This is a genomic window from Bacillus cereus group sp. MYBK15-3, from assembly GCF_051916765.1.
Taxonomy (GTDB): Bacteria; Bacillota; Bacilli; order Bacillales; family Bacillaceae_G; genus Bacillus_A; species Bacillus_A cereus.
In genome coordinates this window covers 576,176-630,117 of record NZ_JBQAHG010000002.1, presented here as the reverse complement: position 1 = coordinate 630,117, position 53,942 = coordinate 576,176, and the positions used below count along the sequence as shown (strand labels likewise).

Here is a 53,942-nt window from a genome sequence, read left to right as displayed (position 1 = left end):
TTTGAAATAGCTTCTGGACTTGGACCGATAAAAATCAAGTTACATTCACGGCATAACTCTGCGAAATCTGCATTCTCTGCTAAAAATCCGTATCCCGGATGAATAGCATCGCAGCCTGTTAACTTCGCAACGCTAATAATGTTTGTCAAATTTAAATAGCTTTCTTTCGAAATCGTTGGTCCTACACAATACGCCTCGTCTGCAATCTGTACGTGAAGTGACTCTTTATCTGCTTCTGAATAAATTGCAACTGTTTCAATATCCATTTCTTTACAAGCACGAATAATTCGTACAGCAATTTCCCCACGATTGGCTATTAATACTTTTTTTATCATCACAAAGACTCCCTTATTACGCTTTTACAAGAAATAGCGGTTGTCCATACTCAACAAGCTGTCCGTTATTAACAAGAATTTCAACAATTTCGCCCTCTACATCAGCATCAATTTCGTTAAATAACTTCATAGCCTCGACAATACATACGATAGAATCTTTCGATACTCTATCCCCAACACTTACATATGGAGGTGTATCAGGCGAAGAAGAAGAATAGAATGTACCTACCATCGGTGATGTGATTTTATGTAGGTTTTCATTTTGAACAACCTTCTTCTCTTCTTGTTTTGGCGCTTCTGCTTGTGCTGCTGCTACTTTCGTTTCAACTTCAACAGGCGCTACTGGTTGCATAGCTTGTTTTGCTGCAGGTGCTTGCACAGCAACAACTTCATTACCACGCTTTTTCATTTTGATTGTTGTACCGTCTTTTTTGTATTCAAATTCATCAATATTAGAGCTATCAATTAATTTAATTAATTCGCGAACTTCTTGAATTTTAAACATGTAAAATCCACTCCCATACTCTTGTTTGTCCCGTTTTTACAGATTCTCGTCACGAAAACTAGATTGACTGTAAAAATACGATGTATTCTATTAGAAAATATATTTCATTAACTAATAGAAATATTTACTATTTCCATCTTACGATAAATTTTTTAAACATTCCAATTTATATTTCTTTATAATAAATCGAAACTCCTGTAAAAATATTATTCCAATAAAAATTTAATACCTAGTAATAATACCAAGTTTCACACGAAATTGGCAAGACCACTTCTTAAAAAACATTCACTACTTTTTCAAAACGTTACACAGCAAACATGCCATCCCCTCTCCACTCTTCACCACATCTATAGTCAACAACATATTTTTACCAAATATTATTTTTTTGTTTACACGCCATTCATCATTCCTTCATATAAGAATAGTATGTTCAAAGTGTAGAAAATATATTGTGTCGAGGTGTGGAAATATGATATGGCTCATTCTCTTTTTACCTGCCGTAATCGTTTGGGCATGCGTTCTTTGCATCCACGTCAAATCCGGAAAAAGTAATCATCAGTACCATGAACCATTAATCTTTTACTCACAACGTGTTTCTCCATTCCGAGTTGAACATAGTAAAAATAATTACAAAGACGAAATAGAAAAAAGCTATCGAAAATGATAGCTTTTTTCTATACACACGTTTACTTACATACTCTATTTTACTATTTGCATACCCTTTGCTTAGTAAAAGATAATAATCCGTAGGGAAATCCCTACGGATTAAGGTTTCACTTATTTCGCTGGTGGATCAAATTTCACACCTACATCTTTTGATCCGCCTTCACTTCTTACAAGTTGAATAATTTTATTTGCTTCTTTCTGTGAATGTTTTGCCGCTTTAACCGTTACTCTAATATCAGTACCATCAGCTCTTACAAGAGCATCTGGATATCCTCCTTGAGATTTAATTACTGTCTCAAGTAATTCTTGCTTCGTTTCCATTGTCGTAATGGCATCAAAATTTTCTTTCGCTTTATTCTTTTCTGTTGCTGAAGCTTTTGTTGAACTCATCACTTCTTGTAATTTCGCTTTTTGTTCACTACGCTGATCTTCCATTTGCATACGTAAAGCTGTGAAATTCTCATCACTTGATTGAACTGATACATTGCCCTCTTTTTTACTTGTTTCTTTTTTTGCATTTTCTTTTTTGTCTGTTTCTTTATTTGTTGTTTCTTTGCTTGTATTTTCTTTTTTCGGAGTTTCTTTAGGCGCTTCGTTTGTTACTGCTTTATCAGTACCTTGTTTTTCTTGTCCAATCTTTTCACCTGTTGCTGGCGATGCTGTATTCATTTTGTCAGGAGTTGTCACGTAATACACAGATAGTACAACAACTAAACTTAACATCGTTAATAACCAAACTGTTTGTTTTTTTAACACTTTATTTCCTCCCTATCAATTTTTCGGTGAAACTGAAACGCGATGGGCCGGTACATCTAGCAGCCTTATCACAGCTTCTTTTACCATTGCTTTAACTTGTATATTATCCACTCCCTTTGCTACGACAAGAACACCACGTACTTTCGGCTTCTCTGTTCGTAAAACAACAGGAGTTTCTTTATCCCCTTCACGTATAATGACAGTCTTTTCATCAAGAGACTCGTCCTCTACTTCTCTCTTACCGCCTGTTTTATCTGTTTCACCTGTTGTTTGTGAGCGTTTCACTGTATTTTTTTCTAAAATTTTTTCTTCAGATGAATCTAAATTCACTTTAATCGTTACGTCTTTTACTCCTGCTATTTCTTCTAAAGCAGTTTTTAATTCTTGTTCATACGCTTTTTCATATTTTTCTACATTTGACATACTATCATTACTTTTTTGTCCGAAAGTTGGTACGTCTTTTTCTTGGTTTTGAGTTTTTTGTTCTTTAAATACAGGTACTTCTTCTTTTTTACTTGAAAAGAGACTACTAGAAAACATAAGCAAAATTCCAAGTATGAGTAGGACAAGTAAAAACTTAGGTGTTACCTTTTTACCCTTCTCGTTGCTTTCTTTTTGATCCCCATTCAATAAGTTTCGAAAAAATGAGAACTTCGAATTTTTATCTTTATTGTCCATTTACTCTACCTGTCCTCCCTTCCATTTGAACTTGGATTTGTTTACCCTCTAGTTGCCACCTGCTTGAAAAGAAATCTTTCATTTCTCCATTCGTTTCTTCCACTTTTTTTGGAGGCTCTTTCGTGTTAATTTCAATTGGCTTTACTGTTTCGATTGCATCATTTTTACTACGTTCTTTTTCTTTCAACGTCACAACAACAGATTGAATATCTTTCGCTGACTTTACTTCTTCTATATTTTCTGCTGCGACTATTTGTATTTCAGAGACAGCCATACCATACTTTTTCTCAAACTCTTTTCCTACTTCTTTTTTCATTTTGGTAGCCATCTCTTCTAAACTATATGCACGTGTTAGAGCTTGTATTTCTTTTTTCTTCGAATCTATTGAATTTTTTACAGATCCTTCTGCTACGTACTTTTCTTCATTAAAATTTGCAATTACTTCATTTACATCTGTCTGCAATAGTTTAAAAAGGGGGGTTAAAATTAATACGACTAACAAAAGACTTACAACAAATTTAACGTATTTTTGCAAATTCGAATTTGGAAGAATAAGATGAAGCATTGTCGCTAAGAGCAAAAAAACGATAATATTTCTGATCCACTCTGTAACAAATTGCATACTCTTCACCTCCTACCGCATCATAAGTGTAATATTCCCCGCAGCAATAATAATTGTAATACTTAAAAAGAACATAAATGATACGATAGCTAAGCAAGCAAATACGTAAATGATGCTTCTTCCAATAATGTCTAAACATTGAATAATTGCTCCGCCGCCAACCGGTTGTAATACTGCTGCTGCGAATTTATAAATAAATGCAATACAGAAAATTTGAATCGCAGGAAAAGCAACAATTAAGCATAAAATGACGAGCCCAATAATTCCGACTGTGTTTTTCAATAATCCTGATGCGCTAATAACAGTATCTGCCGCTTCCGTAAACATCCTTCCAACTACTGGAATGAAGTTTCCTGTTACAAATTTAGCAGTTTTCACAGCTATGCCATCAGCAACGGCTGTCGCTGTTCCTTGTACAGATAATACCCCTAAAAAAATCGTTAAGAAGATACCGATAATCCCAACGCTAACGTTTTGCAGAAGCTTGGACAATTTTGTAACTTTATATTGATCACTCATTGTACTTACAATACTTAATATCGTTGCCAGTAATAAAAGCGGTAGAACGATATAATTCATAAGAAGCCCGCTTGTATTCATTAAGAAAATGATAATCGGATGAAAGAAAGATACAGATACAACCCCGCCACCAGTCGCTATAAGCGCCAATAAAATTGGCAATAGCGCTAATATGAAATCTACCATTGTTTGTATCGTTTCTCTTGCATATGTCATAACGACATAAAAACTATTTAAAGCAAAAATAATAAGTACCATATATACAACAGCATCAGCAATTTTACTTACACTACTTTTTGAAAAAGCGGATTGCAGTGATTGCAACAATGCACTAAAGATTGTGAGCATAATGAGTGTTCCAAGCAGTTTTCCATTAGCTGCAAGCTCATGAAATAAATATTTTAATAACCCTATCATCCACTCTTTTAGAGAGAATTCTTTTTCTCCCTTTACAAACTCCATAAAACTCCCTTTTTGACTCTCTGGCAAATAGCCACCATATTTTGTAACAAGCCCGTCCCAAAATTGCTTCACATCTTCAATTCCGAGCTTATCCAATTGTTGATCAACGACGTTTGTTTCTACAGGAGAAGCTTGTACAACAACCGGTAAAGAAAAGAAAAGGAAGCAAGCAAATAGCAGCTTAGCTCCAAACCTCCTCAACATTCACTCCCCCTTATCCCGTCGGTAAAAATCCGAGAATAGTTTCAATTACAACCGTCAAAATAGGAATTGCCATAACGAGAATTAAGATTTTCCCAGCAAGTTCAATTTTCGAAGCGATGGCACCTTGACCAGCATCTTTTGTAATTTGAGCTCCAAACTCGGCAATATAAGCAATTCCAATAATTTTTAGTAACGTTTCCACGTAGACGTTGCTAACTTTCGCTTCACTCGCTACTCTCTCAATCATTTGTAAAATAGAATGAATTTGATCGATTAAAATAAGAAACATCACGCTACCTACGAACACAATAAATAAAGATGTAATACTAGATTTATGCTGGTTCAAAACAGCAGCTAAAAACGTAGCAACGAGGCCTAATCCGACAATTTGTATAATTTCGATTCGAACCGCCTCCTTTACTGGAAGAGAAAGACACTTTTAATCTTGTCGAATAGCGTATTAATTAAAAATGCAACATGAAATAAAATGACGACAAAACCGACAAGGATAACCCAATTTGCAATATCCTCACGCTTCAATTCTTTTAGTACAGTATGAATGAAAGCTAAAACAATGCCGATTCCGGCGATTTGAAATATTAATCCAACATCAATGGACATCGCCTTTCTCCCCCCTATAGCAGTAAAATTACAATAAGTAGCCCTGCTAGTACCCCTAAGCTCTTAATCATTTTTTCGTATTGCAGTTGTAAAGCTTTCGCTTCCTCTTCTTCTCTCTCCAAATGTGTAATACATAAGCGAATATGTTTTTGTTGTGATTCACGATCATGTTGCCCGAGCGTTTCACCAAATTGCTGCAGTATTTCATACTCGGTTTGTTGAAAAGCCGTCAACTTCCAATTCTCTTTCAAACTATCTATCCAAGCTTCCCTTACTGTTTGTTCTCCACTTTCTAGTTTTTTAGCGAAACTTTGAAATATCCAATTTAATGGCTTTGGCATTTGTTTAACTAATCGCTCGGCAGCCTCAGATAAAGGTGTGTGTCCATACATAATTTCTGCCTCTAATGATTGAAGTGCTGATTTTAATAACCTAAGTTGCCTCGGTCTCTCACTGTATCTTTTAGCATACGAAAACCCGAAAAAGGTGCTGACCGCAACGATTAACACTGCACCAAATATTTTCACCATACGCCCTCAGCCTTTCTATTTGATAACACTGGTTTTCCATATTTATCTTTCACCTGCATAACCGTTCCTGGACCCCTCGCTTTTGACAACTCCACAAACCTATCAAATATACCAAGCTCTAGCACTGCCTTGAGCGATGGACGTCTCACAACATCCTCATAGGAAAATCCGTGTGCGCTTATAAAAAGCTGGACACCTGCATGCACTGCCTCCATAATTGCTTCACTATCTTCTTTACGGCCAATTTCATCTACGATCAAAATATCAGGACTCATAGAACGAATCATCATCATCATTCCTTCTGCCTTTGGACATGCGTCTAACACATCGACTCGGGTACCAAAATCATATTGCGGGATCCCTTTCACACAACCAGCAATTTCTGACCGTTCATCAACGATCCCCACTTTACAGGAAGGAATTTCCGAAGCACTTACCCCTTGACTCATGCAACGTGCTACATCTCTTAAAAGTGTCGTTTTACCCGTTTGGGGAGGGCCAATTACCATCGTGTTTAACCACCTTTTTTCATACAAATATGGCAAAAGCGGTTCAGCAATCCCTATTTTTTGACGAGCAATACGAATATTAAAGGAAGAGACATCACGAATCATTTTCACTGCGCTTTTTTCTGTAATAACTTTTCCTGCTAACCCGATTCTATGCCCCCCGCGAAGCGTCACATACCCACGTTTTAATTCCTCTTCCATCGTATAAATTGAGAATTGACTTAACTTATTCAATAAGTAAATAGCATCCTCTGCAGTAGTGATATAGTCATAAAAAAACACCTTTCCGTGTGCAATACACTCTAGCGGCCTTCCAATTCGAACACGAATTTCCTCTAAAGCATCGTATTGCTTACATTCTTCAATTAAGTACTTCATCGTTTTTGGTAAAACTTCTAATACCTCTTTCATCGGCTTCTCCCCACTATACTCGACTTACTATTTCAGTAATGCGATAAAAATACAGCAAATTCCAAGCGCTAGAAAAAAGAGCTTCAAGAAAGAAATTTCACTTGCTACACTCGCTATCCCAATTGTCATTGTTAAAATTAATACGGTAGGTCCAACAAACGCCAACATACCATTTATAAACAACGCTTTCTTCGCATCATTCACATAAAGCATTAGCAAAGCAGCAAATATCTCCGCACTACCTGAAAATAATCGAAGTGCCCCCATAACAAGCACGGATGTTTCCATTGCCGCTAGCCACTGTTTCATTCTTCCACCTTCTCCCGTAACAGTTACTAACTTCGTATTCTAAAAAAGAATATATTTGTACAACCATATGCAGAGGTTGTCTATTTCAGAAGTAAAAACATAATTTTTCTCTAAATTCCGAATTACAATCTGAATATTCATATTATTTCATGGTATATTATGGTATATTTAGTTTAAAAGAGGTTTAAACCATGCAGCACGTCACTTTATTACCACTAGATTTATGCTATACAAATGTGATTTTCGAGCTATCAAGTGATCCACATATAAAAAATGCATTGGGGATAACGGTAGAAAACATCGAAGACACGAAAACATTTCTTCTTTTCGCAATAGACGAAGAGCGTCAAAAGAAATCCTTATCGAGAATGATTGTGAATGAAGAAAATGAAATAATTGGCCTCACCACACTTAAACATATTAATAATGAGAAAAAGCAATCTCACATTGGTAGTTGGCTCGGCTATCCGTACTGGGGAAAAGGCTATAACGAGGCTGCTAAAAAAGAAATCTTTAAAATCGCCTTTTTAGACTTACAACTTTCCTACGTATTTGCTGGTGCTAAAACGAATAATATCCGCTCTTTAAAAGCACAAGAAAAACTACCTTATATTTCATTGCATGTGGAAAACAAGTTTCCAGACGAACACGCTGCACTAGAGAAAGAAGTAAAGTCACCTTGCTCTCTGCATGTCGTGTCACGTGAAAATTTTTTAAACTGGTTGAAATTACAGAATGAGGGGGAAAAATATGAAGGCATTGAAAGTTAGTTTAACCGTTGTAGTAGAATTAGCTCTTATTTATCTTTTTTCATTATTGGTCGGTTGGTCATTTATAGAGACCTTTTTCCTTGGTAGTTTAGCAATATTTGCAATTATGTGGTTAATTATTATGAGTAACCATAGAAATAACATTACAGATCACGCAATAAGTAAAACATTAACTGGCGTTGAGACTGGCGAAATAAAACCATTTCAAATTGTTTTGACTCCATCTATTATGGGTACTCTTTCACTTGTTTTAGTCAGTTTTATAATAACAGCTATTTACTATCTACCCTATTTCCTATAAAAAAAGCACTCGTGAATTATCACGAGTGCTTTCTACTATGCACGAGAAACGTATTTACCTTCACCAGTGTTGATGATAAGCATTTCGCCTTCGTTAATGAAGATTGGTACTTGTACAACAAGACCAGTTTCTAATGTAGCTGGTTTTGTTACGTTAGAAGCAGTATCACCTTTAATACCAGGCTCTGTTTCTGTAACTTGTAATTCAACTGTGTTTGGAAGTTCAACACCAAGTACTTCGCCTTGGTAAGTCATGATTGCTACTTCCATGTTTTCTTTTAGGAATTTAAGCTCGCGCTCGATTTGTTTTTCACCAAGTTCGATTTGCTCATAAGTTCCGTTATCCATAAATACGTGAGCCTCACCGCTTGCGTATAAGTATTGCATACGACGGTTTTCGATGTGTGCTTTTTCTACTTTCTCACCTGCACGGAATGTTTTCTCTTGAACAGAACCTGTGCGAAGATTACGTAGTTTAGAACGAACGAATGCAGCACCTTTACCTGGCTTTACGTGTTGGAAATCAAGTACTTGCCAAAGGGCATTGTCCACTGAAATTGTTAAACCTGTACGAAAATCGTTTACTGAAATCATGTAAAAAAATCCTCCTGTGTATTACAAAATAATAAGTTCTTTTGGTGATTTCGTAATTACTTCATTACCTTCACTTGTCACAATGATATCATCTTCAATACGTACGCCGCCAATACCTGGAATATAAATACCTGGTTCTACTGTTACAGCCATACCTGGTTCAAGTACTGTATGAGAACGGAACGCTAAACCTGGTGCTTCATGGATTTCAAGACCTATTCCATGACCAGTAGAGTGTCCAAAGTATTCACCATATCCTTTTTCCGTTATGTAGTCACGCGTTAGCGCATCAGCCTCGCGACCTGTTAAACCAGCTTTAATACCGTTCACACCACGTAGTTGTGCTTCTAAAACGATATTATAAATTTCTTTTAATTTATCAGATGGTTCACCGACTGCAATCGTACGAGTAATATCAGAGCAATATCCTTTGTAATAAGCGCCGAAGTCTAATGTAACGAAATCTCCTGTTTCTATCACTTTTTCAGATGCCACGCCGTGCGGTAATGCCGAACGAAGACCTGAAGCAACGATAATATCAAACGAAGAAGATGTTGCTCCTTGTTTTCTCATGAAAAATTCAAGTTCATTTGACACTTCAATTTCAGATACTCCCGGGCGAATGAATGATAGAATATGCTCAAAGGCAGCATCTGCAATCTGTGCAGCTTCCTTTAATATCTTAATCTCTGAATCAGTCTTTATCAAGCGTAACTTTTCTACAAGTCCAGAAGTCGGGATAAATTCAGCATCAATCGCTTCCTTATGCACTGAATAAGAACTATATGTAAGAGTATCTTGCTCAAAACCAAGCTTTTGAATTCCAAGCTCTTTCACTTGCTTTGCCACTTCATCAATGATCAATCCTGCGTGCTGTACAACCTCATATCCAACCGCTTGTTTACTTGCCTGCTCGACGTAACGGAAATCTGTAATAAATTGAGCACGATCTTTTGAAATAAGAACAACGCCTGCTGTTCCTGTGAAGTTAGCCATATATCTACGACTATGTTCATTTGTTAACAAAATACCGTCAATACCAGCCTCATCAAATGCACTTCGTAATCTTTCAATTTTCTCCATTACTTTATGCCTCCCTCAATTTCTCCATTAATGCAAATAACGCTAACTTATAGCCATAAAAACCAAATCCTACAATTTGACCTGCACAAACAGCTGCCGTCACAGATTCATGACGGAACGATTCACGCTGATGAATGTTAGAAATATGTACTTCAATAACAGGAATCGAAATGCTCGCAATGGCATCACGAATCGCATAGCTATAATGCGTAAATGCTCCCGGATTTAAAATGATCCCTTCATATATATCTTCCGCTTCATGAATAATGTCGATAATGGCACCTTCATGATTCGATTGGAAACATTCTAACTCCACTCCCATTGTTTCTGCTTCTTGCTTCATATCTGCTTCAAGTGTCGTTAGCGTGCCCTTTCCATATACATTTACCTCACGAACACCGAGGCGATTTAGGTTAGGACCGTTTACGAGGAGTAACTTTTTCATATTCTTAAAACTCCTTAATATTAAATATCTATACAATATTTTAACATAGGAGTTACTTATTTGAATAGTTCGTCTTCTCTTACCCTTCTTGTTCTGCTTTATTGCTATTTACTGCGTAAGAAACAGAATATGCTATAAACACACCATACAATATAAAAATACATATTGTCGTCACAATTGTCTCTTTTGGTAAATGGAGCGCACTTTTAATAACAGGAGCCATTAAACCCATCCCCAAAAACAGTAGTGCCCACCAAAATAGCCCATAAATAATTCCCGCTATAATCCCTTCAAACTTTGCAAAAAATGCTTTATACAAAAAGGCAATCAAAATTGAAAGAAGTCCCATACACACTATTCCGAACACATTGCCCCATACACCCTCTTTCCAACTTCCAAACGCAAATGGTAAAAGGAAATAATTCGGGCCCGCCTCCGTGAATGAAAATATATGAAGGAAATACCATACCCCGCCCCAAAAGATTCCACCAAACAAACCAATCTGCACAAAATTCCTTGTTCCTAATTGTTCTTGACTCACATCGACACCTCCGCTCAATAGTATGCCCGAAACTATTTTGAAGCATGTTTAAATCCTGCGAAATTTGTCTATAAAAAGAATAAGAAATGTCCGACTCTCATAACATTTTCCCTTGTCATCTACTTGTATTTGCCGATAAAATAAAGGAAACTCGGTGATTGTCTTATTTCAAAACGACAGAACCCAGTATGACAATTGCCTCTTTTTCTACATAAGAGAGAAACAAATACAGGTTGGTGTTAACATGGCAGAAGAGTCAAAACAAATATATGGCGGGCAAGCGGTCATAGAAGGAGTTATGTTTGGCGGTAGAGAATATACTGTTACAGCGGTTCGTCGTAAAGATAAATCGATTGAATTTTATCGATTACCACGCGTTCGTAATAAAGTACTATCTACCCTAAAAAAAATTCCATTTTTACGAGGGATTGCCGCTATTGTGGATGCAAGTGCGAATGGAGCAAAGCATTTAAACTTCGCTTCAGAACGATTTGACGTCCACCCAGAAGATGATGAACAAATTGCAAATAAAAAAGAAGAACAATCAAAATTAACGATGGTATTAGGAGTTGCAGCTGTTGGCGTTTTATCTTTTATATTCGGTAAAGTCATTTTCACAGCAGTTCCTGCACTATTAGCTGAATTAACAAGACCGATTTTCCCGTCTCATACTGGGCAAATCATTGTCGAAAGTGTCATTAAGCTCATGCTATTATTGAGCTATATATACTTTATTTCTTTAACCCCACTTATTAAGCGGGTATTTCAGTATCACGGTGCAGAGCATAAGGTAATCAATGCTTACGAGAATAACCTTCCTCTGACTGTAGAAAACGTTCAAAAGCAAACTCGTCTCCATTATAGATGTGGCAGTAGCTTTATTATATTTACAGTCATTATTGGAATGTTCGTTTATTTCCTAGTCCCTACAGATCCTCTTTGGGCACGAGTTATAAACCGAATTTTATTAATTCCAGTTGTACTTGGTATTTCTTTTGAAGTATTACAATTTACAAATCGATTACGAGATATTCCCGTATTACGCGTACTTGGATATCCTGGATTATGGCTACAACTATTAACAACGAAAGAACCAACAGATGATCAAGTGGAAGTAGCAATTGCATCGTTTGAAGAATTATTACGTTTAGAGAACAAACAATAATTATTTAAAAATGGTGTTCAACTCCTTTCCTCATCGTTAATATACTAATTTTAATATACGTTTTTAGGAGGTGTCCCTTATGAACGGTCGTTCGTTTACTTTCGCTATATTTGTGCTTATTATCGGATTGGCAATATTCGGCCTTGTTTCATCTGTTATTACAAATCCCATGGGTGTATTAAGAAATATCGGGTACATGTTACTTGTTGTTGGTATCTTTTACTTGCTATACAAGATGTTTACAAATTCCAGTGGTTCTGCAAATTCACAAAGCTCATATAAGCGTGCGGCAAAACAATCGAACCGCAAACATGGGAAACAAAATGTAGCACCCCTAGGCAATTCTTTCTTTAAGTCAAATACTTCTAATGACAAAAGCAAAAAAGGGAATTCTCCCACTTTGAAACGAAAAAGAAAACAGTCTCATTTAACTGTCATTGAAGGCAAAAAAAGCAAAAAGAAAGACCGTGCTTCCTTTTAGGAAATACGGTCTTTTTTTATACTTTGAAGCACTTCTTTTAAACTTTTCTCTCTCATACTTTCAATTCGAAGATGATGATTTTCAAATGGTAAATTCCGTGTCACATCATTAGGTACAACAACGCACGTTAATCCCGCTGCAACTGCTGCTCTCAATCCATTTAATGAATCTTCAAATACAACAGCTTCAGACGGCTTAATTCCTAATTCTTCTATTGCAACTCGATAAAGAGCTGGATCTGGTTTTACCTTCTCAACATCTTCTCTCGTTTTAATTACTTCAAAATATTCTCGAATCTGTAGCTCTTCTAAAAAATGAATAACCCATTCTCTAGACGAACTAGAAGCCAGTGCGATTTTCAATCCCATTTCTTTCGCTTCTTCTAAATATTCTTTTACCCCGTCACGAGCTTCTGGTATTTTCATTTTCTCTTTATGTAAAGTTGCCACTTTTTCTTTTAATGCACTTTTGTTAAACTTCTCTTTTAATTGATCATTTAAATATGTATAAAGTACCTCATCTGTTGTTCCAATACATTTCGCAAATTCCTCTAAAGGTAGTTCCCCGCCGTATTCACGAACAGCATCTCTGAAAGAGTGAAACCATATCGTTTCTGTGTCCACAATTAATCCATCAAAATCAAAAATAATTGCTTTCATAATTCTCCCATCCTTTTCGAATTGAAATAAAAAAGGAAACGCCATACGTTCCCCTTAATTACTTTTCTCTTCATTTGCTCTTTGAACACCACGAAGTGTTTCCACTCGGACTGCATCTTGTTCAAAGTATTCCACTAAATCACCAATGCGATCAATTGCTTCCCAACTTAAATGATGTTCAATTCCTTCTACATCATTGTAAATTTTACTTTCATCCACACCGATAATACGCATAAATTGCTCTAGCAAGTCATGACGATATACGAGACGTTCTCCGATTTTTTTACCTTTTGTTGTTAATACAAGCCCTCTATATTTTTCATAAATTAGATATTCATCTTTGTCTAATTTTTGCACCATTTTTGTTACAGAGGATGGATGTACACTAAGCGCTTCAGCAATATCAGATACGCGGGCGTAACCCTTTTCATCAATCAACAAATAAATTTGTTCAATATAATCTTCCATACTAGGGGTAGGCATCGGTTTCCTCCATCCAAGTTCATTTTGCTTATTCCGTACGAAGCAATCAATAAAATGATACACCAGAAAGAATAACGTGACAAGTTGAAAACGAGCCTAAATATATAAAACAAAAAAGAATCTGTATTTGCATACAGACTCCCCTTAAGTAAAATATTGTATTTCTGCATTAAGAAAAAACTCATTTCTATAACCTCTTATCGTTTCTTTTAATACTGCTGCATCATCTTTTTTATATACATATTTTCCGATGGTTTCGGAAAACAATGCTGAATCAATTCAAACGTTAAATTTGGTATCGTCATATCTTTGTCGCTCAAATAGTTTACGGTATCCTTCTTCCCATTCTTCATGCATTTAAATTGGCGCAACTATAAAACCAAGTGGATATTCAAGTGCCTTTCGTTCAAAGTAAACGAGCTTTGGCATAAATGGTCTCATATGCTTTTCGCCCTCTCGTTAGTATGGGGGACATTAAAGTTTTCCACCCCAGTAACTTGCGTTGCAAGTTACTGGATGTTATAATTTGGATACCAGCTACCTTGCAACGCAAGTTACCTGAATAAAAGGTGGTGAAATCATGCACAGCCAAATGTTAAAAGGTGTACTAGAAGGTTGCATCCTATACATCATTTCACAAGAAGAAGTGTACGGATATGAACTGAGTACAAAATTAAATAAACACGGATTTACATTTGTAAGCGAAGGAAGCATATATCCATTATTGTTACGTATGCAAAAAGAAAAATTGATTGAAGGAACATTAAAAGCTTCCTCACTCGGTCCAAAGAGAAAATATTATCACGTAACCGATAAAGGGCTAGAACAACTTGAAGAATTTAAAAAAAGCTGGGGAATGGTTTCTACTACGGTAAATAACTTATTACAGGGGGAGTGATAGGGATGAATGCACAAGACATGATTGAATTGAATAATAAAAAACGTGAGCTTCTAACTTCCGAAAACGAAATTGCTTATGGTGATATGTTAGTATATCTTCGGTTATCTAATGTACCCGAACATCAAGTGGAAGAACTTTTGTTAGAAATATTAGACCACCTTATCGAAGCACAAGCTGAGAATAAAAATGCTTATGACATTTTCGGAAATGATTTACAATCTTACTGCGATGAACTTATAGCTGCTTTACCCGCCCAAACAAAATTAGAAAAAACTTCTTTAATTGGTTTTGTTATTAGTTTACTCCTTGCTATACAGTTTGGAATGGATACCCTTGCTTCTCTTTTCATTTTCCTGTTTGAAAAAGATACCGATATAATAAGTCCACCTTTTAGCATCCCTGGAACTACTTTGTCTATTTCATTAATTGTACTAGGAATACTGCTTATTTTATATTTATTAAAGCGTTATTCTTTTAATAAAAAGATAAATTGGAAAAAACGAATTCTATTCGGGTTCGCTTTTGCTACTCCATTTTGTTCAGCTATATTCGTAAATATTTATTTCAGAAAACAACCTTATTTCATTTACCATCTAACTTTTTGGCAAAACGCCTTAATCGCAATCTTATTTTTTATTTTATATAAACTACTATACAAAAAATCAAATTTTTAACAGCCCTTCAAAAGGCTGTTTTTTCTTCTGTCTAATTTTACAAATTGAAAAATTTCATAAAGAAAATAAGAAAAATGCAAAATAATTAAAGTTAATTGTTGACGTGATGCTTTTATTATCGGTATCATAAATCTTCGTGAGCAATTATTTTTCGTTATACGATTTTTTATTATTACTGAATTTTTGAGAGGAGAAATTAGATGTCAGTTAAGAAGAAAACGCAAGTACGCACCGGCAAAATGGTACGTGAACTAATGTTAGCAGACGAAGATGTAAATGCTTCGCTAATTATGGTATATAGTGAAAACGGTGTAAACGCAGAAATTAAAATCGAGGGCTTAACGCCGAAATGTAACGAAGAATTATTTTTGAGCGGAAACGTGGATTGGAACAAGAGTGTTATTTATAAAATTGTTGATTTCACTGGAAACGCTGAAGTTGGTAAAGTTACATTAACAGCGATGAACAAAAACCATGTTTCTCTAGAAATTGAACGCGTTATGTGGAGTAAAGAAAATAAAGAAGCTGCCGAGCAAGAAGAAACACAGGTAGAAGCAGCACCGAAAAAAGAAGTAGTTGTAGAAGCTCCAAAAGCAATTACGCCTGCTCCTAAGCCTGTTACGCGTGTGGAAACACCTGCTATGGCACCTAAGCCTACTCCGGTACCGACACCGAAGCCAGTAAGCGTAGAAGCAGCTGTAGAACTAGTTACTCCAGCGCCTGTGAAAAAAGCAGTCCCTACTCCAGTTACAAAGCAAGAGACAGCACCGGTTGCTCCTGCAAAACCGAAGCAGCCTGCTTTGACTGAAACAAATTCAAAACTACAAGAAAATTATGTTAAACTCGTGAAAAAGACAATTGAAGTTTGTCAAGATTACGAGCTTGGCATCGACATAGATGATTCTATTGAAAGCTTAAAAGAAGAACTACAAAGCCAAGGTATTAGCGTTACATTTGACAAAGAAATTATGGACGTTGTAAGTCGCCTTCGTTCTTTACAAGATAAAGGAATCAAAGTAGAAAAAGTACTTAATTTACTATAAAAAAATAAGAGGTGGCTATCGCCATCTCTTATTTTTTATAATTCCACTCATTACTTTCATACTTTTCTTTCGCTAACGTTTGAACTTCATGTAACTGTTCTTCTGTTAATTCATATGGAACAAGTTCTACATCTAATCCTTTTTCAAAGCCAACTTCAAACGCTTTAATTAACTGCTCTATCGTAAATGTACGGTCTGTTAATTCATTAATTGCTACTGCTTTAGAAGAGAACATACTCTTCATACGTTCCTTCACACGTTCATTTGGGAATAAAAATAGATCATATAGTTCATCTAAATCAATTTCTAATGGAATCGATCCATGCTGTAAAATAACACCTTTTTGACGTGTTTGAGCACTACCAGCAATTTTTCGTCCTTCCACTACAATTTCATACCAAGATGGTGCATCAAAACATACGCCTGAACGTGGATTTTTTAAATTTTCACGATCTGCTTCTGTTTTTGGAACTGCATAATAGGCTTCTAACCCTAATGCCTTAAAACCATCTAATAAACCTTGCGAAATAACACGATACGCTTCTGTAACTGTTTTCGGCATGTTCGGATGATCTTCAGACACAATAACACTATACGTTAACTCTTTGTCATGTAGTACACCCCTGCCGCCTGTTTGACGACGAACGAATCCATATTTCTTTTCGTTAACTACATCCATATTAATATCTTTTTCAACACGTTGAAAATATCCAACTGTTAATGTTGGTACTTCCCATTCATAAAAACGAATTGTTGGTGGCATTTTCTTGTCACTTTGCCAATTTAATAAACATTCATCTAACGCCATATTAAATGCCGGTGAACATTGACCAGAGTTAATATAACACCATTTTTCTTTTCCCATCCTGCACCTCATATAACCAATTATTTTTCACATTCTCTAGTCTACCAAATTCGACAAAATTTGTGAAAGAATACGAAATTTCTTCTTATATGCAAATGAATCTGTTGCATAAATACATATGGGCATTATAATATTGAAAGTAGGATAAGAAAAAAGGGAGCGATAGAATCGTGTCAACAACTTGGATTATTTTATTAGCCGTAATCGTAGCATTTATCGGCTACACTGTATGGATGTACTTCTATCAGAAAAAATTAATTAAAACTCTTACAGAAGAAGAATTTCGCGCTGGCTACCGTAAAGCACAGCTTATCGATATTCGTGAAGCAGATGAATATAACGCAGGGCATATTTTAGGTGCACGTAACATTCCGTTATCACAAATTCGCCTTCGCCATAAAGAACTTCGTCAAGATCAACCTGTTTACTTATATTGCCAAAGCGGATTCCGTACAGGTCGTGCAGCGCAATACTTAAAAAAACAAGGCTACAAAGATTTCTACCAATTACAAGGTGGATTTAAATCTTGGACAGGCAAAATTAAAAAGAAATAATAACATACAAAAAACTAGCTGAATAAATCAGCTAGTTTTTTCATTTCATCTTATTCGCAATGTATAATAAATTCTGCTTGATTACCTTTTCATCGTTCTCTTCTACATTCCGATACAGCAGTTGATATTCAATTCCTTTCTCTTTCCATATAAGCGTAGCAAATTCGTCACCACGTTCATAATCATCTTTATTTTTAAAATAAGCAGACGTTCCATTATTCAGTTTCATTTGTTCTTGAAATCGCTTCTCTTCCACAAGATCCGGAAAACTATAGGGAAAGTTCGCGACATTTAACTCAATATACTCATTTCTACCTGACTCCTTCTGTTTATATTTAATCGTTAAGACAGTGTTCTTTTTCCCAAGCGTTCTTACTTCCCCCTTCACATCACTTGTAATGTCGTACGGTAAAAACGTTGGAACTTTAAACTTCACCGGAAAATATTTTGGAAGTTCCTTTAGCGGAATAGGATCCGTAACACGATCCATAGCTCCTCCTGTTGTTCCCACAAAGTGTTTTTCTTCTTGCATCGTTTGCTGAAACGAACACGAACTAAGCATGAAACTAGAAAACACGAAACAAATGATTCTTTTTTTCAATTTGTTTCCGCCCTTTCATACCGCTCTCTTAACGAACGAAGCGTTGATATTCTCTCCATATTCGCTTTGTCACCAAACTCCACCTTTGAAAACTTTCCACGTTATTCTCACACATTTTGACAACACTTTTTGCAAACAAAAAAGACCCCTATCATTCTTACGCCCAAGTGAAAAGGTTACGCGAATAAAAAGAAGTCTTATTAATACCATAGTTTGTGAAAAGCTTTTCAGGTCAAGATTTTTTCTTTCTTATTATTTTCCCTTTATAATAAGGGAAAGAGGTGATACATATGGCCAATATAAAACAAATTGCTAAAACTGCTGGTGTATCGATATCAACTGTTTCTCGTGTCCTGAATAATCACCCTTACGTAAAAGAAGAAAAGCGTAAGCGTGTTCTAGATGCTGTTGAAGAATTAAACTACGCAAAAAATATAAATGCTGTCCATTTAATAAGAGGGAAAACATATACAATTGGCGTTATGCTTCCTTTCATTAACCTCCCCTACTTCAGTACGATTATTGAAGGAATCGGAAACGAAGCGTTAGCTGCCGGATATCACATTAATTTATGTCAAACGAATTACGATAGCATTGAAGAAATTCGTGTTCTTGAAATGATGAAAATGAAACAATTTGATGGGATGATTATTTGCTCCCGAACGAGCTCTTGGGAACAAATCGAACCTTTTGCAAAATTTGCCCCTATTATTTCATGTGAAAAAATGAAGCATCCCCTCATTTCATCCATCTACGTAGATCATTATGAAGGTTTCCGTCTCGGTACTGCCTATTTACTAAGTAGAGGCCATGAAAAAATCGGAATTTGTTTAGCAAGAAAAACAAGTGTAAATTCCATGGAGCGCGAAAAAGCGTTCGCCGATACACTTCGTAACGAAGGGAAAACGTTGCATCCTGAATGGATTTTCCACCAATGCTATACAATGCAGGACGGAGCACAAATACTCCATCGTATTTTAAATATGACAAATCGTCCAACTGCTATTTTCACAGCGAACGATCAAGTTGCAGCTGGTTTATTAACAGAGGCTCGAAAACATGGTATTCGAGTACCTGAAGACCTTGCTATCCTTGGATTTGATAATCATGAAATTTCAAAGGCATTAGAAATTTCCACAATTGAACATCCCGGTCTCGCAATGGGCTCACATGCTTTTTCTTTATTCCATAAGCAGATCCAAAGCGAGCAAATTGTCGGCAGTGCAAAAGAACTTTCATTCCATTTAATTGAGCGAGAGACTGTCTAAAAAGAGCGTTACCTATAACGCTCTTTCTCAGCTCTTCACCTATTGACTTTATATTTCCCATCTCATATAATGAACCTAACGAACGGTAGGTAGGGGATGAAAATGACAGCAAACCGCATTAAAGCTGTAGCACTTTCTCATTTCGCACGCTACGGCTATGAAGGAACTTCATTGGCAAATATTGCTCAAGAAGTTGGGATTAAAAAACCATCGATTTACGCACACTTTAAAGGAAAAGAAGAGCTATATTTCATATGCTTAGAATCTGCTCTTCAAAAAGATTTGCAGAGCTTCACAGGCGATATCGAAAGCTTTTCCAATTCGTCCACTGAAGAATTGCTTTTAAAATTATTAAAAGGGTATGCAAAACGATTTGGTGAAAGTGAAGAATCAATGTTTTGGTTACGAACTTCTTATTTTCCGCCTGATGCATTTCGCGAACAAATTATTAATAAAGCAAATGTACACATTGAAAACGTCGGAAAACTTTTATTCCCTGTATTTAAAAGAGCAAGCGAACAAGATGAGCTGCATAACATTGAAGTAAAAGATGCCTTAGAGGCTTTTCTATGCTTACTCGACGGTCTTATGGTTGAACTATTATACGCAGGTTTAAATCGTTTTGAGACACGTTTAGACGCTTCTTGGAAAGTATTTTGGCGCGGACTTTCAAACTGACGGATTGCCCTTTGCAATGCGTCGTTTTTAAGCCCTTTACCTAACGACTGGTAGGAAGGAGAAATGACATATGGCATGGATTTATGTAATCATCGCTGGTATTATTGAAATCTTTTGGGTGATTGGACTAAAAAAAGCAGCGGCACCACTTGAATGGGCTGGTGTTGCTCTATTAATTACAATTAGTTTCGTCTTATTATTTAGAGCTTATAAAGATTTACCTGTCGGCACTGTATACGCAGTCTTTACAGGAATCGGAGCTGGTGGAATCGTTCTTACAGAGATTTTCATTTTCGGAGAACCTTTCTCTATCGTAAAAGTTTTATTAATCGGTTTAATCTTCTTCGGAGTAATTGGTTTAAAACGAGTAACAGAAGAAAAAGAAGCGAAGGAGGCTGCATAAAATGGCTTGGGTATTTTTAATTCTAGCTGGTATTTGTGAAATTATTGGTGTACTCTTTATGAAAGTAGCCACTGAAAAGAAAGGCTGGGCACCAAAAGTTATTTTAATCGCTAACTTCGGCGTAAGCTTCTTCTTCTTATCTCTTGCGATGAACACATTACCGATGGGAACTGCTTACGCGATTTGGACTGGAATCGGAACTGCTGGAAGTGCACTTCTAGGCATTCTCATTTTCCGAGAATCAGCGGATTGGCGTCGTCTTGCTTTCTTAAGCTGCATTTTATGCGGCGCTGTTGGCTTAAAACTATTAAGCTAACGTGAGGTGAATGTCATGCGGAAAGAACAAGGAAAGAAAATATTAGCATGGATCACACTTTGTATCGTCATTCTATTACAAATAAGTTTTCATATAATAGAATCATTGTTTCATAAAGTATTATCCATTCTCACATTCCTTCCTAACATGACACTTGAAATTATATCGATTGTTTGGTCCATTATCGCCTCCATTGCAATCGTCATTATATGGAGTATCACCAAACTATGGAATAAGTTATTTAAAAAGGACAGTATTTCTGAAAAAGAATAACTGTCCTTTTTTATATTCATTCAGACTTTCTGTAGAAGTTACATGTGATAAGACAAAACAGACCAATTATGGCAATACTTATACCAACCCCTTTATGTAAACTTGGAAATAGTGGTGGTATATTAGAATAAAAATTTGCTAATATGAGACCGATTGAAAATAAAAATACCCCTATTCTATATAACCATTTTCTTTTGTTCATCATTCTCCCCTCCTAAAATTTTTCATACACTCCTTTCTTTTGGACATACTAACTAAAAAAGGAGTGGATAATATGCAAAATTCTATACATAAGCAAATTCTATTTTTATTTTTCCTCTTTCTTATTCTCGTTATCGTTTTCAGCTTTATATTACATACTCCAAAAGATGTACCAAATAGCGTTTCTTTTTATAAACTACTGCTCTCGTATTGTCGTTATTGAAGAAGGTGCCTTTTTTAAGGCACCTTTTAAAATTCTCTTTTTTCATATATTTTTACTGAAACAAAGATAGATATTATGAACATGCATATTGAACTAATGAATAACAAGCTGTTATATAGTTGAATTTGTTCTAGGTTGATTCCAAAGAAAATAGAAGAAACGGCCATAGGTGCTATTAGTATAAAAATCGCAATAAAAATAGTTTTTTTATAGGCCAACCAAAACGATATCGGTAAAACAAAGCTTAAATACACTAAAATAAAGCTAATACTAGCAACCATTGTCGTTTCAATAAATTCAAATAGGTTAACCCCATTCTTCATTCCCATCGTAAAACAACCGACCATTACACTTATAAAAAGAATAATAATTGCTACTATATATTTTGCAAATACAATTTGTTTTCTCAATATTGGTAAACTATTTACTATAACTTCACTCTTATTTTTACTATCTGCTTCAAACGTTTTTACTGTTGCCCCAATTGTAATAATTACTGACATAATTATGAACAGATTTTCCGTATCTGTTAAGGCCATATAAAAGAAAACAGGATACAGTATGTACCAAATTAAAAATTTCCATTGAATAATGAAATCTTTTAAAATTAGTTGCTTGATCATGTATTGCACCTCCTAATATGAAAATGTCCCTTCTATAACTCTGCCTGCTGAAACATTTTCATTGAGAGGAACATTGATATGAATATACTCACTAATACTCCAATACTAAGAACACCCATTGCTAGTGTAGCCTCTTGAGAGTGAAGTACTTTTAACATAATTGTTTTATCACCAAAAATATTGCACATAAGACCAATCATACCCATTAAAGGAAACAGCATAATCAAATTCAAGACTGTAATAACTTTATATCCCCTAATGTAATTAGTCGGTATCGTTACTACACAATAAATCAAAGTTGCTACTATCGCTGAAAACACTGCATATCCAGGCATGACTATATCCCTGTCCAATAAAATATTTCCTAATATTACGACTATAAAAGTTACACTCAAACCAGCCATAATAAATAATGTGCTTGAAATATATTTAGCTATAATTATCTCTTTTCTCGTTATAGGTAAACTCACTAATACTTTTTCCGCTTTACTTTTCTCGTCATAATAAAAAGAAATATATATAATCGTACTACATGTTATAAATAATCCTATTGCAATCCCCATTGGTTCGACGGAATTCTTAAAAATAGATAAAATAGGGATTAAAAAATAGAAAGGAAACATCTTCTTCTGTAAAAAAAACTCCTTCAAAATCAACTGTTGCATATGAATTCCCCTCTCTATAAATCACGCGTTTTATAAATTTTAATTGTAAGAAACATAGAAGCGATATAGGCACTAGCTAATATCATTCCTCCAACTGTAAATACACCAATATGTACTGGATTCATAATCCACTCACTGAATGAAGATGTTGTTTCATTCAGCCCATCACTAATAAATATCCAAAGAAGTACACCAATCCCCATTGCTGCGGCTGATACTATACTTCTCATGCCCTTTGATTTTGTACCATAATAACTAGGAAAAAATGTCGCCACAAATACTACAGAATAAATCACTCCACTTACCACTACATACCATGGAATTTCAATATAAAAATTAGGATGGTATACACCAATATCATCAATAACAGCAATACCTCTTAAAAGGAATACAATTATCATAGTTGAAACCATGGCACCGACAATAAATATTGCACAGGAAATATATCTAGCAATAATGATATCCTTCCGACTTACTGGTAAACTATTTATAATAATGTCACTTTTATTTCTTTCATCCATAAAGGTTAACGTCATAACGGAGGAGAGGGTTATAAATAGACAACTCATCGGAAATAAAAATTCACCACTTGGCTCTAACATAAAAAACAAAAGAGGCATAACAAAATTCACTAACCACATTACCCGAAAAAAGAACAAATCTTTATATACAAGCTGACGCATAGGCACCTCTCCCTTTCGCAGTGTAAACGATAATGTCATCTAATGTAGGCTTTTCTAGTACAACCTCATTTCCAAACCAATCGATAATTCCTTGTTTATCCTTCGCTAAACCTTCGAAACCAAATTTATTTTTTTGTAATCCAACAAATAGTTCTTTTCCTTCTTGGTCTAATAAATCATTACTTCCTTTTACGATTACGTAGTTCTCCATTAAGTCTTCTTTTTCACCAGTAAATATAATTTCTCCATCATTGATGAACGTAACATAATCTGCAATGCGCTCTAAATCTGTTGTAATGTGCGTTGAGAATAATACGGATACTTCATCTTCCATTACAATTTCTTGCAACATATCAAGTAATTCACTTCGAACAACTGGATCTAACCCTGCTGTCGGTTCGTCCATAATAATAAACTCTGCGTGGTGCGAAAGTGCGATGGCAATCGCAAATTTCATTTTCATTCCTTTTGATAATTCTTTAATTTTTTTATACTTTGGAACTTGCAATCTATGCATATACGATTGATACTGCTCTTCGTCCCACTTTTTATATAACGGTGCAATAATACGCTTCATTTGTTCACACGTTAAATCTTCGTAATAATGATTTTCATCATATACAAAGCCGATATTTTGTTTTATTTCCTTTTCAGCTTTCTTATTGTCCTTGCCAAAAATTTTTATATCTCCGTTATCTTTTTTAATTAAATTCATAATCATTTTGATTGTCGTACTTTTCCCGGCCCCATTCGGTCCGACAAACCCCATAATATATCCGCGTGGTAACGTAAAACTTATATTTTTCACTGCGAAACCTTCATAACTTTTACAAACATTTTTTAACTCTAACATCTCTCTCATTCCCCCTTATATAAAAACGCAATCATCTGCTGTAATTCTTCAAGTGAAAGCTGCAACGCTTTACTTTCATTCACAATCTCTTCCGCTTTACTTTCCAATAGGCGAAGCCTTTGTTCTTTTAATAGTTCATTATTTTTACGTGAAACATAAGTCCCCTTCCCAGCAACAGTTTCTATATATCCTTCTTTTTCAAGCTCCTCGTATGCACGCTTCGTTGTAATGACACTAATTTGTAATTCCTTCGCTAAGCTACGAATAGACGGTAATTGATCTCCACCCTTTAAACCGCCATTTAAAATAAGCTGGCTTAATTGTTTTCTTATTTGCACATAAATAGGGTCTTGGGAAGAATTCGAAATAATAATATTCATGTTTTCCTCCAGTGTGTGTATATACTGTGTATACCTTATATATACAGTATATACACAGCATCCTATTTTTGGCAAGAAAAAAAGACCAACATTTTCCTGTTGGTCTTTCGTATATGTATCACTTTTCAAAGCGATCTAACATCTCGTCTCTCATTCCGAAACTTACTACTGCAATTCCTATATACATAAACAGAAGGAATGCCGGATGAACTGTATTGTACCAGCTGCTGTCAACAATTAAGTAAATCGTTAATGCCACAACAAGAACAAACGCTAAGATAAACATATAAAAGTGTCTTGTACTACCCATGATAAACTCCTCTCTTCTCACTTCACCATTCAACAGTTTATTTTATCGAATAATTCGATATGACTCAAGGTTAACTTTCTGTTATGTAATCAAGTTCTACCTTTACAATGTCCTCACATGCTATTGAAATGATTGTTCCTTGTTTATCAATCGCCGTCACTTCTCTATTATCCATTACACGATTTGCTACTCTTTCTAACACTTTTCCTTGGTCCCGATAGCAAAATTCTTTTACATCTTTAATTGTTTCTCCATTTTCTAAATGGTATACCATTCTATAACATCGATATCCCACACTTTCACCCCCGTCTTGTTCGTTTTTTCACATATACATAAAAATGAGTAATCTTTGCCTCATCACATCTTCTTAATTTCAATAAAATTCTAACAAAAATAAATACTTTTATCAAACCGACTTTTTCAACAAAACTACCTATAAAACTACACCTTTACACCATTAGGAAACAAAAAACATATTTTTTTAACATTTTCTTCACTATTTCTGCATAAAGTGAAACTTTAATCAGTGGGGATTTTTGTTCATCCCCACTGATTATTAGTTGAACCAATCGGGCATTTACGGACAGTTTATCTCCCACCTGGCTTCTTTGCACCAGCTAAGTTTTGAGTTGGGAGTTTACTGTCCGTTAATGCGGGACAAATTCTCCATACAAAAAAAGAACCCGCCTCAGCGAGTTCTTCCTTTGTTATTTTAATCAAACTTGTACAGGAGCTGGCTTCGCATAACGTAAAACTGGTTTACGTGCAGCCATCGTTTCGTCTAAACGTTTAATGACTGTCGTATGCGGTGCTTCTTGTACAACTTCTGGATTTTCTTCTACTTCTTTAGCGATTTGAATCATCTTATCAATGAAACCATCTAATGTTTCTTTTGATTCTGTTTCTGTCGGCTCAATCATAATACATTCTTCCACATTTAATGGGAAGTAAATTGTTGGTGGATGGTAACCGAAATCAAGCAGACGTTTTGCAATATCTAATGTACGTACACCAAGTTTCTTTTGACGACGACCTGATAATACAAATTCATGCTTACAATGTCTATCGAATGGAAGATCGTAGAATGGCGCTAATCTTCTCATCATATAGTTCGCATTTAATACAGCATACTCCGTTACTGCACGCAAGCCATCTGGACCCATAGAGCGAATATACGTGTATGCACGAACGTTAATTCCGAAGTTACCATAGAATGGTTTCACACGACCAATTGCTTCTGGACGGTCGTAGTTGAAGTGATAACCATTTTCCGTTTTCTCTAAAATCGGTTTTGGTAAGTACGGAATTAAATCAGCTTTCACACCTACTGGACCAGAACCTGGGCCACCACCGCCGTGAGGACCTGTAAATGTTTTATGAAGGTTTAAATGCACAACGTCAAATCCCATATCTCCTGGGCGTGCTTGGCTTAATACCGCATTTAAGTTTGCACCATCATAGTATAATTTACCGCCTGCATTATGGACGATTTCTGCCATTTCTAAAATATTTTCTTCGAATAGCCCTAATGTATTAGGATTTGTTAACATAAGTGCTGCTGTTTCTTCGTTTACAACACGTTTTAAGTCTTCTAAGTCAACAAGGCCATTTTCATTTGATTTTACTGTAATTGTTTCAAAACCAGCTACAGTTGCAGATGCTGGGTTCGTTCCGTGAGCAGAGTCAGGCACAATTACTTTCGTACGGTTAAAGTCACCATTCGCTTCATGGTATGCACGAATTAACATTAAACCTGTCCATTCTCCATGTGCACCAGCTGCTGGTTGTAAAGTAACAGTATCCATACCTGTAATTACAATTAAATGCTCTTGTAAGTCGTACATTAATTCCATTGCACCTTGTACTGTCTTTTCATCTTGCAACGGATGAATATTTGCAAATCCTGCGAAACGAGCTACACTCTCATTAATTTTCGGATTATATTTCATCGTACAAGATCCAAGTGGATAGAATCCAGAATCAACACCGTGGTTACGGTTTGAAAGTGCTGTATAGTGGCGCATAATATCAAGTTCAGATACTTCTGGTAGCTCTGCATCTTCTACTCGAATATAATCGCTCTCAAACACATCTTCTAGTTTCACTTCTTCTACATCTAATTTGGGTAAGCTATATCCTATGCGTCCTTCTTTACTCACTTCAAAGATAAGTGCTTGATCTTGGTTCTTCATTGGATAGCCCCCATTTCGTTTACAAGTGTGTCAATTTCCTCTTTTGTACGAAGCTCAGTTACTGCTACAAGCATATGGTTTTCATGCTCTTTATAATCACGGCCTAGATCGTAACCGCCGATAATATTCTTTTGTAATAATGCATCGTTTACTTCTTTCACTGGACGTTTGCAATCTACAACAAACTCATTGAAGAATGGTCCAGCAAATGTTACTGTGAAGCCTTTCGCTTCAAATTGACGTTTTGCATATTGTGCTTTAGAAATGTTTTGACGTGCCATTTCTTTCACACCTTGTTTGCCAAGTGCCGTCATTGCAACAGAAGCTGCTAATGCATTTAACGCTTGGTTTGAACAAATGTTAGATGTCGCTTTATCACGACGAATATGCTGTTCACGTGCTTGTAACGTTAATACAAATCCACGTTTACCATCTGAGTCTACAGTTTGTCCAACAAGACGTCCTGGAATTTTACGCATAAATGCTTTCGTTGTTGCAAAGTAACCACAGTGCGGTCCACCAAACTGCGTTGGAATACCGAATGGTTGTGCATCACCGATTACAATATCAGCACCAAATTTCCCTGGTGGTGTTAATGCGCCTAATGATAATGGATTTGAAGAAACGATAAATAATGATTTTTGTTGATGAACGATTTTTTCAATATCAGCTAATTTTTCAACTTGTCCGAAGAAGTTTGGATATTGAACGATTACACAAGCAACTGTATCATCTACTTCACTTTGTAATACGTCTAAATCTGTTACACCATCTTTATGATTAATTTCAACAACTTCAAGATTTTGTCCTTTTGCATACGTTTCAAGTACTGCTCTTGATTCTGGATGAACCGCGCTAGATACAAGAATTTTCTTTTTGCGAGTATGACCAGCTGCTAACATTGCCGCTTCAGCTAAAGCTGTACCCCCGTCATACATAGAAGAGTTTGCTACATCCATTCCTGTTAATTCACAAATCATTGTTTGGAATTCAAAGATTGCTTGTAATTCCCCTTGTGAAATTTCCGGTTGGTATGGTGTGTAAGCTGTATAAAATTCTGAGCGAGAAATAACATGATCTACAATTACTGGAGCATAATGATCGTATACGCCTGCTCCTAAGAAAGAAGCGTATTCTTTTAAGTTAGCATTTTTACTAGCCATTTGAGATAGCTCTTTTAAAAGCTCTGGCTCTGATTTTGCTTCTTTAATTTTTAAATCCCCTTTAAAACGAACACTCTCTGGAATATCAGAGAATAATTCATCGATCGTTTGAACGCCGATCGTTTGTAACATTTCTTTTTTGTCTTCTTCTGTCATTGGAAGATAACGATGCAACATGAAATCTACCCCTCTCCCCGTTACTTTGAACGTTTGTAAAATGGTGTTGGAACAACTACTGCTTTGACGCGTTTATTACGAATTTCAATTTCTACTTCTGTATCAACTGCTGCGTATTTTACATCAATTAGTGCTAAACCAATGCTTTTCTTTAACGTTGGAGATTGTGTACCACTCGTTACTTCCCCAATTTTTTCTTCACCAATAAATACAGGGTAATGCGTACGAGGAATTCCACGTTCGATTACTTCGATGCCGACTAATTTACGAGGCGCACCGTTTTCTTTTTGCTCTTTTAACGTTGCTTTTCCAAAGAAGTCTGCTTCTTTATTTGTTTTTACCGCAAAGCCAATTCCAGCCTCAATCGGTGTAATATCTTTTGATAATTCTTGTCCATAAAGTGGTAATGTTGCTTCGAATCGAAGTGTATCACGAGCACCTAAACCACATGCTTTTAAGCCCTCTTCTGCTCCAACTTCAAGAAGTTTCTCCCAAAGTTTTGCAGCATCTTCACTCTTACAGTAAATTTCGAATCCATCTTCACCTGTGTAACCTGTACGAGATACAAGTGCTGGAATTCCATCTACAAGAATATCGTTTTTAAATTTAAAGAACTTAATTTCTTTCAAATCTTCTGACACAACTTTTTGTAAAATGCCTTCTGCTTTTGGTCCTTGAATTGCAAGCTGTGCAACTTCACTAGAAACATTGACTACTGTCGCATCGCCAATTACATGACTTGCTAACCATTCGTAATCTTTCTCGATATTTGATGCATTGATTACTAATAAATAGTCTTCTTCACCACGTTTGTAGATTAATAAATCATCTACTGTACCACCATTTTCGTAGCACATAGCTGTATATTGTGCGCCCCCTACCTTTAAGGTAGATACGTCATTTGTAACAACACGTTGTAAAAATGCTAAACTATCTACACCTTTTACTTCAACTTCTCCCATATGAGACACATCGAACAAACCTGCAGCTGTACGTACAGCTTCGTGTTCTTCTTTAATGCTTGAAAATTGAACTGGTAATTCCCAACCACCGAAGTCGATTGTTTTCCCACCATACTTCGCGTATACATCAAATAACGGTGTACGTTGTAATGTAATCATGCTCTCTCCCCCTTATGCTTTGACAAATCAATAAAAGTTGCTTCCCTTTTCTAAACATTTTCATTCTGAAAAGATAGGATATACGGAATCTCATTATATTTTTTTATGAAAGCGTAAATAAAAAATCACTTTCTTGGATAAAATACGAAAGATTCCACACATTTCACACCATTATCCTAACATCATTCGCTATATTTCATCAATATTCTAGCATAAAAAATAATTTAGAATTTTTTATGTTAAAACACAATAAATACAGCTTTTGAGATTTAATACTTTATTATTGTCTATCATATAGCCTTTAATAACGATAATTATGCCTTCTTTTAAGGCAAATCATCATACATTAAAAAATAATTACTTTAGTTTATAAAAGGTGGGAGAGTTGTAATGAATGTCGATATTTCCGTAGATCGGACATGGCAAAACAATTTTTTAAATAGAATTGACGAAGATGGTCCTTGGACAAACTGGGATTTATATCACTTAGCTTATGAAACAGAAAAATCGTTACTTGTTCCTACTTTTGATGGACTACAAGCACCGAAACATTTATCCCATTTCACACCGCTTCCGCATCAATTAGAAGTCGCTCAAAATGTGATTGAACAAATGAACGGTAAAGCGATTCTAGCAGATGAAGTAGGCCTTGGAAAAACAATCGAAGCTGGACTTATTTTGAAAGAATACATGGTCCGCGGGCTTGTGAAAAAGGTACTTATACTTGTCCCAGCTTCTCTCGTATCACAATGGGCATACGAACTGAATACAAAGTTTTTCATTCCCGCTGTAGCACAAAAGAAAAGCTACTCATGGGAACAAGCTGACGTAATCGTATCATCAATTGATACTGCGAAACGTTCACCACATCGCGATATCGTGTTGAACTTGGAATATGACCTTATTATTATCGATGAAGCACATAAACTGAAAAATAATAAAACAAAAAACTATGAATTTGCACAACGATTAAAAAAGAAGTTTTGTTTATTACTAACCGCTACTCCTGTTCAAAATAAGATTGATGAAATTTTTAACCTTGTTTCTTTATTAAAACCAGGACATTTAGGCAATCAATCCAACTTTGAAGAATATTACGCTTCCAAAAATCGCTCAGCCGAATCAGATGAAGACTTAAAAGCTCTCATTAATAAAGTAATGGTGCGAAATAGACGACATAATACCGGTATCGATTGGCCGAAGAGACATGTACGTACAATTTTTGTTGAGTTTAATGAACAAGAACAAGCTCTATATAATGATATCGAAAATTGGCGAGGACAAGACGCCTTCACATCTGCTTTCTCATCGTTAACTTTAAAACGGGAAGCGTGTAGTAGTCGTGAGGCTGTTTACTATTCATTGAAAAAGCATGTAGAAAAAAGACAGAAAGAAAACGAACATTATATAAAAGATCCACATATCGATGTGCTAATGGACAAAATTAATCATATTCCTTTCAACTCAAAAGCAAATAAAGCTCTTGAGCTTATAAAAGAAATTGACGATAAAGTCGTTATCTTCACAGAATATCGAGCGTCACAAATGTACTTACAATGGTTTTTACAACAACACGGTATTTCTTCCGTTCCATTCCGCGGCGGGTTTAAACGCGGGAAGAAAGATTGGATGAAGGAGCTTTTCCAAAACCACGCACAAGTATTAATTGCAACTGAAGCTGGTGGTGAAGGGATTAACTTACAGTTTTGTAGCCATATGATCAATTATGATTTGCCATGGAATCCAATGCGTCTTGAGCAAAGAATCGGACGTATTCACCGTCTCGGTCAAAAAAATGATGTTCATATTTATAACTTAGCTACAAAGCATACTGTTGAAGAACATATTCTGAAACTGTTATATGAAAAAATCAACTTATTCGAGCGTGTTATCGGTGAACTCGATGAAATTTTAACGAGAATTAATATGAAAAACATCGACGCGCACATTGAAGAAATTTTCGCGCAATCAAAAAGCGAAGGTGAAATTAGAATTAAGATGGAAAACTTAACATCTATTATCGACTTTGCGAAACGAAATGAAGCTGAGGTGCAAGGCTATGCAGCAACATGAAATTCATAATTACTTATACAATTTCTTTGAGGCGAATAACTGTGAAATTTTAGAACGTTCTCCTCATTTATTAGATGTACAGTTAACAATTGAGATGGATAAATTATTAATGAATCGCCCTTTTTATTGGCACTATCTTGAGAAAACAGGAGGCGTACCGAATCCGATGCGCCTTACTCTTATTACAAATCCAGAAAATGAAGAAAATGATGGTGAGCTTATTCACTACGGTTCACCACGTCTACATCAAATTTTCCAAACGACAAAAGAATTAGGCTCATACATACGTTTATATGAGGATGTAAGACATAATGGAGCAACACATACACCGCTCCACCCTTGGCTCGGTATTAATATAAAAGTTTCCTATCAATGTGATCGAAAAAAAGACATCCTTCACTCGATTGGTATTCATCTCATTTCTGGAACAATGATGGCAAACTTTCATGAAACATTAACAAACATTAAACTTACACCAAAAATACCTGATTTTTGTTTTACGCTCTCGCCCATCATTAAACCTCAAAGTGGTTTACAACGCATAGAAGACGCTTTAAAAAATATAATTGCAGAAGATGACCATACGTGGGCAAAAGAAGCAAGAGTGCGTTGGAATCATGATTTAGACCTTTTAAACCGTTTTTATGAAGAAAGTGACGAACTTCCTGAGAGCTATGAAATTGAAAAACAAGCTCTGCAAGAACAGTATGAACCACGTATTACAGTGCAAATTATTAACGGTGGACTCTTTTATGTTACCGCGAATCATTTTCTATCAAAATAAAGCTCCTTCTGCTTTAGAAGGAGCTTTATTTCGAGTTATTCTCTATCCTCATTACGCTCTTGTTGTTTTTGCTTTGCCATGCGTTTTTGATACGCACGATCCTTCGCGCTCACATGATTTGCATCAGTTGGAAGATTTTCTTTCGAACGTCCAATTCCATTGCTCATCTTTCCCACTCCTTTTTACGTTTTTCAGAATACATGTTTATTTTCAGCTAGAGTTACAATCCTTATACAAAAAAATAAGAGCAGCCATTGGCCACTCTTACTCGCTCACATATTTTTGAAACATATCATGGATGCCTTTATTTACTAGGTTCGAGATCTGCTCGTCAGATTTATTCGGATAACGATCACGCAATCTGATAGATGCCTTCACCATTAAATTTTCTAATACAGAACGGCCACCTTCTCCATAAATAATTTCAGCATATTTAACAAGCCTTCCATCCTCTACTGTTGCTGGATTATGATTGAAGAAAAATTTACTCATTGTCTCCACCTCTCTCTTTTGATAACGTTTACATTTATATAGATTATTTATGTTATTTATTTCACAATATTGTATGCATGTATATTTAATTAGTTTCATTATAAAGCAACATATCGATAGTAAATATGTGATTTTCCGTCCATTTTGTGAACAAATTAAAAATGAAAGCGTTTCCTTTATTATATACTAAAAAAACTTACTACGCTAGGGGCAATTTTTTTCAATCTACTCCCCCCTCGAAAATTGATATATTTTTTCTTTTCCCATTAAACCTTATACAATTTTCAGAAATTATATTATAAAATATATGTATGACTTAAGGAGGCTTTGTATGAATCAAAATAAAAAAGCTATATTAGATCTTGTCTTTTATCTCGTAATCCCATTCCTCATTTGGAAATTTGCAAAACCTTATATCGATCCTTATTACGCGATGTTACTTTCCTCTGTTCCGGGGATTATTTATACACTGTATACCTTTAAAAAAGAAAAACAGTTTAACGTGACAGGGTTCTTTATTTTAATTACACTCATTTCTAATACCACGGTAGATTTATTATCTGGGTCAGCTGAACGAATGTTGTGGAATGATGCATATTATCACATCGTACTCGGTATTATCGTCATATGTACAATTTTTATAAAGAAACCACTTATGTTATATTTCGCTGCGGATATTGCCGCACTGCAAGGCCATGACCGTGATAAAAGTCGTGAACTGTATCGTGATAGTCGTATTTATCCAGCACTACAATATTTAACGCTATTTTTCGGTCTACAATTCATATTAAAAAGCTTCTTAAAAATTTATTTCATCTCTGTTTTCGGTGTAGATGGCTATGGTGAAATGAGAGCGATTATGACCGCTGTTGGATGGGGCATTTCCATTTGTATCGGAATTGGATTTGTTTGGGTAAATAATAAAATACATGCCGTTACGGAAGAACAAGAATCCGTGCAGTAAATAAAAATCCCCTAGTGTAATACGACACTAGGGGATTTTTGGTTTGCTAAACATATGACTAAAATTTAACTTGATTTTTTTCTTTTACTTTTTACATTTCGGTAAAACAAAGCAGCACTCAGCGGCATAACACCAAACCACTTATTCATAAATGGCTCTTTTTCAGCACGGCGTTGTTCTTTCTTTTGTTTTCGATCTTCTTTTGGAGCATCCATATACGACACAAACTGCTGCGTCACAAAGCGAACATAATCATTAGTAGACATATTATCATCACCTCTACTTGATTAGTATGTCCACTTTTTTATACATTAATCTTTTCCTTTAATTCATTCATAATTTGCTTTACAGACTTATTTGTCGTATCGATATGAATATGAGCCTCTTCATAATAAGCTCGGCGTGATTCAAATTTCTTTACGAATGCATCTATATCTTTCTTTTGAAATAGTGGACGTGTCGTATCTTCACGAAGCCTTTCTGCAATTACATGCGGATCACAATATAAATACACGACAGTTCCGTTCTCTTTCATCCACTTGCGATTTTCCGCTCGTTCAATAATTCCCCCACCAGTTGTAATAATAACATTATGGACTGGTAGCGCACGTAACATTTCGCTTTCATATTCCCGAAAAGCCATTTCGCCTTCTTCGGCAAAAATTTTTCGAATTGCCTTCTCTTGCTTCTCTTCGATTTTTTGATCAGTATCTACAACATCCATTTGAAGTTCTTTACTTAACGCTTTTCCAATTGTTGTTTTCCCTGCTCCCATGTAGCCGGTTATGTATATAGATTTCATTTCTTGTCCTCTCAATCGTCATTTATTAATTGTTATTATAACGAAAGATGCTACTTTGTTTAATAAAAAAACGTTTTGTTCTTATACTATGAAGAACAAAACGTAACACTCGCTTTTACTTATAAGTGCCTCTTCTCACCCACTGCGTTGCAATCCATTTCTCGCCTTTCGTTACAGGTGCCCCTCCGTGTAACGTAAGCTCGTTTAATGATTGATCTTGATAAAAATACTCAAAGTATACTGCCATTCCCTTTCTAGGGTGTACAGAAAGATTTAATTTTGGGAAGTACGTTTCTCCGCCTTCTTCTACATCATTTAAATACATTACAAGCGTACTAATACGATTGTTAGCAGCTGATCTACTATGTTCCGCAAAATAATCATAGTGTGCTTTATATTGTTGATCCACTTCATAATTTAAAATGTGCAATCCTTCTCCGTGCGCCACCGGAACATTCATGATAGATGAAATTCGTTTTTCAATCTTTGAAGTAAGTTCATTGTCTTCCAAAAATGCACCGCTACTTGTTCGAATATCATTTACATCACGTGATGAACCAATTTTAGAACGCTCCATTTTATTTTTAGACATTTCAATCAATTCATCACACTCTTCATCACTTAGTACATTTGCTAATACGACAATAAGAGGTTCTTCGAATTTTGAAATAATGTGTATTTCTCTATCTTCTGTCATAATCGTATTTCCTTTATGATCAAAAATAGTTTGTTCCTTATTTTCACCTATTTGATTGTTGTTTGTCATTTCCCTATTCTCCCTAAAAATAATGATTGGATAGCATGAATATATCATATTCTTTCTACCTTTCTCTTTTTTGAGAAAATTTAAACTTTTGATCATTATATTTGTCCATTTCTTCTAAAAAATCAATTCAATTTACAATAGGAAATCCTGGTTTATCTATATATATATTTTACATATTATCCTTCTATCCAATCGACTATTTTCCCATCCTTTTTTCTATACCGAAAACTCACCGTATAGAAAGCTTCCTGTTTGAGTGTACACTGCAAAGCAACGAGAATTAAATCATTTTCAAAGACATAATTTCCACTCGCTTCTCCCTTTTCATACTGAAAGAAAAACGTACCTTCTTTTTCTTTTTGCTGTAAGTCTTTTTTTATATCTGTAATAGATCGGTTAAGTAATTCATCCAATAAAAATTTTTGTTCTATTCCTATATAAAAATTTTTATCTGTAAACAACATATTTGTTTCGTATATAAAAAAAGAAGTTAATAAAATAAGAAAGATAATCGTTCCAGGCATTGTAAATCCCTTTTGCTTTCTCATACGTTTATTCCTATTTCGCTATATCGCATAACTACACCTTCATATATTTTCCCACTAGTATCTTTCACATTTATAATGAGTACATGAGGTGTTAGTTTGTAAGAAACCGTTCCAATATTTTGTAAAACAACTTCCCTCCCGCGCCTATCTACCTTTCTTATAAGACGACTATTCTCTTTTTCATACGATACTTCACTCCCATTACGCGATCGGAATTGTAAAATACTTTCTCCATTTTCAAATGCTAGCTGTTCTCCAGATGATACTTCACGAAACTCCAATTGCATTTGCCCTAAATACACATCCCACTCCCAATCATTTAACCCTTTCGACTGTTTATTTTCCATTTCAATGAAATGTAGGCGGGGAAAGAGCAAAAAAAATATTGATAATAGAAACAGACATACAATCATTTCTATTAATGAAAAACCAAATTCTAATTTATTTTTTCTCCTACATAAAAGCATTGTTCCATCATTCTGTCTTTCACATCTTTCCACATGGTACAAACTTCATTGCCTCCCCAATATGTGTAATACCCAATTCCATTTATATTCTTTTCTATTATTCGCTTTTCTTCATTTCCATACATATATATAGCTGCTTCTTTTTTTAATAATCCAGTTGCCTTATAACGAATTTGTATATTTTTTCTTTCTTGCATAACTAATACTGTTTGCGGTAGTAGTAACGATACAGCCATCATTAAAACACTTAACGATACAATCATTTCAGCCATTATGGATCCTTTTTGACATTTCACGATACGTAAATCTCCCTCTTCCAAGCTGAAATACAATTTCATATTTATAATTTCTATACGAAATTATAATCGTACCACCTCTATTAATATTTCCACTTGGGTTATATGTCATCGGATTTGGAAACGTATGCAAATCAATTTGTATATCTTCTTCATACTCTCGCTTGACGATATAATACTTTGTACCTGACTCTTTTATAGCATACATATTTCTATCTTTATGCCAACGTAATGTGTAGTGCTTTTGATGGTTTATCGCTAATTGCTGCATATACAAAATATCATTTGAAAACTGTCTCAAAAATTGTTCAACTTTTTGTCGCTCGTATAAGGAATGAACACTAAAATACGTAACTATACTTAATACAGAAATAACAAATAAAACGAGTAACATTTCTAAAAAAGTAAACCCTTGTTGTTTCACAATGCCCTAATTGATACTGTGCCATCATCTGATATATGAATAGATTCGCCATTCGGACACTTATCAGTTGTAATATACTTTTCATCTGCCAGTTCTTTTAACGATGGAATTTTATTATGTTGTAATTGATATACTTGTATTTGCGCTTCTATAGATTTCACGTAAGCTGCACACCCTTTTCCTTGGACCGATGAACGCTGTGTAACTACATTTGGAATAATTAATAGTAATAATATAGTTATGACAACCATTACTAATAGCATCTCTAACAGAGTAAATCCTTCCTCATTCTGCATACAAATGCCCCCTAAATAGAATTCATCATTTGAAACATCGGCATAATCATCGCTAAATACATAAGGACAACGATTCCTCCAATACATGTAAATAAAATAGGCTGAATGATAACTAACATATGTTTAATTTTTCGTTCCATCTTTTCCATAATAAGATCGCTATAGTCACCTAATTCAATCCCTAAATTGCCATTTGCTTGTCCATGCGTAATAACATAAGAAAGTTCTTTCTCGTAATACCCACTTTTAGCAATGATAGATTGTAACTGTTCTCCTCCAATTAATTGTCTTTCAATCCGATTCGCTTCATATTGAAAGAACGGATGATATCTTTGCTCCATCATTATTGTTAAAGCTTCGCATACTGATAGTCCACCATTTAATAAACCACTCAACTGAGTAGCAAAATAATGTGAATGCTTTAAAATAAGAAATGTTTTGATGAGAGGAATACGAAGCATGATTTTTACCTGTCTAATATGTGGAAGTTTCCTAAAATACAACATGTATAAACTACATCCAATAATAACAGTTAAAATAGCGGTTAAAATAATGTATGGTAGCAGTTTTATTGCACTTAAAATTTGTTCTGTAAGTAGTGGTGTATTAGAACCGAACGAACTATAAACCATTTCAACCTGAGGTAATAAAATGAGGTTAAAAATAAAAAGCATGATTAGTAGAAAAAACATCAAGAACATAGGATACTGCATTATTTTCATCATGTCTTTCCTATACTTATCTTTCTTATAAAGAAGTGCACTTCCTTGTTGCAAAGCAAAAGAAATATCACCATGTTGCTCGGCATAAAATAGATAACTTAACATGTCCTGATGAAACTTTAACTGATGAAAAGAATCGTGTAGACTTTTCCCATCTTTTAACCCCTCAATCATGCGCTGCAATTGTACTTTCTTTTCTACAGGTAATTGAAACTGTAAAAATTCTAATGCTTGTAAAAGAGAGTAGCCTTTTTCTAATAATTCTCCTAAACGTTTCAACAATACTACTTGATCACTTAAACTCCAAGTTTTCTTAAACATAAACATCTTCTTCTAAAAAACCTAAAGCATATCCTTTTCGTATTGACGATTCTAAAGTCTCATGTTTGTAAGTAACACATTCTCCATCTGCTTCTTTAAGTGCTTGTTTTAACTCATGTCCATATAGTAGCTCATAAATGCTTGCTTGCCTTACTTGCCTCATTGATTTACATAAAGTTGAGCACTTTCCTCTGCAAAACGGACACTTCAATTCGACAAGTCGCTGTGCAGCTACAGCCAATAAAGACTGTTCAATCTCTTGCCTCGTTATACCATAATCCATGAAACGAATGATTGCTCCTTTCGCATCATTCGTATGCAGCGTTGTCATTACTAAATGTCCTGTCAAACTTGCCCTTATAGCTATTTTTGCTGTTTCCTCATCCCGGATTTCACCGACTAAAATAATATCTGGATCATGACGTAAAATAGCCTTTAATCCTGTTTCATATGTGAGACCCGCTTTTTCATTTATTTGAATTTGTAATACATCGTCACTTCTTTTTTCAACCGGATCTTCAAGTGTAATGATGCGACGTGTTTTCTTTTTTCTAATTACTTCTAATAATGCATACATTGTCGTCGTCTTCCCAGATCCAGTCGGTCCAGTAAATACGAGTAGCCCCTGTGAATAGCGTAAAAACGAGAGTAGTTTTGCTGCCGTACTTGGAAATAACGAAAGATGTGATAAGGGCTGAACAGATGCTTGTAAATGAAGGCGAATAACGAGACTTTCTTGATATACTGTTGGAAGTGTTGAAAGGCGTAAATACACTTCTTGTCCATCAATTTGCAAATACAACGAACCATTCTGTGGCTTCCGTTTCTCTCCTATGTCCATAGATGCTAAAAATTTGAAATGTGAGACAAGTTTTTCTCCAAACTCCTTTTCAATACACTGTCTCGTCATTAAATCTTTTCCTATACGTAGTTGCACTGCTACATCCTTCTGCCGGGGCACAATATGTAAATCTGACGCTTGTACCCTACACGCTTCTTTTAAAATTGTATTCGCAAAAATTTCAATCCCATTCATTACTTTTCCCTCCTCACTATGTATATAGCATGAAAACATTCGCAATAAAAATTTGGACTTTTGTATTTTCAATAGAGGAAAAAGGAAAAATATGTTTGTGAAATTATGAACAATTTCCGAATTATTGTCTGAAATTACCTATACTCATGTTTATCTGTATTATAATGTTATTATCTTGGATAAAGTGATAAAGGTGGAGATCCTCATGGAACAAGCTTTAAAAATTACAGGTGTATTATCTGACCCAACTCGTTATTACATTTATAAATATATTTCGCAAAAACATAGTTACGTAACGGTACAAGAAATTGCAGATGAATTCGATATTCATCCAAACGTAGCGCGTTTACATTTATCTAAATTAGAAGATGTTCATATGCTAAAATCGGAAACGAAGAAAACTGGAAAAGGCGGACGACCGAGCAGATTGTATGTCTTATCTGAAGATGTTATCCAATTACAATTTCCATTCCGTGATTATCAATTGTTAGCAAGAATCGCATTTAATTCTTTACTTAGCCTTGGCGCTGCTGGTGAGAAAGCGCTATACGAAACAGGAAAACAATTCGGAGCTGAATTAATGCAACAACATATGCAACGTTTAAATGTGAGTGAAGATGCTTTAACAGTGGAACAAAAAGTTCAAATTGCAAAAGAAGCTTTCTCAACAGCTGGCTTATCACCTGCATTTGAATTAAGTGCAGATGGAACAAAAATTTTCTATGATGTACACAATTGTCCATTTAAAGAAGTTGCTGTTCATCATCCAACTGAAATTTGTAACATGCACGGAGATATGATGAAAGGAATTTTTGAAATCCTATTCCCTAACATGGAATTAACTCGAAATGATAGTCTATTAGATGGATGTAAATCTTGTAATTATAAACTAACAATTTAATTTCTCATATAAAAAGAAGCCAATAATAATTGGCTTCTTTTTATATGAATGAATATTTACAATAGTAAGAAAAATAAACTATAATGAGGTGAGGTTTACTTTTTTTAGAAAAGGAGGGAGATGGCATGGAGCGCATGTTTCGCGTTCTCGGCTTTTGGACTGGAATTTTCTCGGTTATGTTTTACGTAGGGGATATGCAACAGACCGCACTACTATTTTTAGGACAAACAGGTTTCTTCGTACTTTTAAGCTATTTAAAATTAACAGAGCGTATGTATATATACGTATTTGGGGCATATTTAACTGTTTTCTTCATAGGATTTACATACTACACGACGTTTTTACTTGTCCCTGGGGCTGGACATTAAAAGATGGCATTTTGCCATCTTTTTTTAATTCCGGAATTTCCTAGTTGACTTATAGGTTTTATTGCCTTATATTCTATATAACAGATTGGAATTAGGGGGGATCAACATGAATACACTGCTTGTCGGAATTAACGTTGCAGTCATGCTCATTTTAGTTGGCGTATTATATTATATGCAACGTAAGCATGTATCTTTTAATAAACGTGTATTTACTGCTTTAGGAGTCGGAATTATATTCGGTCTTATATTACAATTTATTTATGAACCAACTTCTAAAGTAATTATTGAATCAAATACTTGGTTTGGCTTAATCGGTAACGGTTATGTGAAATTACTTCAAATGATCGTTATGCCACTTATTTTAGTATCTATTATTTCAGCCTTTACAAAATTACAGTTAACGAAAAACCTTGGTAAAATCAGTGGTCTTATTATCGGAATTTTAATTCTTACTACAGGAATCGCTGCAGCTGTCGGTATCGCTGCAAGTGCAGGATTTGATGTATCTGCAGCAGGCCTACAACAAGGTGATGCAGAATCTGCTCGTCTGAAACTAGTTGAAGAAAGATTTACTTCTATTGAAAAGACAACAATTCCAGATAAATTATTAGAGCTATTGCCTACAAATCCGTTTCTTGATTTAACAGGCGCTCGTCCAACATCAACAATTTCTGTCGTAATATTTGCAGCCTTTATCGGCATTGCCTTTATAGGTGTAAAACGAAAATATCCAGAACAAGCAGAACTATTTAAGAAAATGCTTGATGCTGTATATGCAATCGTAATGCGTATGGTAACATTAATTTTACGCCTTACTCCATACGGCGTATTAGCTCTTATGGCAAAAACAGTTGCTGGTAGCGATATAAATGCTATTTTAAAACTTGGTAACTTCGTGTTAGCCTCTTACGTAGCACTTATCGTAATGTTTATCATTCACTTATTATTAATTGCATTGTCTGGTTTAAATCCAATTCAATATTTGAAAAAAGTGTTCCCTGTACTAACTTTTGCATTCACATCTCGCTCTAGTGCTGGTGCGATGCCATTAAATATTGAAGCTCAAAAAGAAAAGCTTGGTATTTCCGAAGGAATTGCAAACTTCGCAGCTTCATTTGGGGTATCTATCGGACAAAACGGTTGCGCAGGTATTTATCCAGCAATGCTTGCAATGATGGTCGCTCCAACTGTAGGAATTGATCCATTACAACCACAATTTATTTTAACTTTAATCGCTGTTGTTGCTATTAGCTCATTCGGTGTTGCCGGAGTTGGTGGCGGCGCAACATTCGCAGCTTTAATCGTACTATCTACAATGAACTTACCAATCGGTATTGTTGCTCTAGTTATCTCGGTTGAGCCATTAATCGATATGGGGCGTACAGCTCTTAACGTAAGTGGTTCTATGACAGCAGGTCTTATTTCAAGTAAATGGCTTGGTGAATTAGATCAAGATACGTACAATCAAGATGATACAAAAACTGGTGAAATTGCTTCATAATGAAAAAAAGACGCTAACATACAATTGTTAGCGTCTTTTTTATTCCGTTCCCTCTTTATAGATTTTATCTTGAGAATTCTTACTCCAAGTATTCTTCTAGTTGCTCTTTTAACTCCTCCTCAATCTCATAACAAGATTCATCAACAAGTTCCCCCTACTTTCTTACTCCCAAAAATGTTTGATTGAATTGACATTCCTAAAAAGATTCTTTCGCATTTCCAAATTGGAATATAGTGAAATTCAATCATCTCTTTTTCTTCATCTAATATAGCTATGGCAACTGATGAATAATAACCCACCTCAAAGGGATTCTCTTTTTCTCTTGCAAATCCCATATCTAATTCCATGTGTTTTTCTATGTATAAATGCGCATACTCTTTATGCAGTTTAAGTGATATTCGCTCTATTTCCTTCTCCATACATTGAATGTTCTCTTTTAACTCCAACGTAAACTCCTGTTCTTTATATTTCATTTTCGCCTCCTGAAACATAGAAAAAGAGAATATGATAACATATCCTCTTTCCTCAAATATATTTCATTATCTCACAGCCCGTCCTTTTCACAAATAACCATTTTGTTCGCACCATTTATGAAATTGTCCTACGTCTACTCCAACTAACACGATATCCTTTAGCTCTACATCAATGATTTGTTCTCCAATTACAATAGCAAACTGCGATGCTAATTTTGTCTCGTTTTTCTTTACAATTCCAATTCGGTTCCGATGCGGTCCATCTTTTATATATGCTTTTTGTCCTACAATATCAAAGTTCAAAATTCTCACCTCTTTTACTGCGCTCAAATTGGAAATACGATCTCCACCTCGGAAAATTTCCTTTCATTGCACTATTTCTCTATATATATGACGAAACAATAAAAGAGTCCTTCCTTCTTTACAATTATTTTTTCTTTGTTTCATTTTTGTGATTGAAACGTAAAGTTTATAATAAAATACACTTGGAAGCGCTTTCTATGTAATTTTTTATGTTATAATATATAAGTAGAACTTCGTAAAGAGGGTTAAAAAATGAATACAAAAATGATTAAAAAAGTAATTGAAGCATTAAAAGTATATGGCTTTCAGGATGTATCATTCTGTGACAAAACGAAGCAATTTTTATTTCATAACGAAACCGATATTATGAGCGGCTATGCAGAAATAACATATAGTAGTCAATTTGAAAAATTCAACGTACAAATTCATCCAATTGAAACGCATCACCAAGCAGAGTTACAAGAGATTGAAAGACATATACAAGCTTGTATAAGAAAAGTGGAATATTTAAACGCACTTCTTACCGGGCAGACAAAACTAGATGATAAAATTATTATTATGTAAAAAAAGAACGTGATCCAATCACGTTCTTTTTTCATTATACGTTCATCTTTTCCTTTAGTTGTAATCCTGTAACAGATTCTAATACATCCATCGATTCTCCAAATGTCATATCAAAAATTGTCTTGTCCTCTATGTATGGAAACTGTCTGAAACGCTTTTCTAACACCTTCACAGCATCTGATGTAAAGTTTGCACTATCAATGCCAAATTCTGTTTCAAGAAGAACGATCCAATCTAGCACATGAAAACCTAATCCATTGACGAATGAAATAAGTTTTTCTTCTGGGTTTGAAGATAAGAATACTTGGCGTTCTATCTCACTAAAAAGTTCTTCTCCTAAGATTTCAGCTAACTCATCATCATGTTCACGTTCAACAAGTTCTTCGTAGCCGTAATCATCCACAAGCTCTTCTACTTCTTCACTATCCTGACAAAGCAATTGACTAAGAAGTGCCTCTTTCTTAAATTCACTATTTTGTACGACTTCTAAAAAGCTCGTTTCCCATCCATTTTCTAATTTCATATTATGTACTCCTTTATATACGTTTCTTATCATCACTGTACCCAAAAGATCACTTTTATAACCTTTTAGGTAGTTACTATTATTTCACATGATTCATAACAAAAGATGCAAACTCAGCTACATCTCCTTCAAAAATATTTATTTCTGGCAAGTGATAGAACGTTGTTTGGAGCGGGTTTCCTGCATGATATACATATATCGTTTTCTCTAGTGCAATCGCCATTCCAAACTCTGTATGGCTCCCGTTTCCACCATCTAATATAAGTAAAAATACATCCGCTTCTTTTACAGCATTTCGTTCTGCCTGACCAATTTCTCTTAATTGTTCTTCATTCGCTGCTCTTTCATTTTTGGTCCAATCATATGTATGGTGCCATCCTGCATGTTTCAGTTCATTTGCTACGGAATGTACAAGATGTTTATTTTGGAAACCTGAGGCGATATAAAAATTCATTTATATACACTCCTTCATTGTGTATGGGGAAACTCCTTTTTAGCGTTATTTGTTATAGCTATAATAAAGAACAACTTCAAAAAAAATCCCCATCTTTAAAACTTATTTGCGTTTAAATGATGGGATGCTTCATGGTCTTCTTTTATTTTTTGTTTTTTATAACTTTCATCAGCTAACATTTCTAGTTCAGCTGTTATCTCTGACTTTTCAAGCTCTCTTTCTTGCGAAAATTTCCTTGAAATATAAACAATAACACTACCAACGTACAACACAAAGCATATAATAAGTGCAGTATTTTCATAGAGACTTAGCTCCAACACAGTCACTCCTAATCCATTCGTATTTTCACGCCTCATTAATTGGAATTTCCCTATTAACCCATTTGTTATCCCGCTATTTGAGGGCAGTAAGACTCCCTCCTCAAAATTTAGTAACAGTAAAGAAGTTAGATGTGGGATGAACCCAACTGATTAAAGTTTCACTTTATTGTAACATAAAAATATCAATTCTTGGAATCTTTCACCCTACTAAAAGAGGCATGATTGTTTCATCATGCCTCTGAAATATTTTGAATGATTGTTTTAATTGCTTCTTTTCCATTATATTTTTTTAGTGCTGTTTTATACTTCTCATTATTTTGATTCAATTCTTCGACATACTTTATAAGAGATTTTACAGTTACATCTTCTTCATATAACACGGAGGCATACCCTTGCCTTTCAAAGGACTCTGCATTTAATATTTGATCTCCACGGCTTGCAAATTTCGATAATGGAATTAAAACCATCGGCTTTTGTAATGTTAAAAATTCAAAAATTGCGTTGGAGCCCGCGCGTGAAATAACAAAATCTGTTACCGCTAATATGTCTGGCAGTTCTCCATGTACATATTCAAATTGTCTATATCCTTCTTTATTTTGTAAACTTTCGTCAAGGTTACCTTTTCCGCAAAGGTGAACAATTTGATATTTTTTTAAAAGTTCTGGTAATGCTTCTCGAGCTGTATCATTAATTTTTTTCGCGCCCAAGCTGCCTCCCATAATCGTAATAACTGGCTTTTTACGTAAAAAACCTAAAAACGCTAAACCTTTTTCACGATTTCCCTTCAGCACTTCTTCACGTACAGGAGATCCCGTATATATTACTTTTTCTTTCGGTAAATGTTTCGCTGCTTCTTCAAATGTAACAAATATTTTCGAAGCAAAACGAAGCGCAATTTTATTTGCTAGTCCTGGTGTCATATCAGATTCATGTAATAAAACTGGTACTCTATTTAGCCATCCTCCAATTACGACTGGTACAGATACGAAACCGCCTTTTGAAAAAATCACATCTGGTTTTAGTCTTCGAATCCTTACATACGCATCCATAACACCCTTCATTACAAGAAAAGGATCTTTTATATTTTTCAAATCAAAATAACGACGTAGCTTTCCACTCGAAATACTATAGTAGGGAATGCCTTCCTTTTCTATAATCGTTTTCTCAATACCTTGATGAGAACCAATATAAGAGATATCCCAGTTGTCTTCCTGTAAATATGGGATAATGGCTAAATTAGGTGTTACATGTCCTGCCGAACCGCCACCTGTAAAGACTATTTTCTTCATACGTCTCCCCCTTCTAGACTATAATACACTAAAATATCTTGCCTCAGGGTGAGAAAATACCATAGCCGTTACGGACGCTTCTGGCTCCATCATGAATCCTTCTGTTAATGAAATACCTATTTCCTCTGGATGAATTAAGCGAAATAGCTTTTCTTGATCTGCAAGTTCTGGACACGCCGGATAACCAAATGACACTCGTATTCCTCTATATTTCGTACGGAAACGTTCTTCCATCGTCAGTTCAGGTGAGTCCGGAATGCCCCAGCGGTCACGAATGAGCATATGTGTTTTTTCAGCAAGTCCTTCCGCTAATTCAAGCGCTAACGATTGAATGGCATGACTACGTAGGTAATCACCTTTCGCCTTCCACTCTTCAGCAATGTCCCGAACTCCTTCCCCAACCGTAACAGATAAGAAAGCAACATAGTCCATCTCATCTCCTATTGGGCGCAAATAATCACCTAAAGTACGATAGGGAGCCTTTCCTTGTCTAGGGAATGTGAAACGCTCTATAACACGCGTATGATCTTCTGGATCATATATTACAATGTTTTGTCCGTCGCTTTGCGCTGGGAAAAATTGATACACTGCTTTCGGCTTTAACCAAGATTGTCCTTCCTGCAATAATTCATCTATTAAATCATTTAATTCATGTGCTCTCTTATCTCCCTCTTTCAAAAGCTTCTTCACATTTCCTTTTAATCCAAGGTGATGCCCAAGTAGCATTTGTCTATTTAAAAATGGAGCGAGATGAAGGGCCGGAATATCGCGTAATACAATTCGTTTTGTTGAATCAGGCACGATAACTTCAGCCTTCGGTAATGGCTCAATTACTGCTGGAATTTCTACTTTCTTCTCCTCTTTTTTTACGATATGAAGATGACGTTCTTTTTTATCCTGTTTCATCTTCTCACGCTCTTCTTCTTTTTGAAGCTTATTAATAATATCGAGCCCCGTCATCGCATCACTCGCATAACAAACGAGTCCTTTATATGATGGTGAAATCCGATTATCTGTAAACTTTCTCGTTAACGCTGCACCACCTACAACAATGGGCACATCAATATTTGCCGCTTTTAAATCTTCAGCAGTCGTTACCATTTGTTGCGCTGATTTTACTAATAAACCGGAAAGGCCTATAATATCCGGTTTCTTTTCTTGTACTTCTTGAACAATTCGATCCGAACGTACATTAATTCCTAAATTAATAATCTCATATCCGTTATTTGCTAAAATAATTTCAACGAGATTTTTCCCAATATCATGCACGTCACCTTTTACAGTTGCTAATAATACTTTCCCTTTTTTCGCACTATCACTAGATTCCATATGTGGCTCTAAATAGCTTACAGCAGCTTTCATACTTTCGGCACTTTGCAATACTTCAGCAACAATAAGTTCATTATTATTAAATAGTCGTCCTACCTCATCCATCCCTGTCATAAGCGGACCGTTAATAATATCAAGAGGTTTTCTTCCTTCTTCAAGTGCAAGACTTAAATCCTCTTGTAATCCTTGTTTCGTACCTTCTACAATATAATTTGCTAGTCTTTCATCAAGCGTTAACGTTTCTTGCACAACGACATCTTTCTTTTTAGCAACTCGGTAAAAGTTTGTAAATTCTTCTAACGTCTCTTTCGTCGTTTCAAACAGTAGTGCATCTGCAAGGCGTTTTTCTTCCTCTGGAATCGACGCATAGCGTTCTAATTTTTCCGTATTCACAATCGCATAATCTAACCCTGCTTTCGTAGCATGATATAAAAAGACTGAATTTAATACTTCACGTCCAGCCGGTGGTAAACCAAATGATATGTTACTTACCCCTAAAATCGTTAAACACTCTGGTAACGCTTCTTTAATAAGGCGAATTCCTTCTATAGTCGCTGCCGCTGAACCAATATATTCTTCATCACCTGTCCCTACCGGAAACACAAGTGCATCAAAAATAATATCTGACGGGCGTATCCCATACTTCTTTGTAAGTAATTCATAGCTTCTTTTCGCAATTTCTATCTTTCGCTCCGCACTAACCGCCATACCGTCTTCATCAATTGTTCCTACAACTATAGCAGCACCATACTTCTGAAGAAGCGGTGTCACTTTTTTAAATCGTTCTTCTCCATCTTCTAAATTAATTGAATTAATAACAGCTTTTCCTTGAATATAAGTAAGAGCTCGCTCCATCACATTTTCATCTGTTGAATCAATCATAATCGGTACTTTTAAAACTTTCGTAACTTCTGCTAAGAAGTTTTCCATATCTTCTATTTCATCGCGATCAGGATCTGCCATACAAATATCAATAATATGAGCATTTTTCTTCACTTGCGCTCTTGCCACTTCAGCAGCCTCTTCAAATTTCCCTTCTGCTACTAATCGTTTAAATTTACGTGACCCAATAACATTCGTTCTTTCACCTACAAATAACGGTCTCATAGACTCATCATATTGCAGTGCTTCTAATCCACTAATTCCATGTCCTTCTCTCTCATGATGGTCACGAGGCTTAAGAGATGCTAGCGCGGATTTCATTGCTTTTATATGTTCTGGTGTCGTGCCACAACAACCACCAATAATATTAACCCATCCTTCTTCAGCAAATCGCTTCACCTTTTCAGCAAGAGAAGATGGAGATTCATGGTAATGTCCATCTTCATCAGGAAGACCTGCATTTGGATAACAAGAAATGTAACACTCCGATAAATCAGATAGTGAACGAATATGGTCCCTCATAAACTCCGGACCAGTCGCACAGTTTAACCCAACAGATAATGGTTTCATATGTTCTACTGATAAATAAAAAGCTTCAATTGTTTGCCCAGCCAGAGTCGTTCCCATTGGCTCAATCGTACCTGAAATCATAATAGGAACCATTTTTTTCAGTTCTTCAAAAGCAGCTTGAATTCCAATATAAGCTGCTTTCACGTTACGCATATCTTGACTCGTCTCAACGAGTAATACATCAACTTCTCCTTTTAATAATCCTCGTGCCTGCCTTGTATAAGCTTCAATCAATTCTTCAAAAGTCACACCACCAGTAACACTAATTGCTTTCGTTGTTGGTCCCATCGCTCCCGCAACATATACTTCATTCCCGCTTTCTTTAACAGCTTGCTTCGCCAAAAGTGCTGCCTTTTCATTTAGTTCTTCATCTAAATGAGACAGCTCATAATCACTTAGTACAATATTCGTTGCCCCAAATGTATTTGTTTCAATAATATCCGCTCCAGCTTCAATATAAGCTTTATGAATCTTTAAAATAACGTCTGGTCTTGTTTCCACTAAATATTCATTACAGCCCTCGTACTCTTCTCCTCCGAAATCTTCAGCAGTTAAATCCTCTTGCTGAATCATTGTCCCCATTGCACCATCTAATATTAAAATGCTATTTTTCAATTTTTCTTCTATACACTTCATCAATTAATACCTTCTTTCACTTCTTGCTTTTCTCTTACATATTTAACAAGATGTTCTGTAATTTCATACTTTAAAAATGGTGTAATAAGATAAATACCATTAAAATATTTCATCGCTGCGTCGACCAATTCTTGTGAAATGCGAATCCCTTCCTCAATTGCTGCCTCTTTCGTTTCATGTCCATCCATTCTCTCTCTTATTTCTTCAGGAAGAGTAATACCCGGCACCTCAAAATGAAGAAAATCTGCATTCCGCTTACTTACTAACGGCATAATTCCAATAAAAATAGGTTGTTCCAAATGCTTTGTCGCTTCATACACTTCTTCAATTAACTTGATATCGTAAATTGGCTGAGTTAAAAAATACTCCGCTCCAGCATCTATTTTTCGTTCCATTCGCTTAACCGCTGCTTTTAAGTGCCTCACGTGAGGATTAAATGCGCCGCCTACAGAAAACCTTGTCGCCGGTCCAATTGATTTCCCTAAAATTGAACGTCCATCGTTCATTTCTTTAATCATTTTAATAAGCTCAATAGAGGATAAATCATATACAGAAGTGGCACCGGGAAAATCACCAACGCGCGCTGGATCACCAGTTAAAGCTAACACTTCTTCCATCCCTAACGCCGATAAACCTAACAAATGAGATTGTAGTCCAATGACGTTATGATCTCTACACGTTAAATGCGTCAATACTGGGATATCATGCTTCGTTAATAACGCACCCATCGCCATATTAGAGACACGAGGCGATGCTAATGAATTATCTGCTAGAGTAATAGCATCTGCTCCCGCTCTTTTTAACGCTCTTGCTCCTTCAAAAAAACGCTGTGTATCTAACGTTTTCGGTGGATCTAATTCCACTACAACTGTCGTTTGTTTTTTTGCTTTCTCTGCTAGAGTGACGTGAGCCTTCGAACGTTTCTCATGCGTATGAACGACTTTTGGCCTTTGAATCGTTTCTTTTTCGATTACAGGGGTAATATTCGCAACAGCGCGCTTCATACTTTGAATATGTTCTGGAGTCGTACCACAACAGCCACCCAATAACCGAATACCTTGCTCAATAAATTTCGGTGTCATTGCTTCAAAATAAGCTGGACTTCCCTCATATACGTAACGTCCCTCTACATAATTCGGGAGACCTGCATTTGGGTATGCTGATAAATAGCCATTTTGCGGAATCGATATCATTTTGAAAGCTTCCGTCATATGAAGCGGCCCCAGTTGACAATTCAATCCAACAACATTTGCACCGTAATCTATAAACTGCTTTAATATTTCATTGACATCATTTCCATTTTGAGTCGTACCTGCTTCATGTAACGCTAATTGCGCAACAATCGGAATATTCGTTTGCTTACGCAACACTTTAACAGCATGAAGTAATTCAAATTCATCATAAAAAGTTTCTAATAGTAATCCATCAACCTGTTCTTCTAGTAAAGCCCCCGCCTGTTCAAGTAACATAAACTCCCTTTCCATATCAGTCGTTGTAACAGCTCCGATATGTTTCATACCACCAATTGTTCCTAAAATTGCATTTTTATCTGTCACAGATGCTTTCGCCAATTTCACTGCCGCTCTATTAATTTTTGTAACTTGATTTTCTAAACCATACATACGTAATTTCGCCTCATTTGCTCCATACGTATTCGTTTGAATTACATCTGCTCCAGCAGCTACATATTGTTTATGAATGGATATAATTAGATCTGGATCAGATACGTTCAATTCTTCAAAGCTACTTTGCAAACCATGTGAATGCAATAACGTTCCAACCGCACCATCACCTATTACAATTCCTTTTGATAATAAATCTAGTAATTTCACGAATCTCCCTCATTTCTATCAATATAAAAACCCCCTCTTCACTTTGAAGAGGGGGACATAATTGTTCCTCCTCTTATTATGCAAAACATTCGTTTTGCAGGTATTAGCACCGTTTCAAACATTTCGTTTGAAGGTTGCCGGGTTTCACAGGGCCTTTCCCTCCACCGCTCTCAATAAGAGTTGTCTTTATTATTTTATTTATGTAGCTAAAAGGAAATGCGTTCCCCTTTTAACAATGTTTGTTAATTTTTTAATAAATTTAGCATGCACAAAATTAAAAGTCAATGACACTTGCGGAAAAATAAAAATTATTTAAAATAAAGTTGCAATTCAATTATCTTTTATTGTAAAGTTAAAAACATAATAAAAATTTCATACGAACATTCTTATCTAGAGAGGTAGAGGGACTGGCCCTGTGACGCCTCAGCAACCATTAACATTTTGTTAATAAGGTGCTAATTCCAGCAAATTGTGAAAGATTTGACAGATGAGAAGAAGACTCTATTCAAACCGAAAGCCTTCTTCTTAGAAGGCTTTTTTTATTTTATATTCACTTAATGTTTCAATTTAAAAAGGAGGAATTTTCACATGTCAACAATCGAAACAAAACTAGCACAAATCGGAAATCGTAGTGAAACTACAACTGGAACGGTTAATCCACCAGTTTATTTCTCAACCGCTTATCGCCACGAAGGAATTGGTAAATCTACTGGCTTTGACTATTCACGAACTGGTAATCCAACTCGCTGTCTTTTAGAACAGGCGATCGCAGACTTAGAATATGGCGAACAAGGTTATGCCTGTAGTTCAGGGATGGCGGCTGTTCTCCTCGTCCTTTCTCTATTCCGCTCTGGAGACGAACTTATTGTATCTGAAGATTTATACGGGGGAACGTATCGATTATTTTCTGAGCATGAAAAAAAGTGGAATGTTCGATGTAGATACGTAAATACACAGTCTATTAAACAAATTGAGCAAGCTATCACAACTGAAACGAAGGCTATTTTCATAGAAACTCCAACTAATCCATTAATGCAAGTTACTGATATTGCTGCTGTCGCAACTGTAGCGAAAAGGCACGGACTACTTCTTATTGTAGACAACACATTCTACACACCTTATATACAGCAACCATTAACAGAAGGTGCTGACATTGTGCTTCATAGCGCAACGAAATATTTAGGGGGACATAACGATGTACTAAGCGGGCTTGTCGTTGCAAAAGGAAAGGAACTTTGCGAGGAAATCGCTCATTATCATAATGCATCAGGTGCAGTTTTAAGCCCATTTGACTCATGGTTATTAATTCGCGGTATGAAAACGTTAGCGCTTCGCATGAGACAACATGAAGAAAATGCGAAAGCAGTTGTTGCGTATTTAAATGATGAAGACGGGGTGACAGATGTATTTTATCCAGGAAGAGGCGGCATGATTTCATTCCGCCTTAAAGATGAAGCTTGGATTAATCCATTCTTACAATCTTTATCCTTAATTACATTTGCCGAAAGTCTTGGTGGTGTAGAAAGTTTAATGACTTATCCAGCAACGCAAACACATGCTGATATTCCTGAAGAAATTAGAACAGCAAACGGCGTATGCAATCGTCTTCTTCGATTCTCAGTTGGCATTGAAAATAGTAACGATTTAATTCAAGACTTAAAGCAAGCCATTAAACTCGTAAAAGAAGGTGTAAGAATATGAGCTATTCTATAGATACACTCTTACTACACAACCAATATAAACATGACTCGCAAACAGGCGCTGTGAACGTTCCTATTTATAACACATCAACTTTTCACCAGTTTGATGTAGATACGTTCGGAAAATATGACTATAGCAGGTCAGGAAATCCAACTCGTGAAGCTCTTGAAGATATCATTGCTTTATTAGAAGGCGGAACAAAAGGATTCGCCTTTGCATCAGGCATTGCAGCGATTTCCACTGCATTCCTCCTTCTTTCACAAGGTGATCACGTACTCATTTCAGAAGATGTGTACGGAGGCACTTACCGAGTGATAACTGAGGTACTCTCCCGTTACGGTGTTTCACATACATTTGTTGATATGACCAATTTAGAAGAAATAAAACAAAACATGAAACCAAATACAAAGCTCTTTTATGTAGAAACACCTTCTAACCCACTTTTAAAAGTGACAGATATTCGCGAGGTTTCTAAACTCGCAAAATCTAT

Annotated in this window: 74 protein-coding genes, 2 pseudogenes and 2 riboswitches (2 of these 78 running past the window's edge); of the genes and pseudogenes, 24 read left to right on the top strand and 52 right to left on the bottom strand. The window is 35.5% G+C overall.

What is annotated here, in order from left to right:
- Together accC and accB are read right to left on the bottom strand one after the other, a co-directional pair.
- On the bottom strand, positions 1–335 hold the start of the coding sequence (gene accC / locus ACTFR8_RS11770; RefSeq protein ID WP_061138960.1) for an acetyl-CoA carboxylase biotin carboxylase subunit. It extends 1,018 nt beyond the left edge of the window; only the first 335 of its 1,353 coding nucleotides appear in the window; it begins with the start codon at positions 333–335; its stop codon lies beyond the left edge, outside the window.
- Positions 336–351: 16 nt separating this feature from the next.
- A complete protein-coding gene (gene accB, locus ACTFR8_RS11765) occupies positions 352–840 on the bottom strand; it encodes an acetyl-CoA carboxylase biotin carboxyl carrier protein (RefSeq protein ID WP_000472861.1) in 489 nt (162 codons plus the stop codon).
- A 469-nt stretch (positions 841–1,309) separates the two neighbouring features.
- Here accB and ACTFR8_RS11760 point away from each other — a divergent pair, with 469 nt between their 5' ends.
- A complete protein-coding gene (locus ACTFR8_RS11760; protein ID WP_002000935.1) occupies positions 1,310–1,504 on the top strand; it encodes a hypothetical protein in 195 nt (64 codons plus the stop codon).
- Between the two features lie 113 nt (positions 1,505–1,617).
- Here ACTFR8_RS11760 and ACTFR8_RS11755 read toward each other — a convergent pair whose 3' ends face one another.
- Genes ACTFR8_RS11755 through ACTFR8_RS11715 form a run of 9 tightly spaced genes read right to left on the bottom strand, consistent with a single transcriptional unit; the run spans position 1,618 to position 7,127 of the window.
- A complete protein-coding gene (locus tag ACTFR8_RS11755) occupies positions 1,618–2,262 on the bottom strand; it encodes a SpoIIIAH-like family protein (RefSeq protein WP_000914710.1) in 645 nt (214 codons plus the stop codon).
- Between the two features lie 15 nt (positions 2,263–2,277).
- Positions 2,278–2,940: a stage III sporulation protein AG gene (spoIIIAG, locus tag ACTFR8_RS11750; RefSeq protein WP_000368890.1), complete on the bottom strand. Its 663-nt coding sequence runs from the start codon at positions 2,938–2,940 to the stop codon at positions 2,278–2,280.
- Entirely contained in the window at positions 2,930–3,562 is a 633-nt protein-coding gene (gene spoIIIAF, locus ACTFR8_RS11745) for a stage III sporulation protein AF (protein WP_001161032.1), read from the bottom strand. Before spoIIIAF ends, spoIIIAG begins: the two co-directional genes overlap by 11 nt.
- Before the next feature lie 12 nt (positions 3,563–3,574).
- On the bottom strand, positions 3,575–4,747 hold the full coding sequence (spoIIIAE, locus tag ACTFR8_RS11740; RefSeq protein ID WP_000946110.1) for a stage III sporulation protein AE: 1,173 nt from the start codon (positions 4,745–4,747) through the stop codon (positions 3,575–3,577).
- A gap of 10 nt (positions 4,748–4,757) precedes the next feature.
- Positions 4,758–5,141 (bottom strand): stage III sporulation protein AD, encoded by a 384-nt coding sequence (gene spoIIIAD / locus ACTFR8_RS11735; protein ID WP_077393170.1) that lies wholly within the window; start codon positions 5,139–5,141, stop codon positions 4,758–4,760.
- Between the two features lie 23 nt (positions 5,142–5,164).
- Entirely contained in the window at positions 5,165–5,368 is a 204-nt protein-coding gene (spoIIIAC, locus tag ACTFR8_RS11730) for a stage III sporulation protein AC (RefSeq protein ID WP_000020914.1), read from the bottom strand.
- 14 nt (positions 5,369–5,382) lie between these two features.
- Positions 5,383–5,898, bottom strand: coding sequence for a stage III sporulation protein SpoIIIAB (spoIIIAB, locus tag ACTFR8_RS11725; RefSeq protein ID WP_000238702.1), 516 nt, complete (start codon positions 5,896–5,898; stop codon positions 5,383–5,385).
- Positions 5,892–6,818, bottom strand: coding sequence for a stage III sporulation protein AA (gene spoIIIAA / locus ACTFR8_RS11720; protein ID WP_000665905.1), 927 nt, complete (start codon positions 6,816–6,818; stop codon positions 5,892–5,894). Before spoIIIAA ends, spoIIIAB begins: the two co-directional genes overlap by 7 nt.
- A 27-nt stretch (positions 6,819–6,845) precedes the next feature.
- Positions 6,846–7,127, bottom strand: coding sequence for a YqhV family protein (locus ACTFR8_RS11715; protein WP_000816050.1), 282 nt, complete (start codon positions 7,125–7,127; stop codon positions 6,846–6,848).
- Positions 7,128–7,318: 191 nt separating this feature from the next.
- Here ACTFR8_RS11715 and ACTFR8_RS11710 point away from each other — a divergent pair, with 191 nt between their 5' ends.
- Both ACTFR8_RS11710 and ACTFR8_RS11705 read left to right on the top strand, forming a co-directional pair.
- Entirely contained in the window at positions 7,319–7,897 is a 579-nt protein-coding gene (locus tag ACTFR8_RS11710; RefSeq protein WP_001164984.1) for a GNAT family N-acetyltransferase, read from the top strand.
- Positions 7,878–8,198 carry a hypothetical protein gene (locus ACTFR8_RS11705; protein WP_000645695.1) on the top strand — a complete coding sequence of 107 codons (321 nt, stop codon included), beginning with the start codon at positions 7,878–7,880 and terminating at the stop codon, positions 8,196–8,198. The genes ACTFR8_RS11710 and ACTFR8_RS11705 overlap by 20 nt, the downstream gene beginning before the upstream one ends.
- Positions 8,199–8,233: 35 nt before the next feature.
- On the opposite strand, the gene efp is transcribed toward ACTFR8_RS11705, so the two are convergent.
- The 4 genes from efp to ACTFR8_RS11685 form a co-directional block, all read right to left on the bottom strand.
- Positions 8,234–8,791, bottom strand: coding sequence for an elongation factor P (efp, locus tag ACTFR8_RS11700; protein ID WP_000626516.1), 558 nt, complete (start codon positions 8,789–8,791; stop codon positions 8,234–8,236).
- A gap of 21 nt (positions 8,792–8,812) precedes the next feature.
- Positions 8,813–9,874: a Xaa-Pro dipeptidase gene (pepQ, locus tag ACTFR8_RS11695; protein ID WP_000411041.1), complete on the bottom strand. Its 1,062-nt coding sequence runs from the start codon at positions 9,872–9,874 to the stop codon at positions 8,813–8,815.
- A 4-nt stretch (positions 9,875–9,878) separates the two neighbouring features.
- Positions 9,879–10,319 (bottom strand): type II 3-dehydroquinate dehydratase, encoded by a 441-nt coding sequence (gene aroQ / locus ACTFR8_RS11690; protein ID WP_000735147.1) that lies wholly within the window; start codon positions 10,317–10,319, stop codon positions 9,879–9,881.
- Between the two features lie 79 nt (positions 10,320–10,398).
- Positions 10,399–10,860: a YqhR family membrane protein gene (locus ACTFR8_RS11685; protein ID WP_000076893.1), complete on the bottom strand. Its 462-nt coding sequence runs from the start codon at positions 10,858–10,860 to the stop codon at positions 10,399–10,401.
- Between the two features lie 244 nt (positions 10,861–11,104).
- Here ACTFR8_RS11685 and ACTFR8_RS11680 point away from each other — a divergent pair, with 244 nt between their 5' ends.
- Together ACTFR8_RS11680 and ACTFR8_RS11675 are read left to right on the top strand one after the other, a co-directional pair.
- Positions 11,105–12,025: a DUF1385 domain-containing protein gene (locus tag ACTFR8_RS11680; protein ID WP_000807121.1), complete on the top strand. Its 921-nt coding sequence runs from the start codon at positions 11,105–11,107 to the stop codon at positions 12,023–12,025.
- Between the two features lie 79 nt (positions 12,026–12,104).
- Complete coding sequence (locus ACTFR8_RS11675; protein WP_001014461.1) at positions 12,105–12,506, top strand: SA1362 family protein; 402 nt, start codon at positions 12,105–12,107, stop codon at positions 12,504–12,506.
- On the opposite strand, the gene ACTFR8_RS11670 is transcribed toward ACTFR8_RS11675, so the two are convergent.
- The 3 genes and pseudogenes from ACTFR8_RS11670 to ACTFR8_RS11660 form a co-directional block, all read right to left on the bottom strand.
- On the bottom strand, positions 12,503–13,165 hold the full coding sequence (locus ACTFR8_RS11670; RefSeq protein ID WP_033689636.1) for an HAD family hydrolase: 663 nt from the start codon (positions 13,163–13,165) through the stop codon (positions 12,503–12,505). The genes ACTFR8_RS11675 and ACTFR8_RS11670 overlap by 4 nt on opposite strands.
- A 54-nt stretch (positions 13,166–13,219) precedes the next feature.
- Entirely contained in the window at positions 13,220–13,648 is a 429-nt protein-coding gene (gene mntR, locus ACTFR8_RS11665; RefSeq protein ID WP_001143083.1) for a transcriptional regulator MntR, read from the bottom strand.
- A gap of 144 nt (positions 13,649–13,792) precedes the next feature.
- A pseudogene (locus tag ACTFR8_RS11660) lies at positions 13,793–14,038 on the bottom strand (spore photoproduct lyase family protein); the annotation flags it as partial.
- A gap of 190 nt (positions 14,039–14,228) precedes the next feature.
- Between ACTFR8_RS11660 and ACTFR8_RS11655 the strand changes: the two are divergent.
- The 3 genes from ACTFR8_RS11655 (at position 14,229) to ACTFR8_RS11645 (ending at position 16,266) form a co-directional block, all read left to right on the top strand.
- Entirely contained in the window at positions 14,229–14,546 is a 318-nt protein-coding gene (locus ACTFR8_RS11655) for a PadR family transcriptional regulator (RefSeq protein WP_000556081.1), read from the top strand.
- Between the two features lie 5 nt (positions 14,547–14,551).
- Positions 14,552–15,223: a DUF1129 family protein gene (locus ACTFR8_RS11650; RefSeq protein ID WP_000993589.1), complete on the top strand. Its 672-nt coding sequence runs from the start codon at positions 14,552–14,554 to the stop codon at positions 15,221–15,223.
- Between the two features lie 200 nt (positions 15,224–15,423).
- A complete protein-coding gene (locus tag ACTFR8_RS11645) occupies positions 15,424–16,266 on the top strand; it encodes a hypothetical protein (protein ID WP_440027377.1) in 843 nt (280 codons plus the stop codon).
- Between the two features lie 28 nt (positions 16,267–16,294).
- Here the strand turns inward: ACTFR8_RS11645 and ACTFR8_RS11640 are convergent, their stop codons facing one another.
- Entirely contained in the window at positions 16,295–17,131 is an 837-nt protein-coding gene (locus tag ACTFR8_RS11640) for a lipoate--protein ligase family protein (RefSeq protein ID WP_000514067.1), read from the bottom strand.
- A 170-nt stretch (positions 17,132–17,301) separates the two neighbouring features.
- Between ACTFR8_RS11640 and ACTFR8_RS11635 the strand changes: the two genes are divergently transcribed.
- Complete coding sequence (locus ACTFR8_RS11635) at positions 17,302–17,685, top strand: rhodanese-like domain-containing protein (RefSeq protein ID WP_000108653.1); 384 nt, start codon at positions 17,302–17,304, stop codon at positions 17,683–17,685.
- A 40-nt stretch (positions 17,686–17,725) separates the two neighbouring features.
- Here the strand turns inward: ACTFR8_RS11635 and ACTFR8_RS11630 are convergent, their stop codons facing one another.
- Positions 17,726–18,262 (bottom strand): hypothetical protein, encoded by a 537-nt coding sequence (locus tag ACTFR8_RS11630; protein WP_025966335.1) that lies wholly within the window; start codon positions 18,260–18,262, stop codon positions 17,726–17,728.
- A gap of 314 nt (positions 18,263–18,576) precedes the next feature.
- Between ACTFR8_RS11630 and ACTFR8_RS11625 the strand changes: the two genes are divergently transcribed.
- The 5 genes from ACTFR8_RS11625 to ACTFR8_RS11605 all read left to right on the top strand — a co-directional run bounded on the left by ACTFR8_RS11625 (position 18,577) and on the right by ACTFR8_RS11605 (position 21,224).
- A complete protein-coding gene (locus ACTFR8_RS11625; RefSeq protein WP_001273983.1) occupies positions 18,577–19,554 on the top strand; it encodes a LacI family DNA-binding transcriptional regulator in 978 nt (325 codons plus the stop codon).
- Between the two features lie 96 nt (positions 19,555–19,650).
- On the top strand, positions 19,651–20,232 hold the full coding sequence (locus tag ACTFR8_RS11620) for a TetR/AcrR family transcriptional regulator (RefSeq protein ID WP_002005730.1): 582 nt from the start codon (positions 19,651–19,653) through the stop codon (positions 20,230–20,232).
- Positions 20,233–20,302: 70 nt separating this feature from the next.
- Entirely contained in the window at positions 20,303–20,635 is a 333-nt protein-coding gene (locus tag ACTFR8_RS11615) for a DMT family transporter (protein ID WP_098481124.1), read from the top strand.
- A gap of 1 nt (position 20,636) precedes the next feature.
- A complete protein-coding gene (locus ACTFR8_RS11610) occupies positions 20,637–20,951 on the top strand; it encodes a DMT family transporter (RefSeq protein ID WP_000312623.1) in 315 nt (104 codons plus the stop codon).
- A 15-nt stretch (positions 20,952–20,966) separates the two neighbouring features.
- Entirely contained in the window at positions 20,967–21,224 is a 258-nt protein-coding gene (locus ACTFR8_RS11605) for a DUF3975 family protein (protein WP_069604694.1), read from the top strand.
- Positions 21,225–21,240: 16 nt separating this feature from the next.
- Here the strand turns inward: ACTFR8_RS11605 and ACTFR8_RS11600 are convergent, their stop codons facing one another.
- The 12 genes from ACTFR8_RS11600 to gcvT all read right to left on the bottom strand — a co-directional run bounded on the left by ACTFR8_RS11600 (position 21,241) and on the right by gcvT (position 29,815).
- On the bottom strand, positions 21,241–21,429 hold the full coding sequence (locus tag ACTFR8_RS11600; protein WP_033685729.1) for a hypothetical protein: 189 nt from the start codon (positions 21,427–21,429) through the stop codon (positions 21,241–21,243).
- Positions 21,430–21,674: 245 nt separating this feature from the next.
- On the bottom strand, positions 21,675–22,271 hold the full coding sequence (locus tag ACTFR8_RS11595) for an ABC-2 transporter permease (protein ID WP_070756949.1): 597 nt from the start codon (positions 22,269–22,271) through the stop codon (positions 21,675–21,677).
- A 32-nt stretch (positions 22,272–22,303) separates the two neighbouring features.
- On the bottom strand, positions 22,304–22,936 hold the full coding sequence (locus ACTFR8_RS11590; protein ID WP_440027375.1) for an ABC-2 transporter permease: 633 nt from the start codon (positions 22,934–22,936) through the stop codon (positions 22,304–22,306).
- A 14-nt stretch (positions 22,937–22,950) separates the two neighbouring features.
- Positions 22,951–23,619 (bottom strand): ABC-2 transporter permease, encoded by a 669-nt coding sequence (locus tag ACTFR8_RS11585; RefSeq protein WP_001249567.1) that lies wholly within the window; start codon positions 23,617–23,619, stop codon positions 22,951–22,953.
- Positions 23,600–24,472, bottom strand: a complete 873-nt coding sequence (locus ACTFR8_RS11580; protein WP_100619269.1) for an ABC transporter ATP-binding protein — start codon at positions 24,470–24,472, stop codon at positions 23,600–23,602. Before ACTFR8_RS11580 ends, ACTFR8_RS11585 begins: the two co-directional genes overlap by 20 nt.
- A 5-nt stretch (positions 24,473–24,477) precedes the next feature.
- On the bottom strand, positions 24,478–24,852 hold the full coding sequence (locus ACTFR8_RS11575) for a GntR family transcriptional regulator (protein WP_001021353.1): 375 nt from the start codon (positions 24,850–24,852) through the stop codon (positions 24,478–24,480).
- A 118-nt stretch (positions 24,853–24,970) separates the two neighbouring features.
- Positions 24,971–25,162, bottom strand: a complete 192-nt coding sequence (locus ACTFR8_RS11570; protein WP_000535933.1) for a hypothetical protein — start codon at positions 25,160–25,162, stop codon at positions 24,971–24,973.
- Positions 25,163–25,232: 70 nt separating this feature from the next.
- A complete protein-coding gene (locus ACTFR8_RS11565) occupies positions 25,233–25,436 on the bottom strand; it encodes a DUF3929 family protein (RefSeq protein WP_000262496.1) in 204 nt (67 codons plus the stop codon).
- Positions 25,437–25,750: 314 nt separating this feature from the next.
- Positions 25,751–25,882 (bottom strand): glycine dehydrogenase, encoded by a 132-nt coding sequence (locus tag ACTFR8_RS11560; protein ID WP_080339870.1) that lies wholly within the window; start codon positions 25,880–25,882, stop codon positions 25,751–25,753.
- On the bottom strand, positions 25,879–27,354 hold the full coding sequence (gene gcvPB / locus ACTFR8_RS11555) for an aminomethyl-transferring glycine dehydrogenase subunit 2 (protein ID WP_440027372.1): 1,476 nt from the start codon (positions 27,352–27,354) through the stop codon (positions 25,879–25,881). Before gcvPB ends, ACTFR8_RS11560 begins: the two co-directional genes overlap by 4 nt.
- Positions 27,351–28,694, bottom strand: coding sequence for an aminomethyl-transferring glycine dehydrogenase subunit 1 (gene gcvPA / locus ACTFR8_RS11550; RefSeq protein WP_000903240.1), 1,344 nt, complete (start codon positions 28,692–28,694; stop codon positions 27,351–27,353). The genes gcvPB and gcvPA overlap by 4 nt, the downstream gene beginning before the upstream one ends.
- Positions 28,695–28,714: 20 nt before the next feature.
- On the bottom strand, positions 28,715–29,815 hold the full coding sequence (gene gcvT, locus ACTFR8_RS11545; protein ID WP_000631769.1) for a glycine cleavage system aminomethyltransferase GcvT: 1,101 nt from the start codon (positions 29,813–29,815) through the stop codon (positions 28,715–28,717).
- Between the two features lie 390 nt (positions 29,816–30,205).
- On the opposite strand from gcvT, the gene ACTFR8_RS11540 reads away from it, so the two are divergent.
- Both ACTFR8_RS11540 and ACTFR8_RS11535 read left to right on the top strand, forming a co-directional pair.
- Positions 30,206–31,888 carry a DEAD/DEAH box helicase gene (locus ACTFR8_RS11540; protein WP_252209691.1) on the top strand — a complete coding sequence of 561 codons (1,683 nt, stop codon included), beginning with the start codon at positions 30,206–30,208 and terminating at the stop codon, positions 31,886–31,888.
- Entirely contained in the window at positions 31,875–32,672 is a 798-nt protein-coding gene (locus ACTFR8_RS11535; RefSeq protein ID WP_001183964.1) for a YqhG family protein, read from the top strand. Before ACTFR8_RS11540 ends, ACTFR8_RS11535 begins: the two co-directional genes overlap by 14 nt.
- 35 nt (positions 32,673–32,707) lie before the next feature.
- Here the strand turns inward: ACTFR8_RS11535 and ACTFR8_RS11530 are convergent, their stop codons facing one another.
- Both ACTFR8_RS11530 and ACTFR8_RS11525 read right to left on the bottom strand, forming a co-directional pair.
- Complete coding sequence (locus ACTFR8_RS11530; RefSeq protein ID WP_000064668.1) at positions 32,708–32,839, bottom strand: hypothetical protein; 132 nt, start codon at positions 32,837–32,839, stop codon at positions 32,708–32,710.
- 97 nt (positions 32,840–32,936) lie between these two features.
- Entirely contained in the window at positions 32,937–33,164 is a 228-nt protein-coding gene (locus tag ACTFR8_RS11525; protein WP_000032702.1) for a hypothetical protein, read from the bottom strand.
- 73 nt (positions 33,165–33,237) lie between these two features.
- On the opposite strand from ACTFR8_RS11525, the gene ACTFR8_RS11520 reads away from it, so the two are divergent.
- Positions 33,238–33,354, top strand: a complete 117-nt coding sequence (locus tag ACTFR8_RS11520) for a hypothetical protein (RefSeq protein WP_001987222.1) — start codon at positions 33,238–33,240, stop codon at positions 33,352–33,354.
- A 141-nt stretch (positions 33,355–33,495) separates the two neighbouring features.
- Entirely contained in the window at positions 33,496–34,128 is a 633-nt protein-coding gene (locus ACTFR8_RS11515) for a VC0807 family protein (RefSeq protein ID WP_001073111.1), read from the top strand.
- A 65-nt stretch (positions 34,129–34,193) separates the two neighbouring features.
- Here ACTFR8_RS11515 and ACTFR8_RS11510 read toward each other — a convergent pair whose 3' ends face one another.
- The 10 genes from ACTFR8_RS11510 to comGA all read right to left on the bottom strand — a co-directional run bounded on the left by ACTFR8_RS11510 (position 34,194) and on the right by comGA (position 39,806).
- Complete coding sequence (locus ACTFR8_RS11510; protein WP_000106083.1) at positions 34,194–34,394, bottom strand: YqzE family protein; 201 nt, start codon at positions 34,392–34,394, stop codon at positions 34,194–34,196.
- A gap of 38 nt (positions 34,395–34,432) precedes the next feature.
- Positions 34,433–34,930: a shikimate kinase gene (locus ACTFR8_RS11505; protein WP_000836650.1), complete on the bottom strand. Its 498-nt coding sequence runs from the start codon at positions 34,928–34,930 to the stop codon at positions 34,433–34,435.
- A 115-nt stretch (positions 34,931–35,045) separates the two neighbouring features.
- Positions 35,046–35,696: a 2OG-Fe(II) oxygenase gene (locus tag ACTFR8_RS11500; protein WP_000183860.1), complete on the bottom strand. Its 651-nt coding sequence runs from the start codon at positions 35,694–35,696 to the stop codon at positions 35,046–35,048.
- A gap of 176 nt (positions 35,697–35,872) precedes the next feature.
- Complete coding sequence (gene comGG, locus ACTFR8_RS11495; RefSeq protein WP_001231273.1) at positions 35,873–36,244, bottom strand: competence type IV pilus minor pilin ComGG; 372 nt, start codon at positions 36,242–36,244, stop codon at positions 35,873–35,875.
- Entirely contained in the window at positions 36,241–36,711 is a 471-nt protein-coding gene (gene comGF / locus ACTFR8_RS11490; protein WP_000923098.1) for a competence type IV pilus minor pilin ComGF, read from the bottom strand. The genes comGG and comGF overlap by 4 nt, the downstream gene beginning before the upstream one ends.
- Entirely contained in the window at positions 36,681–36,983 is a 303-nt protein-coding gene (locus ACTFR8_RS11485) for a hypothetical protein (RefSeq protein WP_000829471.1), read from the bottom strand. The genes comGF and ACTFR8_RS11485 overlap by 31 nt, the downstream gene beginning before the upstream one ends.
- A complete protein-coding gene (gene comGD / locus ACTFR8_RS11480) occupies positions 36,976–37,431 on the bottom strand; it encodes a competence type IV pilus minor pilin ComGD (RefSeq protein WP_000813142.1) in 456 nt (151 codons plus the stop codon). Before comGD ends, ACTFR8_RS11485 begins: the two co-directional genes overlap by 8 nt.
- Positions 37,428–37,727 (bottom strand): competence type IV pilus major pilin ComGC, encoded by a 300-nt coding sequence (gene comGC, locus ACTFR8_RS11475; RefSeq protein WP_001178686.1) that lies wholly within the window; start codon positions 37,725–37,727, stop codon positions 37,428–37,430. Before comGC ends, comGD begins: the two co-directional genes overlap by 4 nt.
- An 11-nt stretch (positions 37,728–37,738) precedes the next feature.
- Positions 37,739–38,770, bottom strand: a complete 1,032-nt coding sequence (gene comGB, locus ACTFR8_RS11470) for a competence type IV pilus assembly protein ComGB (protein ID WP_000475184.1) — start codon at positions 38,768–38,770, stop codon at positions 37,739–37,741.
- A complete protein-coding gene (gene comGA / locus ACTFR8_RS11465) occupies positions 38,763–39,806 on the bottom strand; it encodes a competence type IV pilus ATPase ComGA (RefSeq protein WP_001013180.1) in 1,044 nt (347 codons plus the stop codon). The genes comGB and comGA overlap by 8 nt, the downstream gene beginning before the upstream one ends.
- Positions 39,807–40,011: 205 nt before the next feature.
- On the opposite strand from comGA, the gene ACTFR8_RS11460 reads away from it, so the two are divergent.
- From ACTFR8_RS11460 to ACTFR8_RS11450, 3 genes are all read left to right on the top strand, one after another.
- Entirely contained in the window at positions 40,012–40,707 is a 696-nt protein-coding gene (locus ACTFR8_RS11460; RefSeq protein WP_000434125.1) for a helix-turn-helix transcriptional regulator, read from the top strand.
- A gap of 125 nt (positions 40,708–40,832) precedes the next feature.
- Positions 40,833–41,075, top strand: a complete 243-nt coding sequence (locus ACTFR8_RS11455) for a DUF2626 domain-containing protein (RefSeq protein WP_000440721.1) — start codon at positions 40,833–40,835, stop codon at positions 41,073–41,075.
- 106 nt (positions 41,076–41,181) lie between these two features.
- Positions 41,182–42,576 (top strand): L-cystine transporter, encoded by a 1,395-nt coding sequence (locus ACTFR8_RS11450; protein WP_001094334.1) that lies wholly within the window; start codon positions 41,182–41,184, stop codon positions 42,574–42,576.
- Between the two features lie 79 nt (positions 42,577–42,655).
- Here the strand turns inward: ACTFR8_RS11450 and ACTFR8_RS11445 are convergent.
- Positions 42,656–43,049, bottom strand: a pseudogene (locus ACTFR8_RS11445) (hypothetical protein).
- 87 nt (positions 43,050–43,136) lie between these two features.
- Complete coding sequence (locus ACTFR8_RS11440; RefSeq protein WP_001008326.1) at positions 43,137–43,352, bottom strand: DUF3912 family protein; 216 nt, start codon at positions 43,350–43,352, stop codon at positions 43,137–43,139.
- Between the two features lie 252 nt (positions 43,353–43,604).
- Between ACTFR8_RS11440 and ACTFR8_RS11435 the strand changes: the two genes are divergently transcribed.
- Positions 43,605–43,916, top strand: coding sequence for a hypothetical protein (locus tag ACTFR8_RS11435; protein ID WP_001093237.1), 312 nt, complete (start codon positions 43,605–43,607; stop codon positions 43,914–43,916).
- A 34-nt stretch (positions 43,917–43,950) separates the two neighbouring features.
- On the opposite strand, the gene ACTFR8_RS11430 is transcribed toward ACTFR8_RS11435, so the two are convergent.
- The 6 genes from ACTFR8_RS11430 to ACTFR8_RS11405 all read right to left on the bottom strand — a co-directional run bounded on the left by ACTFR8_RS11430 (position 43,951) and on the right by ACTFR8_RS11405 (position 51,751).
- A complete protein-coding gene (locus ACTFR8_RS11430) occupies positions 43,951–44,439 on the bottom strand; it encodes a hypothetical protein (RefSeq protein WP_000764261.1) in 489 nt (162 codons plus the stop codon).
- Positions 44,440–44,518: 79 nt separating this feature from the next.
- Positions 44,519–44,893, bottom strand: coding sequence for a nucleoside 2-deoxyribosyltransferase (locus ACTFR8_RS11425; RefSeq protein ID WP_001012333.1), 375 nt, complete (start codon positions 44,891–44,893; stop codon positions 44,519–44,521).
- 95 nt (positions 44,894–44,988) lie between these two features.
- The gene (locus ACTFR8_RS11420) at positions 44,989–45,249 is read right to left on the bottom strand and encodes a DUF3966 domain-containing protein (RefSeq protein WP_001250699.1); all 261 of its coding nucleotides are present in this window, start codon (positions 45,247–45,249) and stop codon (positions 44,989–44,991) included.
- A gap of 194 nt (positions 45,250–45,443) precedes the next feature.
- Positions 45,444–46,502 carry an undecaprenyldiphospho-muramoylpentapeptide beta-N-acetylglucosaminyltransferase gene (gene murG, locus ACTFR8_RS11415; RefSeq protein WP_100619267.1) on the bottom strand — a complete coding sequence of 353 codons (1,059 nt, stop codon included), beginning with the start codon at positions 46,500–46,502 and terminating at the stop codon, positions 45,444–45,446.
- Positions 46,503–46,520: 18 nt separating this feature from the next.
- Positions 46,521–49,919: a methionine synthase gene (gene metH / locus ACTFR8_RS11410; protein ID WP_100619266.1), complete on the bottom strand. Its 3,399-nt coding sequence runs from the start codon at positions 49,917–49,919 to the stop codon at positions 46,521–46,523.
- The gene (locus tag ACTFR8_RS11405; RefSeq protein ID WP_000770360.1) at positions 49,919–51,751 is read right to left on the bottom strand and encodes a bifunctional homocysteine S-methyltransferase/methylenetetrahydrofolate reductase; all 1,833 of its coding nucleotides are present in this window, start codon (positions 51,749–51,751) and stop codon (positions 49,919–49,921) included. Before ACTFR8_RS11405 ends, metH begins: the two co-directional genes overlap by 1 nt.
- Positions 51,752–51,821: 70 nt before the next feature.
- Positions 51,822–51,931, bottom strand: a riboswitch (SAM riboswitch).
- Between the two features lie 203 nt (positions 51,932–52,134).
- Positions 52,135–52,245: riboswitch (SAM riboswitch) on the top strand.
- Between the two features lie 94 nt (positions 52,246–52,339).
- Between ACTFR8_RS11405 and metI the strand changes: the two genes are divergently transcribed.
- A complete protein-coding gene (gene metI, locus ACTFR8_RS11400; RefSeq protein ID WP_030028076.1) occupies positions 52,340–53,452 on the top strand; it encodes a cystathionine gamma-synthase/O-acetylhomoserine thiolyase in 1,113 nt (370 codons plus the stop codon).
- Positions 53,449–53,942, top strand: the beginning of a protein-coding gene (gene metC / locus ACTFR8_RS11395) for a cystathionine beta-lyase (RefSeq protein ID WP_000122301.1). The gene runs 670 nt beyond the window's last position; 494 of the gene's 1,164 nt are visible here — the first part of the coding sequence; its start codon is at positions 53,449–53,451; its stop codon lies beyond the right edge, outside the window. Before metI ends, metC begins: the two co-directional genes overlap by 4 nt.

Excerpts from the sequence above, each read along its gene's own strand:
- ACTFR8_RS11435 (WP_001093237.1), top strand. The coding sequence starts at position 43,605 with ATGAATACAAAAATGATTAAAAAAGTAATTGAAGCATTAAAAGTATAT.
- ACTFR8_RS11595 (WP_070756949.1), bottom strand. The coding sequence starts at position 22,271 with ATGATCAAGCAACTAATTTTAAAAGATTTCATTATTCAATGGAAATTT.
- ACTFR8_RS11485 (WP_000829471.1), bottom strand. The coding sequence starts at position 36,983 with ATGGCTGAAATGATTGTATCGTTAAGTGTTTTAATGATGGCTGTATCG.
- metH (WP_100619266.1), bottom strand. The coding sequence starts at position 49,919 with ATGAAGTGTATAGAAGAAAAATTGAAAAATAGCATTTTAATATTAGAT.
- ACTFR8_RS11655 (WP_000556081.1), top strand. The coding sequence starts at position 14,229 with ATGCACAGCCAAATGTTAAAAGGTGTACTAGAAGGTTGCATCCTATAC.
- ACTFR8_RS11570 (WP_000535933.1), bottom strand. The coding sequence starts at position 25,162 with ATGGGTAGTACAAGACACTTTTATATGTTTATCTTAGCGTTTGTTCTT.
- ACTFR8_RS11430 (WP_000764261.1), bottom strand. The coding sequence starts at position 44,439 with ATGAAATTAGAAAATGGATGGGAAACGAGCTTTTTAGAAGTCGTACAA.
- spoIIIAE (WP_000946110.1), bottom strand. The coding sequence starts at position 4,747 with ATGTTGAGGAGGTTTGGAGCTAAGCTGCTATTTGCTTGCTTCCTTTTC.
- ACTFR8_RS11645 (WP_440027377.1), top strand. The coding sequence starts at position 15,424 with ATGTCAGTTAAGAAGAAAACGCAAGTACGCACCGGCAAAATGGTACGT.
- ACTFR8_RS11680 (WP_000807121.1), top strand. The coding sequence starts at position 11,105 with ATGGCAGAAGAGTCAAAACAAATATATGGCGGGCAAGCGGTCATAGAA.
- ACTFR8_RS11590 (WP_440027375.1), bottom strand. The coding sequence starts at position 22,936 with ATGCAACAGTTGATTTTGAAGGAGTTTTTTTTACAGAAGAAGATGTTT.
- ACTFR8_RS11710 (WP_001164984.1), top strand. The coding sequence starts at position 7,319 with ATGCAGCACGTCACTTTATTACCACTAGATTTATGCTATACAAATGTG.
- pepQ (WP_000411041.1), bottom strand. The coding sequence starts at position 9,874 with ATGGAGAAAATTGAAAGATTACGAAGTGCATTTGATGAGGCTGGTATT.
- gcvPB (WP_440027372.1), bottom strand. The coding sequence starts at position 27,354 with ATGAAGAACCAAGATCAAGCACTTATCTTTGAAGTGAGTAAAGAAGGA.
- efp (WP_000626516.1), bottom strand. The coding sequence starts at position 8,791 with ATGATTTCAGTAAACGATTTTCGTACAGGTTTAACAATTTCAGTGGAC.
- ACTFR8_RS11760 (WP_002000935.1), top strand. The coding sequence starts at position 1,310 with ATGATATGGCTCATTCTCTTTTTACCTGCCGTAATCGTTTGGGCATGC.
- ACTFR8_RS11705 (WP_000645695.1), top strand. The coding sequence starts at position 7,878 with ATGAAGGCATTGAAAGTTAGTTTAACCGTTGTAGTAGAATTAGCTCTT.
- murG (WP_100619267.1), bottom strand. The coding sequence starts at position 46,502 with ATGAAGAAAATAGTCTTTACAGGTGGCGGTTCGGCAGGACATGTAACA.
- ACTFR8_RS11615 (WP_098481124.1), top strand. The coding sequence starts at position 20,303 with ATGGCATGGATTTATGTAATCATCGCTGGTATTATTGAAATCTTTTGG.
- ACTFR8_RS11600 (WP_033685729.1), bottom strand. The coding sequence starts at position 21,429 with ATGATGAACAAAAGAAAATGGTTATATAGAATAGGGGTATTTTTATTT.
- spoIIIAF (WP_001161032.1), bottom strand. The coding sequence starts at position 3,562 with ATGCAATTTGTTACAGAGTGGATCAGAAATATTATCGTTTTTTTGCTC.
- ACTFR8_RS11605 (WP_069604694.1), top strand. The coding sequence starts at position 20,967 with ATGCGGAAAGAACAAGGAAAGAAAATATTAGCATGGATCACACTTTGT.
- spoIIIAG (WP_000368890.1), bottom strand. The coding sequence starts at position 2,940 with ATGGACAATAAAGATAAAAATTCGAAGTTCTCATTTTTTCGAAACTTA.
- spoIIIAB (WP_000238702.1), bottom strand. The coding sequence starts at position 5,898 with ATGGTGAAAATATTTGGTGCAGTGTTAATCGTTGCGGTCAGCACCTTT.
- spoIIIAA (WP_000665905.1), bottom strand. The coding sequence starts at position 6,818 with ATGAAAGAGGTATTAGAAGTTTTACCAAAAACGATGAAGTACTTAATT.
- ACTFR8_RS11670 (WP_033689636.1), bottom strand. The coding sequence starts at position 13,165 with ATGAAAGCAATTATTTTTGATTTTGATGGATTAATTGTGGACACAGAA.
- comGG (WP_001231273.1), bottom strand. The coding sequence starts at position 36,244 with ATGAGAAAGCAAAAGGGATTTACAATGCCTGGAACGATTATCTTTCTT.
- ACTFR8_RS11515 (WP_001073111.1), top strand. The coding sequence starts at position 33,496 with ATGAATCAAAATAAAAAAGCTATATTAGATCTTGTCTTTTATCTCGTA.
- ACTFR8_RS11525 (WP_000032702.1), bottom strand. The coding sequence starts at position 33,164 with ATGAGTAAATTTTTCTTCAATCATAATCCAGCAACAGTAGAGGATGGA.
- ACTFR8_RS11610 (WP_000312623.1), top strand. The coding sequence starts at position 20,637 with ATGGCTTGGGTATTTTTAATTCTAGCTGGTATTTGTGAAATTATTGGT.
- comGB (WP_000475184.1), bottom strand. The coding sequence starts at position 38,770 with ATGTTTAAGAAAACTTGGAGTTTAAGTGATCAAGTAGTATTGTTGAAA.
- aroQ (WP_000735147.1), bottom strand. The coding sequence starts at position 10,319 with ATGAAAAAGTTACTCCTCGTAAACGGTCCTAACCTAAATCGCCTCGGT.
- ACTFR8_RS11625 (WP_001273983.1), top strand. The coding sequence starts at position 18,577 with ATGGCCAATATAAAACAAATTGCTAAAACTGCTGGTGTATCGATATCA.
- ACTFR8_RS11565 (WP_000262496.1), bottom strand. The coding sequence starts at position 25,436 with ATGGTATACCATTTAGAAAATGGAGAAACAATTAAAGATGTAAAAGAA.
- ACTFR8_RS11675 (WP_001014461.1), top strand. The coding sequence starts at position 12,105 with ATGAACGGTCGTTCGTTTACTTTCGCTATATTTGTGCTTATTATCGGA.
- spoIIIAC (WP_000020914.1), bottom strand. The coding sequence starts at position 5,368 with ATGTCCATTGATGTTGGATTAATATTTCAAATCGCCGGAATCGGCATT.
- ACTFR8_RS11575 (WP_001021353.1), bottom strand. The coding sequence starts at position 24,852 with ATGAATATTATTATTTCGAATTCTTCCCAAGACCCTATTTATGTGCAA.
- ACTFR8_RS11510 (WP_000106083.1), bottom strand. The coding sequence starts at position 34,394 with ATGTCTACTAATGATTATGTTCGCTTTGTGACGCAGCAGTTTGTGTCG.
- ACTFR8_RS11640 (WP_000514067.1), bottom strand. The coding sequence starts at position 17,131 with ATGGGAAAAGAAAAATGGTGTTATATTAACTCTGGTCAATGTTCACCG.
- ACTFR8_RS11455 (WP_000440721.1), top strand. The coding sequence starts at position 40,833 with ATGGAGCGCATGTTTCGCGTTCTCGGCTTTTGGACTGGAATTTTCTCG.
- ACTFR8_RS11620 (WP_002005730.1), top strand. The coding sequence starts at position 19,651 with ATGAAAATGACAGCAAACCGCATTAAAGCTGTAGCACTTTCTCATTTC.
- comGC (WP_001178686.1), bottom strand. The coding sequence starts at position 37,727 with ATGCAGAATGAGGAAGGATTTACTCTGTTAGAGATGCTATTAGTAATG.
- ACTFR8_RS11585 (WP_001249567.1), bottom strand. The coding sequence starts at position 23,619 with ATGCGTCAGCTTGTATATAAAGATTTGTTCTTTTTTCGGGTAATGTGG.
- ACTFR8_RS11520 (WP_001987222.1), top strand. The coding sequence starts at position 33,238 with ATGCATGTATATTTAATTAGTTTCATTATAAAGCAACATATCGATAGT.
- ACTFR8_RS11540 (WP_252209691.1), top strand. The coding sequence starts at position 30,206 with ATGAATGTCGATATTTCCGTAGATCGGACATGGCAAAACAATTTTTTA.
- ACTFR8_RS11420 (WP_001250699.1), bottom strand. The coding sequence starts at position 45,249 with ATGAGGCGTGAAAATACGAATGGATTAGGAGTGACTGTGTTGGAGCTA.
- ACTFR8_RS11450 (WP_001094334.1), top strand. The coding sequence starts at position 41,182 with ATGAATACACTGCTTGTCGGAATTAACGTTGCAGTCATGCTCATTTTA.
- comGF (WP_000923098.1), bottom strand. The coding sequence starts at position 36,711 with ATGCTTTTATGTAGGAGAAAAAATAAATTAGAATTTGGTTTTTCATTA.
- gcvPA (WP_000903240.1), bottom strand. The coding sequence starts at position 28,694 with ATGTTGCATCGTTATCTTCCAATGACAGAAGAAGACAAAAAAGAAATG.
- ACTFR8_RS11650 (WP_000993589.1), top strand. The coding sequence starts at position 14,552 with ATGAATGCACAAGACATGATTGAATTGAATAATAAAAAACGTGAGCTT.
- ACTFR8_RS11460 (WP_000434125.1), top strand. The coding sequence starts at position 40,012 with ATGGAACAAGCTTTAAAAATTACAGGTGTATTATCTGACCCAACTCGT.
- metI (WP_030028076.1), top strand. The coding sequence starts at position 52,340 with ATGTCAACAATCGAAACAAAACTAGCACAAATCGGAAATCGTAGTGAA.
- accB (WP_000472861.1), bottom strand. The coding sequence starts at position 840 with ATGTTTAAAATTCAAGAAGTTCGCGAATTAATTAAATTAATTGATAGC.
- ACTFR8_RS11505 (WP_000836650.1), bottom strand. The coding sequence starts at position 34,930 with ATGAAATCTATATACATAACCGGCTACATGGGAGCAGGGAAAACAACA.
- gcvT (WP_000631769.1), bottom strand. The coding sequence starts at position 29,815 with ATGATTACATTACAACGTACACCGTTATTTGATGTATACGCGAAGTAT.
- mntR (WP_001143083.1), bottom strand. The coding sequence starts at position 13,648 with ATGCCTACCCCTAGTATGGAAGATTATATTGAACAAATTTATTTGTTG.
- ACTFR8_RS11425 (WP_001012333.1), bottom strand. The coding sequence starts at position 44,893 with ATGAATTTTTATATCGCCTCAGGTTTCCAAAATAAACATCTTGTACAT.
- ACTFR8_RS11500 (WP_000183860.1), bottom strand. The coding sequence starts at position 35,696 with ATGACAAACAACAATCAAATAGGTGAAAATAAGGAACAAACTATTTTT.
- ACTFR8_RS11580 (WP_100619269.1), bottom strand. The coding sequence starts at position 24,472 with ATGTTAGAGTTAAAAAATGTTTGTAAAAGTTATGAAGGTTTCGCAGTG.
- ACTFR8_RS11715 (WP_000816050.1), bottom strand. The coding sequence starts at position 7,127 with ATGAAACAGTGGCTAGCGGCAATGGAAACATCCGTGCTTGTTATGGGG.
- comGA (WP_001013180.1), bottom strand. The coding sequence starts at position 39,806 with ATGAATGGGATTGAAATTTTTGCGAATACAATTTTAAAAGAAGCGTGT.
- ACTFR8_RS11530 (WP_000064668.1), bottom strand. The coding sequence starts at position 32,839 with ATGAGCAATGGAATTGGACGTTCGAAAGAAAATCTTCCAACTGATGCA.
- ACTFR8_RS11535 (WP_001183964.1), top strand. The coding sequence starts at position 31,875 with ATGCAGCAACATGAAATTCATAATTACTTATACAATTTCTTTGAGGCG.